Origin of the sequence: Clostridium lamae, from assembly GCF_033043255.1 — a bacterium.
In the GTDB taxonomy this organism is placed as follows: Bacteria; Bacillota; Clostridia; order Clostridiales; family Clostridiaceae; genus Clostridium; species Clostridium lamae.
Genome location: NZ_JASCQJ010000001.1, coordinates 1 through 57,671, shown reverse-complemented (window position 1 = coordinate 57,671; position 57,671 = coordinate 1). Strand labels below are relative to the sequence as shown.

Annotated in this window: 45 protein-coding genes, 1 pseudogene and 1 riboswitch (1 of these 47 running past the window's edge); of the genes and pseudogenes, 5 read left to right on the top strand and 41 right to left on the bottom strand. The window is 30.1% G+C overall.

Translation table 11 applies throughout. The features are described from left to right. The 5 genes from QK892_RS00230 to glmS form a co-directional block, all read right to left on the bottom strand. Positions 1-995, bottom strand: the 5' portion of a protein-coding gene (locus QK892_RS00230) for a bifunctional 3,4-dihydroxy-2-butanone-4-phosphate synthase/GTP cyclohydrolase II (protein WP_317271505.1). It extends 208 nt beyond the left edge of the window; the window shows 995 of its 1,203 coding nt (coding positions 1-995); it begins with the start codon at positions 993-995; the stop codon falls past the left edge of the window. A gap of 16 nt (positions 996-1,011) precedes the next feature. Beyond that, on the bottom strand, positions 1,012-1,668 hold the full coding sequence (locus QK892_RS00225; RefSeq protein WP_317271504.1) for a riboflavin synthase: 657 nt from the start codon (positions 1,666-1,668) through the stop codon (positions 1,012-1,014). Position 1,669: 1 nt separating this feature from the next. Continuing rightward, a complete protein-coding gene (ribD, locus tag QK892_RS00220; RefSeq protein ID WP_317271503.1) occupies positions 1,670-2,764 on the bottom strand; it encodes a bifunctional diaminohydroxyphosphoribosylaminopyrimidine deaminase/5-amino-6-(5-phosphoribosylamino)uracil reductase RibD in 1,095 nt (364 codons plus the stop codon). Between the two features lie 275 nt (positions 2,765-3,039). Further along, positions 3,040-3,154, bottom strand: a riboswitch (FMN riboswitch). Between the two features lie 204 nt (positions 3,155-3,358). Continuing rightward, positions 3,359-3,529, bottom strand: coding sequence for a hypothetical protein (locus QK892_RS00215; RefSeq protein WP_317271502.1), 171 nt, complete (start codon positions 3,527-3,529; stop codon positions 3,359-3,361). 24 nt (positions 3,530-3,553) lie between these two features. After that, positions 3,554-5,380, bottom strand: coding sequence for a glutamine--fructose-6-phosphate transaminase (isomerizing) (glmS, locus tag QK892_RS00210; protein WP_317271501.1), 1,827 nt, complete (start codon positions 5,378-5,380; stop codon positions 3,554-3,556). Between the two features lie 868 nt (positions 5,381-6,248). Between glmS and QK892_RS00205 the strand changes: the two genes are divergently transcribed. Continuing rightward, positions 6,249-13,514 carry a hypothetical protein gene (locus QK892_RS00205; protein WP_317271500.1) on the top strand — a complete coding sequence of 2,422 codons (7,266 nt, stop codon included), beginning with the start codon at positions 6,249-6,251 and terminating at the stop codon, positions 13,512-13,514. Positions 13,515-13,558: 44 nt separating this feature from the next. Here QK892_RS00205 and QK892_RS00200 read toward each other — a convergent pair whose 3' ends face one another. The 16 genes from QK892_RS00200 to QK892_RS00125 form a co-directional block, all read right to left on the bottom strand. Beyond that, positions 13,559-13,978 (bottom strand): DUF4489 domain-containing protein, encoded by a 420-nt coding sequence (locus QK892_RS00200; RefSeq protein ID WP_317271499.1) that lies wholly within the window; start codon positions 13,976-13,978, stop codon positions 13,559-13,561. Between the two features lie 63 nt (positions 13,979-14,041). Further along, the gene (locus QK892_RS00195; RefSeq protein ID WP_317271498.1) at positions 14,042-14,293 is read right to left on the bottom strand and encodes a GIY-YIG nuclease family protein; all 252 of its coding nucleotides are present in this window, start codon (positions 14,291-14,293) and stop codon (positions 14,042-14,044) included. Positions 14,294-14,398: 105 nt separating this feature from the next. Continuing rightward, positions 14,399-14,884 (bottom strand): hypothetical protein, encoded by a 486-nt coding sequence (locus QK892_RS00190; protein ID WP_317271497.1) that lies wholly within the window; start codon positions 14,882-14,884, stop codon positions 14,399-14,401. Between the two features lie 253 nt (positions 14,885-15,137). Further along, entirely contained in the window at positions 15,138-16,103 is a 966-nt protein-coding gene (gene menA / locus QK892_RS00185) for a 1,4-dihydroxy-2-naphthoate polyprenyltransferase (RefSeq protein ID WP_317271496.1), read from the bottom strand. 222 nt (positions 16,104-16,325) lie between these two features. Continuing rightward, positions 16,326-17,330 (bottom strand): ketol-acid reductoisomerase, encoded by a 1,005-nt coding sequence (gene ilvC, locus QK892_RS00180; protein WP_317271495.1) that lies wholly within the window; start codon positions 17,328-17,330, stop codon positions 16,326-16,328. 19 nt (positions 17,331-17,349) lie between these two features. Continuing rightward, on the bottom strand, positions 17,350-19,020 hold the full coding sequence (gene ilvB, locus QK892_RS00175) for a biosynthetic-type acetolactate synthase large subunit (protein WP_317271494.1): 1,671 nt from the start codon (positions 19,018-19,020) through the stop codon (positions 17,350-17,352). A 238-nt stretch (positions 19,021-19,258) separates the two neighbouring features. Further along, a complete protein-coding gene (gene ilvD, locus QK892_RS00170; RefSeq protein ID WP_317271493.1) occupies positions 19,259-20,917 on the bottom strand; it encodes a dihydroxy-acid dehydratase in 1,659 nt (552 codons plus the stop codon). Between the two features lie 17 nt (positions 20,918-20,934). Beyond that, positions 20,935-22,005: a 3-isopropylmalate dehydrogenase gene (gene leuB / locus QK892_RS00165; protein ID WP_317271492.1), complete on the bottom strand. Its 1,071-nt coding sequence runs from the start codon at positions 22,003-22,005 to the stop codon at positions 20,935-20,937. A gap of 150 nt (positions 22,006-22,155) precedes the next feature. After that, positions 22,156-22,644, bottom strand: a complete 489-nt coding sequence (gene leuD, locus QK892_RS00160; RefSeq protein ID WP_317271491.1) for a 3-isopropylmalate dehydratase small subunit — start codon at positions 22,642-22,644, stop codon at positions 22,156-22,158. Positions 22,645-22,913: 269 nt separating this feature from the next. Further along, positions 22,914-24,173 (bottom strand): 3-isopropylmalate dehydratase large subunit, encoded by a 1,260-nt coding sequence (leuC, locus tag QK892_RS00155; RefSeq protein WP_317271490.1) that lies wholly within the window; start codon positions 24,171-24,173, stop codon positions 22,914-22,916. A gap of 17 nt (positions 24,174-24,190) precedes the next feature. Next, positions 24,191-25,786 (bottom strand): citramalate synthase, encoded by a 1,596-nt coding sequence (gene cimA / locus QK892_RS00150; RefSeq protein WP_317271489.1) that lies wholly within the window; start codon positions 25,784-25,786, stop codon positions 24,191-24,193. Between the two features lie 161 nt (positions 25,787-25,947). Further along, the gene (gene ilvN, locus QK892_RS00145) at positions 25,948-26,460 is read right to left on the bottom strand and encodes an acetolactate synthase small subunit (RefSeq protein ID WP_317271488.1); all 513 of its coding nucleotides are present in this window, start codon (positions 26,458-26,460) and stop codon (positions 25,948-25,950) included. 615 nt (positions 26,461-27,075) lie between these two features. Beyond that, complete coding sequence (gene ygiD / locus QK892_RS00140; protein WP_317271487.1) at positions 27,076-27,852, bottom strand: 4,5-DOPA-extradiol-dioxygenase; 777 nt, start codon at positions 27,850-27,852, stop codon at positions 27,076-27,078. Between the two features lie 361 nt (positions 27,853-28,213). After that, positions 28,214-29,557 (bottom strand): phosphoglucosamine mutase, encoded by a 1,344-nt coding sequence (glmM, locus tag QK892_RS00135; RefSeq protein WP_317271486.1) that lies wholly within the window; start codon positions 29,555-29,557, stop codon positions 28,214-28,216. A gap of 83 nt (positions 29,558-29,640) precedes the next feature. Continuing rightward, positions 29,641-29,946 (bottom strand): YerC/YecD family TrpR-related protein, encoded by a 306-nt coding sequence (locus QK892_RS00130; RefSeq protein WP_394854990.1) that lies wholly within the window; start codon positions 29,944-29,946, stop codon positions 29,641-29,643. Positions 29,947-30,047: 101 nt separating this feature from the next. After that, entirely contained in the window at positions 30,048-30,878 is an 831-nt protein-coding gene (locus QK892_RS00125; protein ID WP_317271485.1) for an AIM24 family protein, read from the bottom strand. 142 nt (positions 30,879-31,020) lie between these two features. On the opposite strand from QK892_RS00125, the pseudogene QK892_RS00120 reads away from it, so the two are divergent. Next, positions 31,021-31,223: pseudogene (locus QK892_RS00120) on the top strand (hypothetical protein); the annotation flags it as partial. A 162-nt stretch (positions 31,224-31,385) separates the two neighbouring features. Here QK892_RS00120 and buk read toward each other — a convergent pair. The 5 genes from buk to cdaA form a co-directional block, all read right to left on the bottom strand. Then, positions 31,386-32,456: a butyrate kinase gene (buk, locus tag QK892_RS00115; RefSeq protein WP_317271484.1), complete on the bottom strand. Its 1,071-nt coding sequence runs from the start codon at positions 32,454-32,456 to the stop codon at positions 31,386-31,388. A gap of 19 nt (positions 32,457-32,475) precedes the next feature. Then, positions 32,476-33,384 carry a phosphate butyryltransferase gene (gene ptb / locus QK892_RS00110; RefSeq protein ID WP_317271483.1) on the bottom strand — a complete coding sequence of 303 codons (909 nt, stop codon included), beginning with the start codon at positions 33,382-33,384 and terminating at the stop codon, positions 32,476-32,478. A gap of 162 nt (positions 33,385-33,546) precedes the next feature. Continuing rightward, positions 33,547-35,148: an NAD(P)/FAD-dependent oxidoreductase gene (locus tag QK892_RS00105; protein WP_317271482.1), complete on the bottom strand. Its 1,602-nt coding sequence runs from the start codon at positions 35,146-35,148 to the stop codon at positions 33,547-33,549. Between the two features lie 208 nt (positions 35,149-35,356). Further along, positions 35,357-36,601, bottom strand: a complete 1,245-nt coding sequence (locus QK892_RS00100) for a CdaR family protein (RefSeq protein WP_317271481.1) — start codon at positions 36,599-36,601, stop codon at positions 35,357-35,359. Then, complete coding sequence (gene cdaA, locus QK892_RS00095) at positions 36,574-37,425, bottom strand: diadenylate cyclase CdaA (protein ID WP_317271480.1); 852 nt, start codon at positions 37,423-37,425, stop codon at positions 36,574-36,576. The genes QK892_RS00100 and cdaA overlap by 28 nt, the downstream gene beginning before the upstream one ends. A gap of 152 nt (positions 37,426-37,577) precedes the next feature. On the opposite strand from cdaA, the gene QK892_RS00090 reads away from it, so the two are divergent. Both QK892_RS00090 and QK892_RS00085 read left to right on the top strand, forming a co-directional pair. Continuing rightward, positions 37,578-38,573, top strand: coding sequence for a hypothetical protein (locus tag QK892_RS00090; protein WP_317271479.1), 996 nt, complete (start codon positions 37,578-37,580; stop codon positions 38,571-38,573). A gap of 65 nt (positions 38,574-38,638) precedes the next feature. Continuing rightward, positions 38,639-39,205 (top strand): cell wall hydrolase, encoded by a 567-nt coding sequence (locus QK892_RS00085; protein ID WP_317271478.1) that lies wholly within the window; start codon positions 38,639-38,641, stop codon positions 39,203-39,205. 41 nt (positions 39,206-39,246) lie between these two features. Here QK892_RS00085 and iadA read toward each other — a convergent pair whose 3' ends face one another. The 10 genes from iadA to QK892_RS00035 all read right to left on the bottom strand — a co-directional run bounded on the left by iadA (position 39,247) and on the right by QK892_RS00035 (position 51,098). Continuing rightward, a complete protein-coding gene (iadA, locus tag QK892_RS00080; protein ID WP_317271477.1) occupies positions 39,247-40,422 on the bottom strand; it encodes a beta-aspartyl-peptidase in 1,176 nt (391 codons plus the stop codon). A gap of 9 nt (positions 40,423-40,431) precedes the next feature. Continuing rightward, positions 40,432-41,538 (bottom strand): tetratricopeptide repeat protein, encoded by a 1,107-nt coding sequence (locus QK892_RS00075; protein WP_317271476.1) that lies wholly within the window; start codon positions 41,536-41,538, stop codon positions 40,432-40,434. A gap of 38 nt (positions 41,539-41,576) precedes the next feature. Beyond that, positions 41,577-42,101: a chromate transporter gene (locus tag QK892_RS00070; protein ID WP_317271475.1), complete on the bottom strand. Its 525-nt coding sequence runs from the start codon at positions 42,099-42,101 to the stop codon at positions 41,577-41,579. Then, entirely contained in the window at positions 42,102-42,638 is a 537-nt protein-coding gene (locus QK892_RS00065; RefSeq protein ID WP_317271474.1) for a chromate transporter, read from the bottom strand. Between the two features lie 89 nt (positions 42,639-42,727). Further along, positions 42,728-44,347: a phosphoenolpyruvate--protein phosphotransferase gene (ptsP, locus tag QK892_RS00060; protein WP_317271473.1), complete on the bottom strand. Its 1,620-nt coding sequence runs from the start codon at positions 44,345-44,347 to the stop codon at positions 42,728-42,730. A 374-nt stretch (positions 44,348-44,721) separates the two neighbouring features. Next, on the bottom strand, positions 44,722-45,756 hold the full coding sequence (locus QK892_RS00055; protein ID WP_317271472.1) for a ribonucleotide-diphosphate reductase subunit beta: 1,035 nt from the start codon (positions 45,754-45,756) through the stop codon (positions 44,722-44,724). A 37-nt stretch (positions 45,757-45,793) separates the two neighbouring features. Beyond that, positions 45,794-48,022 carry a ribonucleoside-diphosphate reductase subunit alpha gene (locus QK892_RS00050; protein ID WP_317271471.1) on the bottom strand — a complete coding sequence of 743 codons (2,229 nt, stop codon included), beginning with the start codon at positions 48,020-48,022 and terminating at the stop codon, positions 45,794-45,796. Between the two features lie 216 nt (positions 48,023-48,238). Continuing rightward, positions 48,239-48,595: an arsenate reductase family protein gene (locus QK892_RS00045; protein WP_317271470.1), complete on the bottom strand. Its 357-nt coding sequence runs from the start codon at positions 48,593-48,595 to the stop codon at positions 48,239-48,241. Positions 48,596-48,643: 48 nt separating this feature from the next. Then, positions 48,644-50,419, bottom strand: coding sequence for a sensor histidine kinase (locus tag QK892_RS00040; RefSeq protein ID WP_317271469.1), 1,776 nt, complete (start codon positions 50,417-50,419; stop codon positions 48,644-48,646). Next, a complete protein-coding gene (locus QK892_RS00035) occupies positions 50,403-51,098 on the bottom strand; it encodes a response regulator transcription factor (protein WP_317271468.1) in 696 nt (231 codons plus the stop codon). The genes QK892_RS00040 and QK892_RS00035 overlap by 17 nt, the downstream gene beginning before the upstream one ends. A 184-nt stretch (positions 51,099-51,282) precedes the next feature. Between QK892_RS00035 and QK892_RS00030 the strand changes: the two genes are divergently transcribed. Beyond that, the gene (locus QK892_RS00030) at positions 51,283-52,143 is read left to right on the top strand and encodes a YitT family protein (RefSeq protein ID WP_317271467.1); all 861 of its coding nucleotides are present in this window, start codon (positions 51,283-51,285) and stop codon (positions 52,141-52,143) included. A gap of 112 nt (positions 52,144-52,255) precedes the next feature. On the opposite strand, the gene QK892_RS00025 is transcribed toward QK892_RS00030, so the two are convergent. The 5 genes from QK892_RS00025 to QK892_RS00005 all read right to left on the bottom strand — a co-directional run bounded on the left by QK892_RS00025 (position 52,256) and on the right by QK892_RS00005 (position 57,541). After that, positions 52,256-52,831, bottom strand: coding sequence for a Fe-S-containing hydro-lyase (locus tag QK892_RS00025; protein ID WP_317271466.1), 576 nt, complete (start codon positions 52,829-52,831; stop codon positions 52,256-52,258). Between the two features lie 13 nt (positions 52,832-52,844). After that, complete coding sequence (locus tag QK892_RS00020; protein WP_317271465.1) at positions 52,845-53,687, bottom strand: fumarate hydratase; 843 nt, start codon at positions 53,685-53,687, stop codon at positions 52,845-52,847. Between the two features lie 222 nt (positions 53,688-53,909). Further along, positions 53,910-54,590, bottom strand: coding sequence for an N-acetylmuramoyl-L-alanine amidase CwlD (cwlD, locus tag QK892_RS00015; protein WP_317271464.1), 681 nt, complete (start codon positions 54,588-54,590; stop codon positions 53,910-53,912). Between the two features lie 194 nt (positions 54,591-54,784). After that, positions 54,785-56,401, bottom strand: a complete 1,617-nt coding sequence (locus tag QK892_RS00010) for a Na/Pi cotransporter family protein (protein ID WP_317271463.1) — start codon at positions 56,399-56,401, stop codon at positions 54,785-54,787. 252 nt (positions 56,402-56,653) lie between these two features. Next, on the bottom strand, positions 56,654-57,541 hold the full coding sequence (locus QK892_RS00005) for a DegV family protein (protein WP_317271462.1): 888 nt from the start codon (positions 57,539-57,541) through the stop codon (positions 56,654-56,656). Between the last annotated feature and the right edge of the window lie 130 nt (positions 57,542-57,671).

Here is a 57,671-nt window from a genome sequence, read left to right as displayed (position 1 = left end):
AGGTCCGCTGGAAATCCAAGCATAACATTGGCTTGTACTGTATCATGACCTTGATCTTGAAGGGCATAGGCTTTCATCTTATTTATAAGTCCTATTCCTCTACCTTCTTGTCTCATATAAAGTAATATTCCTGACTCTGCTTCAGAAATTTTCTTCATGGCTGCATCATATTGTTCCCCGCAATCACATCTTTTTGAGCCTAATGCATCTCCAGTTAAACATTCAGAGTGAACTCTTGCTAAGATTGGTGTCTCTTCATTTATTTCTCCCTTAACCAGTGCAATATGATGCTCTCCATTTAATTTATTTATAAAGCCAAACATCTTAAAATCCCCATATCTAGTTGGCATTTTTATTTCAACGACTCTTTCAACTAAAGTTTTCTTTGCTTCTTCTTTCCTTCTATACTCAACTAAATCTGCTATGGTGATAATCTTCAAATTATTAGTTTTTGCAAATTCTATAAGTTCTGGTGTTCTCGCCATAGTGCCATCTTCACTCATAATTTCACATATAACTCCTGCTGGCTTTAATCCTGCAAGCTTAGCTATATCTACAGCAGCTTCAGTATGACCTATTCTCTCTAATACTCCTCCACATCTAGCTATTAATGGAAATACATGTCCTGGTCTTCTAAAGTCTTCTGGCTTACTATCCTCTAAAACCTTCTTAATAGTTAAAGCTCTTTCAGAAGCTGATATTCCTGTTGTTGTATCAATATGATCAATAGATACCGTAAAAGCAGTTTCATGATTATCAGTATTATTAATAACCATTGGATTAATATCTAATTCTTTCATTCTTTTTTCTTCTATAGGCATACATATAAGACCTCTACCGTACTTAGCCATAAAGTTTATAGCTTCTCCAGTAACCATATCTGCTGCCATCAATAAATCCCCTTCATTTTCTCTATCAGGATCATCGATTACAACTATTATTTTTCCTTCCCTTATATCTTCTATAGCTTCTTGAATTGTGTTAAACTTAAACATTTTCTCTCCTCCAATTTTATAAAAATCCATTTTCTCTAAGAAAAGTTTCTCCTATAGATTCTTTCTTCTCTACGCTATTTTTACTTTCTAAGCCTAAAAGTTTTTCAACATATTTACCTATAACATCACACTCAACATTTACTGTCTCTCCAGGCTTTTTATTTAATAAAATAGTCTCCTTACTTGTATGAGGTATTATAGATACTTTAAATATTTCATTATCAATATAAGCAACTGTTAGGCTTATTCCATCTATTGCAATAGATCCTTTTTCAACTACATATTTTAAGATATCCGATGATGCTTTTATGCTTACCCATGTTGCATTATCATCCTTAACTAAGGAAATAATTTCTCCTATTCCATCTATATGTCCACTTACTATATGACCTCCAAGTCTAGTTTTCAATGTTAAAGCCCTTTCTAAATTCACCCTACTACCTATTGAAAGCTGACCAATATTACTTCTTTTAAGAGTTTCTGACATAACATCCACTTCGAATATATTTCCACTTATATTTGTTACAGTAAGACAAACTCCATTTGTACATATACTATCTCCTAATATTGTTTCATCTAAGACCCTATTAGCCTTTATTACAATCTTTGAAGATTTTTCCCCATTTTTAATCCCTTGAATTACTCCAATTTCTTCAATAATTCCTGTAAACATTCTACTCTTCATCTCCCATCAGATAAGCTTCTATTAGTAAATCTTCTCCAATATATCTAACTGTCATATTTTCTAACTTTATTGCATCACTTATTTTTTTAATTCCGCTTCCCCCTACTGGTGTTTTAGAATTTTTTCCACCTATAATCTTAGGTGATATATAAACTTGTATTTTATCAACTATATTTTCTTCTAATGCAGAAAAATTTAATGTTGAACCCCCTTCTAAAAAAACGCTATCTATATTTAATTCTCCTAACTGAATCATTAAACTTTGTAAATCTACTCTTTCATTTTTAGATTTAATTATTAGTACTTTTACTCCTAATTTTTCTAGAGATAATATCTTTTTTTTATCAGCAAATTCTGTTGTAGCAATAATTGTCTGTGATAAATTATCTATAATAACTTTAGCCTCCATAGGAATTCTAAGCTTACTATCTACAATTATTCTTATTGGATTTCTTCCACCTTCTAATCTACAAGTTAATTCAGGATTATCTTTAATTACTGTGTCCACACCTACCATAATAGATGCTAATTTATTTCTTGATTTATGAACCTCTTCTCTTGCATTCTCACCTGTAATCCACTTAGATTCTCCATCTTCTGTAGCTATTTTCCCATCTAAAGTCATAGCTGTTTTTAAAACTACAAAAGGCTTTTTAGACACAATATATTTCATAAATACCTCATTAAGTTTTTTACACTCTTCTTCTAAAACACCTGTTACAACTTCTATCCCAGCTTCTTCAAGTGCTTTAATTCCTCTTCCCTTAACTATTGGATTTGGATCTAATGTTCCAATAACAACTTTAGATATCTTATTTTTAATTATTTTATCTACGCAAGGTGGTGTTTTCCCATGATGTGAACATGGCTCTAAAGTCACATAAATAGTCCCTCCTTCGGGATTAACCAATGTATTTTCAAAAGCATTTACTTCTGCATGATCACCCCCATACTGTTTGTGATATCCTTGACCTATCACTCTACCATCTTTAACAACAACTGCACCAACCATTGGATTGGGGTTAACCTTTCCAGCACCTTTTTTAGCCATTTCTATCGCTAATTTCATGTACTCTTCATTCAATATCATCATCTCTCAATCATAAAATTTAAATTTAATAAATCTCAATTTTAAATAACCCTTAATTTTTGAATAAAATAAAGCCCCGAGTTAAAACTCAGGGCTTGCACTTTAAATAATATCACTACAAATACACCTATTACTTCCATAATTCATTTATGATATAGCAATAAATATAGTTATACAATTTTATTTAGCGAATCTAAAAAAGCTCTGAAATATATAATATTTCAGAGCATAACAAACAATCTAATATACCTGTCCTTAGATTCCTATAATTTTATCTTCTTTCATCCAGACTTTACTGTCGGCCTCGGAGTTTCACCGAATCATGCCATAAGGCTCGCGGGCTTTACCGCCGGTAGGGAATTTCACCCTGCCCTGAAGATTTATTAAATTTTATCTTTCAATTTTATATCTTTGATAATTATTTGTCAATACATTTTAGTTATAATTATTTTTTTATTTATTCTAATGATCTCACTTCACTACATTAATTAATTTGGTTAAAATCTTAATTATTCTTTTTTTATATAAATCTTCCTTATTACAAAGAAACACACTCTTACATAATAATGTAGGAGTGTGTAAAATCTCTTAATTAATGATTTCCTTTGATAACTTTTCTAAATCAGCTATAATAACTTTTACTAAGTCTAGCTTTCCCTTAGCATAGTCTTTTTCGTTTAGCCAACCTATTCCAAGTTCTAATGCTTTTTCTGTTTCTTTATATTCATTTAATAATATTTTTATTGATTCTTCTCTCATATTCTTATTCTCCTTTATTATATCTTATTCAACAGTAACTGATTTTGCTAAGTTACGTGGCTTATCTACATCACAGCCCTTTTGTTTTGCTACGTAATAAGCTATTAATTGAAGTGGTACTACTGATAAAATTGGAGTTAATAACTCATGAGTTCTTGGAATATAAATTACTTCATGACAAACTCCACTAACTTCATTATCTCCTTCAATAGCTATTGCTAAAACCTTAGCTCCTCTTGTAATAACTTCTCTAATATTACTTACCATTTTATCCTTTAGCTTTTCATCTGTTAATAATGCTATAATTGGAGTTCCTTCTTCAACTAAAGCAATTGTCCCATGCTTAAGTTCTCCACCTGCATAAGCATCTGAATGAATATAAGATATTTCTTTAAGCTTTAAAGAGCCTTCTAATGCTACTGCATAGTCTAATCCTCTTCCTAAGAAGAATAAATCCTTAGTCATATAATGTTTTGAAGCATATTTTTGTAATTCATCTTTTTTGTCTAATATTGCCTTTACTTTTTCAGGTAATACCAATAATTCTCCCTTTAGAGCTTCTGCTAAATTGTTATCTATAGTTCCCTTTAACTCTCCAAAGTAAATACCTAAAATATAAAATGCTACTAACATAGTTTCATAAGCCTTTGTTGATGCAACTGCTATTTCTGGACCTGCCCAAGTATAAATAACATGATCTGCTTCTCTTGAAACTGAGCTTCCTACAACATTTGTAATAGCAAGAACCTTTGTACCTACTTTCTTAGCATCTCTTAATACAGCTAAAGTATCTGCTGTTTCACCAGATTGGCTAACTACTATTACTAATGATTTATCTGTTATAAGTGGATCTCTATATCTAAATTCTGATGCTATATCTACCTCTACTGGTATCTTAGCTAATTTCTCTATTATACTTTTTCCAACTAACCCTGCATGATAAGCTGTACCACAAGCTACTATAAATACTCTATCAAAAGACTCTAATTCTTCTTTTGTAAGATTTATATCATCTAATTGAACTGGAGCATTCTTTAAGATTCTAGATGTTAAAGTATCTTTTATAGCCTTTGGTTGCTCATGAACTTCTTTTAACATGAAGTCTTCATAGCCACCTTTTTCAGCAGCATCTATATCCCAAGTAACATGGAAAATTTCCTTATTTACTTCTTCACCATCTTCTGTTTTAATTTCTACTCCGTCTTTAGTTAAGATTACAAATTCTTTATCTTCCAATAAGTAAACTTCTCTAGTATGGCTAATAACTGCTGGTATATCAGAAGCTATAAAGTATTCACCTTCTCCTACACCAACTATTAATGGACTATCTTTTCTAACTGCTACTATTTTATCTGGTTCATTCTTACAGATAACTCCAATAGCATAGCTACCCTCCATTTTAGAAGTAGCTTTAGTAACAGCTTCAAATAAATCACCTTTATAATAGTAATCTACTAAATTAGGAATTACCTCTGTATCTGTTTCTGAATAAAACTCATATCCTTTTTTGCCTAACCATTCTTTAAGCTTTATATAATTTTCTATTATTCCATTATGAACAACACTAATTGTTGCATTTTCATTTGTATGAGGGTGTGAGTTAATATCTGATGGCTCCCCATGAGTAGCCCATCTAGTGTGTCCTATACCTATAGTTCCATTCAAAGTACTCTGGTTTAAGCTATCTTCTAAATTTTTCAAACGTCCTTTATATTTTCTAACTTTTATTTCTCCATCTTCTAATACAGCTACTCCTGCTGAGTCATATCCTCTGTATTCTAACTTAGATAATCCCTCAACTAAAATTGGAGATGCTTCTTTATTTCCTACGAATCCAACTATTCCGCACATATTCTTTTCTTCCTTCCACTGTCTTTATTTTTTGATTTTAAATTAAAGAACTGTCACTATGCTTATAAATTAAAAATGTAGAATTATTAATGTAATTCGAAACGAATTACTAAAAATATATATATTTTAGAAACTCCTCGAGGAGTTTCTTCTTTAATTTTACATTTTTCATTATTAATTTTACATTGTGCGACAGCACTTTGAAGGTTTTAACACCTGGCTAATATTGTGCTGTAAATCACTTTACAGTTTTGTTAGCCGTTAACGGTAGTGTGCAATACCGTGGGGCACCCGCCGAAGTATCGATACTCCCCAACCTCGTCCACTCAAAGGAGCTGTAGCAACAGCTCCTTAATTAAAAATGTAGAATGTAAAATGTAGAATTATTGATGTAATTCGAAACGAATTACTAAAAATATATCTATTTTAGAAACTCCTAATGGAGTTTCTTCATTAATTTTACATTTTTCATTATTCATTTTACATTGTGCGATAGCACATTTGAGTTCTGGCGCTTTTTATTCTTCTTCTATCCTCCCTTCTTTTATTTATCTGGATTTAATTTATGGTATATCTTATGCACAACAAATTAAAATCTACACTTATTTTAGCATATTTTTCGTTAAAATCAATGATTTTAAGTTAAATTTAATTATTTATTACTATTTAGTCAATTTATTTCTATATTACTCAACTTTTCTCTTGTTTACTCCTGTTAATAACTATACATGTAGATGTCTAGACATTTAAATAATGTATTATTTTAAATTTTTTTAATTATAAAATTATTTTTTATATTTATGACTATAAATTCACAATTGATATATAGGAGAATAAATTATTATATAAAAAAATAGGAAGTGATTTTATGGCAATAACTGCTTCTGATTTTAATGTAAGTTTATCTCCTAACCCAATAAAGTCTGTTATAGGCATGAATGATGGTAACTTTAGATTATTATTTTCTAATACTAGCTTGACAAGTATGGGGTATAATCTCACTGTTAAAATTACAATTCCTAATGGAGTATCTTATGTTACTTCAGATATACCTGCAACTTCAATTACAGAAAATCCTGATGGAACCATTACCCTTGTTTGGTTAAGTATAAAAGACTTAGCTCCAAATGAACTTAACTATCCTTTAAATATTACTTTAAAAGCTGATGAAACATTTAGAAACACTGATTTACTAGTACCATTTGATATTCCTTTAAACTTCGTAGATATTGAAGCAACACTTGATACTTTACCTCGTGGAGATATTGATATTGGTAATGTTAAGGTAACTAAAAATCTAAGCTCATCTTTTATACCATTAAGATATTCATTAACAAAATCTGCACCATCAAAAATGCCTAAGGGTGCTGGCCTTTTATCACCTGAAATTTCTCCTTTATGGCCTTATACCTATACTTTAACTTTAGAAAACAATAGTCGTGAACCATCCACAATTACCTTAATAGATACCCTTCCAAACGGTGTACGGTATCTAAATAATTTATCAGTAATTGGTCCTGATGATTTAGTACTTTCTTCTCCAACTATAATTTATCCTTCTTCAGTATTAGGAGGAAATGATTTTACTACTATCGATTGGGGAGAACTTACTTTATCTACTGATAGCGTTAATATCATTACTTTTAATGCTGCCATATGGGATAACTATACAGATAATGGCATTGAGAATAGTGGTGCTAGAATAACTCACCTTACCCCACTTACTAATATAGCTACATTAGATGGTATATCTGGACCTATTCAAGATTTTAATACAACAGAAGCAATGGATTTAACTATAGATAAGTTTGTCACTCCTTCTTCAACTGATGTTGGACAAATTAATAATTTCACATTAGTTTATAAGGTTAACCAATATGACTCTCTTAATAATGTTGTAATAATTGATACTTTAAGTGATGGTCAAACATATAATGTTGGCTCTTCATCTGTAGCACCAGTAGATCCTAATCCACCAAGGAATCCAAATGGTACAACAACTTTAACTTGGGATTTAGGTTCATTAAATACTGGATATTCAAATAGTATTACTTTTTCTTCTACAACTGATTCAAATTATTATTTAGGTGGTCCTGTAAGTGCCTTTGATGATATAAGTAATTCAAGTAATATTGATGGGGTAAATAGTTCTACTTTTACTACTGCACCTGATAATTCTAGCACTAAGCAAATAATAAACTTACCTAGTATAACAAAGAATTTAATAAATTATTATTACAAAGATGGATCTGTAAAACCATTTGATGTTGCCGCTCCTGGAGATTTAGTTGAATTTGAAATTATCTATAGTTCAGAGGGGCTTGCTTCAACTGAGTTAGGTGTAAAAATTGATGAATTTGCTCCAATAAATATGGGACCGTTAACTACTTCATTACCTATATCCTATTCTGGTTCCTTAGGCTCTTCTTTTCCTTTAATAACTGTATCTCCTAATGGATTACGTTGGCCACTTGGTGATATTCCTGGGAATAATTTATGGATAGCAACCTTCTCTATTCCTGTAGCTAATATTGATTTTGTTGGGAAATATAATAATCTAGCAAAATTAGTTGGAACAAATAGTAATGGAATAGAATATAGTCGTGCATCACAAGTAGAAGTTAATTTTGGCCAGCCTAATATATCTTTAAATAAATCAGTAACTGGACCTAATATATCTGCTATTAAAGCTGGTGAGGTGTACACTTATTCAATCACTATTTCGAATCCTCAAAATTTAGATGGAAATGTAACAGATGCATTTCAAATGGATTTAACTGATGTGATTCCTAATGACCTTTTATATAATGGAAGCTATTCAATAACAGGTAGTGGTTCTTATACAACACCTACTTTTGTAGGACAAAATGTTTCAATGACTATTTTAAAGCTTGCTCCTGGTGAAAGTTTAACTTTAAGCTACACTGTTAGAGTGTCAAATTCTGTTGTAAGTGGAAAAAGCTATATAAATACTGCTACACTTCAAAGACCTTACTCACAACCAGATAGGAGCTATCAATTTCCTGGGGAGCCGCTTACTTCATCTACTACATTAAAAGCTTTAGGTATTACTATTAAGAAACTTATTTCTCCAACAGCTACTAAAATAGGTGATATTGTAACTTATATATTACAAGTAACAGTTCCACTTGGAACTAATGCTTATAACGTAAGTGTTAGTGATACTTTTCCAGCCACTAATCAAAGTTTTATAGTCAATAGTGCAACAAAGGATGGAGTTGCCATAACTCCAACTGTTAATAATAATATTGTAACATTTCTTACTATCTCCTATGTAAATGCAACATCTAGTGCAGTTAATATAGTTTATTCTTTTGATGTTAGAGTAATAAATGGAACTCACATTTCACCTTTTATTGAGAATCAAATAGATACTGCTCGTGTTGCTTGGGACCTTGATAATATTGGTACACCAGCTACCCCATTTACTACTTCAGCTACATTACAAGTAAAAACACCTAATCTTACTGGTAGGAAGGAACAACGTAATATTACTACTAATCCTCAACCATTTACTACATCAAACTTAACTTATTTAATTGGAGATATTATTCAATATAGAATAACAATTACTAATAATGGTGCTGAAACAGCTTATAATTCAGTTATAACTGATACAATTCAAAATTTTTTAGCCTATAATCCTGGTACTATAGCAACAACTAATGGTACTGCAACTATATCAGGGAATATTATAACTTGGAATATACCTACTTTAGCTACAGGTGCTAGTGCCACACTTACCTATTATGTTACAACATTAGCTGGCATAGGATCTGGTGGTATAATTTCAAATTTTGCTAATTTTTCATATAATACTAATAATAATGGTTTTGGTATAACTTATGGACCTAGTAACACTAATACCGTAAGACTCACCTCACCTAATGTAACTATTTCTAAAACAGCTTCTATATCTCAAGGAGAAATTGGTGACGATATAGATTATATAATAACCTTTAATATTCCTTACGGAACCATTGCATATACTCCACTTTTGACAGATACACTACCAATAGGACAAACTTTTATAGGTCCTGATGCTACAAGACAAGAAGATAGCGCTCCAGCAACTACAATTACTCCTACTATTTCTGGTCAAACTATAAGCTTTCCTCAAGAAGCTGATATAGATGCTTCTTTAGCTGCTAAAGTAATAACTTATAAATTTAAAGCTAGAATAACTTCTGCCATTCATACATCTCCTTTTACTGAAAATCAAATAAATACTTCTAATATTAATTGGGGAAGTACATCTGTAGGTAATAGAATTAATAGATCTGCTACATCAACTATTGTAGCTAGAACTCCAAATATAACTATAAGAAAAGAACAAAGAAATGTAACTAATTCAGGTGCCTATACAACATCTGCTATATCAGCTATACCTAGTGATGTAATTTATTATAAATTCACAATAACATCTAATGGAGCTTCACCTGCATATGATATTAATTTAATTGACTTACTTGATAATAGACTTGATTTTGTTAGTACAATAACTCCTCAAAGTACTGGAAATATTACTGTAATAGGAAATTCTATAAACTGGACTATTCCACAATTAAATAATGGTGACAGTGCAACCTATGAATTTCAAGTTTCAATAAAGCCTGGAATAAGTTCAGGAGATACTATCCCTAATATTGCTAATTCCACCTATAATTCTAATGATGTTAATCCAATACAATATAGTACTACTTCAAATACTACAAATATAAATATTCCTTTGATTAGTTTAGATAAAACAGTAGATACATCTATTGCTACAATTGGTAGTATATTAAATTATACATTGACAGTATCAATTCCTAGTGGGGTTTCTGTTACAAACTTAAATTTTACTGATGTTATTCCATCTGGACAGTCTTATATACCTTCTAGTTTTAGTGGTACCCCAATTCCTACTGGAACATTAACTGTGGCATCTAACCAATTAATCTATGTTGATTCTGAACCTTCAAGACTTGGTCCATTAACTCTTATATATACTTTTAGTACTACTGTAATAAATGGAAATTTATCATCCCCTTATACACAAGTTAAGCGTAATATAGCTAACTTTTCATGGACGGTAACTTCTTCTGGTAATACTAAATTAGTGTCTGATTATGCAGATGTAACTATTAATGTCCCTCGGATATCAATATTAAAAGAACAAAGACTTCTCCCCTTTGGAACATTTACTACTAATACTTTATCCGGTGTACAATCATTAGACGAAATAGAATATAGACTAACTGTAAGAAATATAGGTACTTCAGATGCTTACAATACAGTTACAACTGATATTTTAAATAATTCATTAAATTTTATAGAATTTACAGGTGCTACTGCAGGAACACCTATATATGCTCCAAATACTATTACTTGGACAATAAATTCTCCTATTTCTCCTGGTGGTTCCGAAATCTTAACATTTAAATTCTATGTTAATCCAGGACCAGCTCCTGAAACAACAGTAGTTAATCAAGCTTCTTCTATTTATAAGAGTTTACCTACAAATACAACTAACTTAGGTCCTTCTTTATCAAACAAAGTTGCATTTGTTTATGCGCCTATTGCTGTTGATAAAATTGTTGAAAAAAATTCCCTTTTTATTGGTGATACTGTAAATTATACTGTTAAAATTACAGTTCCTACTGGTGAGACTGCTTATAATATTAAATTTACAGATATATTGCCACCTGAACAATCCTATAATGCTAATAGCTTAAGACTTGATGGTTCTCCTATTGTTCCAGAGTCTATATCACCTTTAATAGCACCTACAGTACCAATTGTAGTCTCTATTCCTGATGCTGTAACTTTAACCTATACTTTTAGTGCAACCATTAATTCAATTTCTAATCCCCCTCAAGACCAACAGATAAATACAGCTTCTGCAAGTTGGACGCTAACAGAAAGTAGTACTATTCCTATTGATACTATTACTGATACTACTACTGTTTATGTTACCACCAATAACATTGAAATTGAAAAACTTCAAAGCAACAATATATCTGGTCCTTTTGTGTCAACTCCAATTGATACAAAGGTAGGAGATACAATTTATTACAAGCTACAAATTACAAATCCAAACACTTATTCACTTTATAATATTATAAGTGTAGATACTTTAAATCCCCTTTTACAAATACTTTCTTATTCTGTTGATTCTGGTGCTATAGATATAAATGCTAATAGTTTAATTTGGGCAATAGATATTATGAACACAGGTGTTTATACAGCTACAATTACAGCAGAAATTTTACCTGGTGGAAATGTATATGATACTATTCCTAACTTATTTACTACTACCTTTGCTGTATCAACGGATACACAAGATATTATTTATGGTCCACTATCTTCAAATACAGTTACTGCTAACTTACCTGCTCTTGAATTTGATAAAACTGCTATAAAAACAGAAGTTGAATTAGGAGAAATAATAACTTATATATTATCTGTAACTATTCCTAAGGGATTAAAAGCTTATGATGTTAAAGTTTCAGATACATTAAACTTAAAACAAATATATATAGGAAATGCCTCTGTTGATGGAGTTATAGTTGAAGATACTCAAGCGGGTCAAGTTATAACTTTCCCTACCGAATCCTACCTTACTCCTAACCTAGAGGATTATGTTGTAGAATTTAAATTTGATGCAAGAGTTGTAGAGGGAAATGAAATTCCTCCATTTACAGAAACTCAAACTGATAATGCTAAAGTAGAGTATGCTATAAACCAAGCAGGCGATCCCGCTCCAACCTTGACAGATACCTTAGATATAGTAGTAAATTCCCCCAATTTAGAAGTTATTAAATCTCAACTAAATATAACACAAGAAGGTATATTCGATGTTACACCTATACCAGTAAATACATTTGATACAGTGAGATTTAAATTTGAAATAACTAATACTGGTGCTTCTCCTGCTTATTCAATTGTATTAAATGATATTTTAAATCCTTTTGATATATTTTTAAATATAGTTGATACTTCACACGGTCTTGCAATATATGACAATACAACAAACTCTATAATTTGGACTATTGATTACCTTGGTATTAACGAAGTTTGTGAACTAACATTTGATGTTATATGTGCACCTGGAGTATCATCTGGAGATTCTACTTCCAATATAGCTTCATATAGCTATAATAGTAATCTTGTGACACCTATTGAATTTGGACCAATAGATACAAATGAAGTGATAAAATTTTATCCAAATATATCAGTTGAAAAAACACCTAATAAAACTAACTTTAGAGTTGGAGAGACTGTAACTTATAATGTATATTTTAAAGTTCCATTAGGGACAATTGCATATAATATTCAACTTTCTGATACACTTCATGTAGGACAACAGTATAATGATAATCTAACATTAAATGACACTCCTATATCCGGTGAAATAGTTAATGGGCAACAAATAACCTTACCACTCATACCATTTTTAGATGCTTCTGATGGAGAAATAATATATCACTATACTTTTGAAGCTTTAATTACTAGTGCTAACACTTCTGATCCTACATTTATAGAGGTACAGGATAATACTGTTACTGCAAATTGGGATATATCTCCTGATGTTCCAGCTACTCCAGTAGTTACATCTACTGATATAAATGTTACCGATAGTTCTATTGAAATAAGTAAACTTCAAAGAAATGTGTCTAAAGGAGAGAACTTTACTGCTGATCCTATAACTGGATTTAATGGGCAAACAATTGAATATAGTATATCTATAACTAACAATGGACCTAATACAGTCTATAATGTTATAGTAAATGATTTATTATCTAACTTATTTTCATTTATATCAATTATATCTCATGACAATGGTTCTATTGCTCATTTAGGTGGTGCCACAAACGGAACTATTTCTTGGACATTTACTGAGTTAGCACCTGGAGAAACTGGAAACGCTATATTCTCAGTAAAGCTTATAGGACAGCCATCAACACCTATTGATAATTTTACTTCAGGAATTTTCACAACTGTTGCTGCTTCAATTGATTTTTTCCAAGCTGACAATTCAAATATTGTTATATTAACCCCTTATTCACCTTCTATAACAATTACAACTTGTTCTATAGCTACTGTCTATAAAGATTCTACTTGTAAATAATAAAAAATCATTTACAGACAGCTTCTTTGTTTTTTCTTAAAGCCCTAAATTATAACTTCAAGTAGATAAACACATTTTTTTGAGCCACAAAATCCATCATCATATACAGTTAAATTTAATAAATCAATACTTTTACTTAGGGTGTTATTGCTATAGAATAAATTTGTATTTACAGGAATCTTATAATTAACACCCTCACAAATTTTATAAACGTGAAAATTCATATTAGAAATTATTATTCCACTTTCTTTAAAAACATTAATAACATAATCTATTCTTACTTTATAATCTGAACATGAAGATGTGTTAATATTTATAGCATCAATAATACAGGATTTTTTTTCTTCATTTTGTGATATAGGTAAATTAATAATACTAGTTTTACAATTTCCTCCAACACAATAAATATTATTATTTTTATCATAATTGCAATACTTATTAATAGCCTCTACATTATCTGTCATAAATAGCCCCCATTATCTTTAGTATTATATTTCCTTATTACAATATATGTATTAATAAGTTTTTTACTCAATAATATTAAACTTTATTAAATCTAATTTTTCTTGCCTTGATAATTTCTTTATTGCATATTCTCTTTTCATAGCATCCTTCTTATCTTCAAATTCCTCAAAATATACTATTTCCACTGGCAACCTCACTCTTGTATATTTAGCTCCTCTTCCACTATTATGTGATTTAAGTCTTTTTTCTAAGGAGGTTGTCCATCCTGTATATAAAGTATCGTCGCTACATTTCAATATATAAACATAATTCATTTTTATCACCTAGTCTAATTTTTATTTATAATCCTAATAAATAAATTATAACTCAAAAAAGGCTATCTTGAACCATACCTTTTAAGATAACCTTTAATTACTTAACTATTTAAATGCATCCTCTATTCTATCTTGCATTTCTTGTACTTTATCTTTAGATATATCTGTTTTATCTCTAATAGCTGTATCATATTGATTGAATAGATTTTCCATATCATCTAATGTACTTCTCATAGAAGTATCTTCAGCTGTATTTCTTAAATTTGTTAGTTTATCTCTAAATTCAGTACTATATTCATCCCAATCTTCAGTTTTAATATTATCTATTCCACCTTCAACTTTACCCTTAAATTCTGTATATAGACCATTTACAGAAGCCATATTATCATTTACTGCTGATCCTTGATTATTAGTACCATTTGTATTTGAATTAGTCTTATCTGATGTTCCAGCCTTATTCGATCCATTTGTTCCTTCTGCTACTCCTGTACCAGAATTATTGGTTGTTGATGGATTTTCCACATCACCTTTTCCACAGGCTGCCAGTCCTAAACTACACGTTATTAACATACCTATTAATAATTTTTTCACTTTTACTCCTCCTTTTCTCACCATACAATTATTTTCTCTCTGAAATAATAAATTATACTATTATATAGGTACCATATTGATTACTCTATTGACTCTTACGTAATAGTAAAATTAATAGATTCACTTTATAACTAGAGAGAGTAATTTATAAAAAATTATTCTCATAATAATACTTTTATAAATTACTAAAAATAAAAAAATAATTTTCAAAATCCAAATAGAACTCTGAAAATTATTTTTTAAATATTATTTTTTAACTATTCACTATTACCTTCAATACTACTCCACCTAATATAGTTAAAGCATAGACTAAATTTGTGGCTATAAAATTTTTCACAGCTAACCCAAACGTGTCTTTTTTAGTTTGAAGCTTATTGAATTTATTAATATTCTCTCGAACTACTTTTAATACTAATAAAGTTACTATTGATATTACTGGTAATATTCTAAGTGAAACTGCTGATACTATAGCAATAAATCCAATATAATATAACCACTTATATAACTTCAAAGCATTTTCTTTACCAATATATATTGGAAGTGTATATCTTTTATTCTCTATATCTTCTTCCATATCACAAAGATTATTTGCAAGCATTATATTTGCAATTCCCATTATTGGAGACACACATATAATGAATATATTAATTAACTCTATAAAATTAAAACTAATATTTATATTGTTTAATTGATTAAAGCTAATATTTAATATTCCAACATCAAATATATGAATATAGATAGATAAAAATGTTATTATAAATCCCATAGCAAGTCCTGAGAAAATTTCCCCAAAAGGTGTTCTTGAAATTGGAATAGGTCCAAAGGAATATGTAATACCAATTACAAAGGATATAGCTCCAATTAACAATACTATTATATTTGTATTTTTAACTAATAATAATCCTAAAGTAGCTGCTATAACTAGCATTGAAATAATTATTCCCTTAACTACTTTTGGATTTAAATTATGTCTTACTATTGCATTATGAGTCTCGTATCCATATCCTTCTTTTTTAATCGCTTTTGAATAATCCATATAATTATTTATTGCTGTTGTAGTCATATCAAAAATTATCATTGATAAAAACATTATAATTGCATTCTGTAAATTAAAATAATCATATCTATATAAAGTATAAAACGTACCTATTAAATACGGAATCACACTTGCTGCTTTTGTTTGTATTTCCACTAGTCTAAAAAAACTTTTAATATTCATTCTTTTTCCTCCTTTTATATGTATTTTATATTTTAGCACAATTAAAGTTTTGGATAAATGTTATATCCTTTCTCTATCAAAAGCTCCAAGCTTCCTTTATAAAATATTTCTCCTATCTTATGATGAAGGTAATAATTTCTCATTTCATTTGGAATAATAAAAAAGAAATTCAGCAATAGTACTGAATTTCTTAATAGAACTTCAACAATTCATTCTTAATTCTTAATCTAATTTCTTAGTATCTATCCAACTCATCATTTCTCTAAGTTCTTTACCAACTTTTTCAATTGGATGTTCCGCTTCCATCTTTCTTCTTGCATTAAACATAGGCCTTCCAACTTGGTTTTCTAGTAACCAGTTCTTTGCAAATGTTCCATCTTGGATTTCCTTTAGAACTTTCTTCATTTCTTTCTTTGTTTCATCTGTTACTATTCTATCACCAACCATGTAATCCCCATATTCAGCAGTATCAGATATTGAATATCTCATCATTTCCATACCACCTTGATATAGTAAATCTACAATTAATTTCATCTCATGTAAACATTCGAAATATGCATTTTCTGGTGCATATCCTGCGTCTACTAAAGTTTCAAATCCAGCCTTTATAAGAGCTGTGCAACCACCACAAAGTACTGCTTGTTCACCAAATAAATCTGTTTCTGTTTCATCTTTAAATGTAGTTTCTAAAACTCCTGCTCTAGCCCCACCTATACCATTTGAATATGCTAAAGCTAAGTCACGAGCATTTCCTGTTGGATTTTGATATACAGCTATTAAGCATGGAACTCCTGATCCTTCAGTATACGTTCTTCTTACCATGTGTCCAGGTCCCTTAGGTGCACACATAAATACATCTACATCAGCCGGTGGAACTATCTGTCCATAATGAATATTAAATCCATGTGCAAACACTAAAGCATTTCCAGATTCTAAATTCGGTGCTATTTCTGATTTATAAACCTGTGCTTGTTTTTCATCTGGTAATAAAATCATTATAATATCAGCTGCCTTTGTGGCTTCTGCAACTGTCGCTACTTCTAATCCAGCTTTTTCTGCTCTTTCCCATGATTTACTTCCATTATAAAGCCCAACTACAACATCTACTCCACTTTCATGTAAATTTAATGCATGTGCATGTCCTTGGCTGCCATATCCAATTATTGCAATCTTCTTCCCACTTAATAATTCTAGATTTGTGTCCTTTTCATAAAACATTTTTGCCATTTGACTAACCCCCTATTATTTAAACATCATCTTCGCTAATTATTTGATTAATTGGTGCACCTGGTGCGACCATTGGAAATACTTTTTTATCGTTGTGTATAACATAGTCTATTACAACAGGTCCATTATACTCTAAAGCCTCCTTGAAAACAGGTGCAAACTCCTCTTTTTCGAATACTCTATATCCCTTCCCCCCAAACGCTTCTGCTACTTTTACAAAATCAGTTGTACTATTTAAAGTTGTTGATGAATACCTTCCTTCATAGAAAAAGTTTTGCCACTGTCTAACCATTCCTAATGAATTGTTATTTACTATTATAACTATTATAGGTAAATTATTTTTAGCGGCTGTTGCTAATTCATTACAGTTCATTCCAAAGCTTCCATCACCAGAAATATTAATTACTTGCTTATCCTTTAATGCCATTTGAGCCCCTATCGAAGCCCCTAGACCATATCCCATAGTTCCAAGACCTCCTGATGATATAAATGTTCTAGGTGTCTTGAATTTAAAGAATTGTGAAGTCCACATTTGATGTTGTCCTACTTCTGTTGTAAGGACAAACCTTCCATCATCTAACTCACTTAACTTTCTAAATAAAAACTCTGGAGTTAACTCTCCTGTTTCAGATGTATCTTGCACATTTAAGCTCTTAAGCTCTCTCATCTTTTTAAGCCATTCTTCATTCTTCTTTTCTTTAAGAAGTGGTATTAGCCTTTGAAGTACTATTTTTAAATCTCCAACTACGAAAGCATCTACTTTTACATTTTTATTTATTTCTGCTGGGTCTACATCTATATGAATTATCTTTGCATTTTTAATCTGCTTATTATTACTTATAACCCTATCACTAAATCTTGCACCAAGATTAATTAATAAATCACAATTACTTGCTAATATATTAGAAGCTTTACTTCCATGCATTCCTATCATTCCCGTAAATAATGGATGATTATATGGAAATGATGACATGGCCATTAGAGAAGTTGCAATTGGCGAATTTATTTTATTAACTATTTCTTTAAGCTCTTCATAAGCTCCTGATGCAACAACTCCTCCCCCTGCATATATAAATGGGTTTTCTGCTTCATTAATTAATTTTGCAACACTTTCTAATGCCTCTTTAGTTATATGCTTAGTTCTTCTTTCAATAGCTTTAGGAATTATCGGTTCGTATATTGCTTTAGCTGCTGTTATATCTTTAGGTATATCTATTAATACAGGTCCTGGCCTTCCTTCTTTTGCTATATAGAAGGCTTCTTTAATTATCCTTTGTAAATCATTAACATCTTTAACGATATAATTATGCTTAGTTATAGGCATTGTTATTCCAGCAATATCTACTTCTTGGAAACTATCCTTTCCTAATAGTGGCCTAGTTACATTCCCTGTGATAGCAACTATAGGAATAGAGTCCATATATGCAGTAGCAATACCAGTAACTAAATTAGTTGCTCCTGGTCCAGAAGTCGCTAAACAAACTCCAACTTTTCCAGTAGCCCTTGCATATCCATCAGCAGCATGAGAAGCTCCTTGCTCATGAGCTGTTAATATATGAGTAATCTTCTCCCTATACTTATAAAGCTCGTCATATATATTAAGAACGGCACCGCCTGGATATCCAAATATTGTATCAACACCCTCATCTAAAAGGGATTTTATTAAAATTTCAGCTCCTGTTATGATCATAAATAGCCCCCTCTTTCTAATTGATAATGCGTAATGCATAATTGATAATTGTGGAAATAATTCAGCAAAGCTGAATTAATAAATTTTCTAAACTCCGAAGGAGTTTATACATTAATTGTGCATTATCCATTACGCATTATGCATTTTGCGTAAGCAATAAGTTCTTTCATTTTCTAAAACTCCGAAGGAGTTTTTACCTCAATTAAGTATTATGCATTATGCATTACGCATTATATAATTATTTTAATATTGCCCCTGTGCTAGCTGAGCTTACTAGCTTAGCATATCTTGCTAAATACCCTTCTGTTACCTTTGGTGGTAGTGGTTTGAAGTTCTTTCTTCTTTCTTCTAAAACTTCATCATCTACTAATAGTTCTAATTTTCCATTTGGTATATCTATTGAGATAATATCTCCTTCTTCTACTAATCCTATAACGCCACCTTCAGCTGCTTCTGGTGAAATATGTCCTATTGCAGCGCCTTTAGTGGCTCCACTGAATCTTCCATCAGTTATTAATGCAACATATTTATCTAATCCCATTCCTGCAATTGCTGATGTAGGTGATAACATTTCTCTCATACCAGGGCCACCCTTAGGTCCCTCATATCTTATTACTACAACATCACCTTTTACTATCTTCTTAGAAAGAATTGCAGCAATAGCATCTTCTTCTAAATCAAATACTCTTGCTGGTCCTTTATGCACTAACATTTCTTCCAATACTGCTGATTTTTTAACTACTGCTCCATCTGCTGCTAAATTCCCTTTTAATACCCTTATTCCACCAGTTGAACTAAATGGCTCCTCTATACTCTTAATAATATTGTAATCAAGAACTTCTACTCCCACTAAGTTTTCCTTATGAGTTTTTGATGTAACTGTTACACAATCTAAATCTAAAAGATCTTTCTTTGAAAGTTCCTTCATAACTGCTTGAATTCCGCCAGCCCAATATAATTCCTCAATATGAGTATCTGAAGCTGGTGCTAATCTGCAAAGATTAGGAGTTATTTCTGATACTTCATTTATCATATCTAGATTCAAATCTACCTTTGCTTCATTAGCAATGGCTGTTAAATGAAGAACACTATTAGTTGAACATCCTAAAGCCATATCTACAGTTAATGCATTTCTTATTGACTTTTCATTAACTATATCTCTTGGTTTAATATCCTTTTCTAATAAATCCATTATTCTCATACCTGCATATTTAGCAAGTCTCATTCTTTCTGAATATACTGCTGGTATTGTTCCATTTCCAGGTAAACCTAATCCTAATACTTCTGCTAAACAGTTCATTGAATTAGCTGTAAACATTCCAGAACATGATCCACATGTTGGACACGCTTTATTTTCCATATCACATAAATCACCTTCTAGCATAGTACCATTTTCAAATGCACCAACTGCTTCAAACATTGTTGATAGTGATACATCCTTGCCTTTGAACTTACCTGCAAGCATTGGTCCACCACTTATAACGATTGCTGGTATATTAAGTCTTAAAGCAGCCATCATCATACCTGGTACAATCTTATCGCAATTTGGAATCATTACTAAGGCATCAAATGCATGTGCCTTAACCATACATTCAATAGTATCCGCTATAAGTTCTCTTGTAACTAAAGAATATCTCATTCCTTCATGTCCCATTGCAATTCCATCACAAACACCTATTGTAGGAAATACTATTGGAGTTCCTCCTGCTATTAGTACTCCTTTTTTTACTGACTCAACTATTTTATCTAAATTTATATGACCTGCTATTATATCATTTTGTGAGGTTACAACACCTATTAATGGTTTATTTATTTCCTCATCAGTCAAACCTGTTGCCTTCAATAAAGATCTATGTGGTGCCCTTTGTGGGCCTTTTTTCATTACGTCACTCCTCATATATTTCACCTCTCATTTTATATATTTTTTAATACTAATTTCCCTATCTCACTAGTGCCAACTAGCTTCATTCCATCACTCATTATATCCCCAGTTCTATATCCCTCTTCTAAAACCCTAACTACTGCTGCTTCTATAACCTTTGCTTCATCTTCTAAATTGAAGCTATATCTTAGCATCATTGCTGCAGAAAGTATAGTTGCTAAAGGATTGGCTACTCCCTTTCCTGCTATATCAGGTGCACTGCCATGTATAGGCTCATACATTCCAAGCTTTCCTTCCCCTAAAGATGCTGATGGCAACATACCAATAGATCCAGTTATCATACTTGCTTCATCTGATAAAATATCACCAAACATATTAGAAGTAACTATTACATCAAATTGCTTTGGATCTCTTACTAATTGCATAGCAGCATTATCCACATACATGTGATTAACATGAACTTCTGGATAATCTCTAGAAACTTCTTCTATAACACTTCTCCAAAGTCTTGAAGTTTCTAATATATTTGCTTTATCAACACTTGTAAGTTTTTTATCCCTTTTCATAGCTGTTTCAAAGGCAATCTTAGCTATTCTCCTTACTTCATTTACATTATATCTTTCAGTATCATAAGCACCTTTAACTCCGTCTACTTCTTCTCTTCCTCTTTCCCCAAAATATATTCCACCAGTTAATTCTCTAACTACACATATATCTATTCCATCACCAATTATGCTATCCTTAAGTGGTGATGCATCCTTTAATGGTGCATATAGTAATGCTGGTCTTAAGTTGCAATATAAATTCATACCACCTCTTAATCCAAGTAATGCTTGCTCTGGTCTAACCTTTGCATTTGGATCATCCCACTTAGGTCCCCCCACAGCCCCAAGCAATACTGCATCTGCCTTTTTGCAAGCTTCTAAAGTTTCTTCCGGCAAAGGTGTGCCTTTCTCATCTATAGCACATCCCCCTGCTAATAAATACTCATATTCAAAAGTATGATTAAATTTATCCCCAACACAATTTAAAACATTCACAGTTTGTTCCACAACCTCTGGACCAATTCCATCCCCTGGTATTACTGCTATTTTATAATTCATCTAAATAACCCCCGTTTATTAATTAATAATGGATAATGCATAATTGATAATTGTTGAAATAATTCAGCGAGCTGAATTATGAAATTTCCTAAACTCCGAAGGAGTTTATTCATTAATTATGCATTGTGCATTACGCATTATTCATTTACTTTATTGCTTGCTTTTAATGTAGTTTACTAACCCACCGCAATTAATTATATTTTGCATAAACTCTGGGAATGGCTCTCCCTGATATTCTTGATTCTTAGTAAGATTTTTAATTGTCCCTGTTGTAAAATCTATATCTAATTCATCTCCTGCATCTATTGATTTAACTGCTTCATCACACTCCAATATAGGTAATCCTATATTTATTGCATTTCTATAAAATATTCTTGCAAATGTTGATGCTATTACACAACTTACTCCACTTTCTCTTATAGCTATAGGAGCATGTTCTCTAGATGAACCACATCCAAAGTTTTTATTTGCAACTATAATATCACCCTTTTGAACCTTATTTGTAAATTCTTTATCTATATCTTCCATACAGTGTGTAGCTAATTCCTTCGGATCAGAAGTATTTAAATACCTTGCTGGAATTATTACATCTGTATCAACATTATCTCCATATTTGAAAACTCTACCTTTTGCTTTCATTTAAAATCCCCCTTTTTAGTAATGGGAAGAATGAATAATTAAAAAATGAAATTTTTTTCTGTTATTTTTTCATTCTTTAATTTTTTCATTTTTATGTTTCCCATTTATTATTGCTTAATAGAAATTCCGAAGGAATTTCATCCATAATTCTTTCATTTCTTCATTTCAATTTTGCGTTAGCAAAAGAGAAACTTCATTCTTTCATTTTCTAAAACTCCTTTGGAGTTTTCTCCTTGATTATGCATTGCGCATTATGCATTACGCATTATCTATACTGCTTCTGGGTTTGTTATTTTCCCAGTAAGTGCTGATGCTGCTGCGACTGCTGGACTCGCTAGGTACACTTCTGATTCAACATGTCCCATTCTTCCCACGAAGTTTCTATTTGTGGTCGAAACTGCTCTTTCTCCTTTTGCTAGGATTCCCATATGTCCTCCTAAGCATGGCCCGCAAGTTGATGTTGAGAATATTGCCCCAGCCTCTACTAAATCTTTTATTATCCCTTCTTCTAAAGCTTGAAGGTATATTTTTTGAGTTCCAGGGAATACAATACATCTAATTCCTTTTTTAATTTTCTTTCCCTTTATTATATCTCTTGCAATCCTTAAATCTGAAATTCTACCATTTGTGCAAGACCCTATAACTACTTGATCTACTTCTACTTCCCCAACTTCATCAATTGGCCTTGTATTTTCTGGTAGATGCGGAAATGCTACCGTTGGCTTTAATGTACTTAAATCTATTTCATAAACTTCGTCATATTCAGCATCTTCATCAGCTTCATAAACTTTCCATTCTCTATCTGAATGTTCCTTTAAATATTCAATAGTTACATCATCTACAGGGAATATTCCATTTTTCCCACCTGCTTCAATAGCCATATTTGCCATCGTAAATCTATCATCTATTGAAAGATACTTTATACCATCTCCGAAGAACTCCATTGATCTATACAAAGCTCCATCAACACCAATCATTCCGATTATATGAAGAATTATATCTTTACCGCTTACCCATTTAGCTGGCTTATTCTTTAAAACAAATTTTATAGCTGAAGGAACTTTAAACCAACATTTTCCAATAGCCATACCGGCTGCCATGTCTGTAGACCCTATTCCTGTTGAGAAAGCACCTAGAGCTCCATAAGTGCATGTATGTGAATCTGCCCCAATTGCAACATCACCAGCAACTACTAGCCCTTTTTCTGGAATTAAACAATGTTCAATTCCCATTTCTCCAACATCAAAATAATTAGTTATATCCTTTTCCTTCGCAAACTCTCTTATCATCTTATTTTGCTCTGCTGCCTTTATATCTTTATTAGGAGTAAAATGATCAGGTACTATTGCTACCTTTTCATTGTCAAATACCTTTTCTAATTTTAATTTATAAAATTCATTAACTGCTACTGGTGAAGTAATATCATTACCTAAGACTAAATCTAAATCAGCTTCAATTAACTGCCCAGCCTTTACACTTTCTAACCCTGAATGGGCTGCAAGAATTTTTTGAGTCATAGTCATTCCCATGTTTTTAGTCCCCCTTTTTAAAAATAAGTTTTTATTTTCTTTTCTATATCTTTTATCAATTTATATTCAATCGAATCAACTAGTGCTGTTAAACTGGCTTGTACAACATCTCTAGATACCCCAACAGTACTCCAGTTCTCTACCCCATCTGTTGACTCTATCAACACTCTTACTTTTGCACCTGTAGCGCTTTCTGAATCTAAGACTCTAACCTTATAATCTATAAGTCTTACTTCTTTCAATTGTGGATAAAAGCTTTCAAGTGCTTCTCTTAGTGCCTTATCTAAAGCATTGACTGGACCATCACCTTCAGCTGCTGTCATTTTATTTTTCCCTTCAACTATCACGTTTATTAGGGCTGTTGAATTAAAGTCCTTTGTATTCCATGATTGCTCCCCAATTGTTTTAAAATGTTTTAGTTCAAAGAAAGGCTTATACTTACCAATCGTCTTTCTAATCAAAAGCTCTACTGTACCTTCAGCCCCTTCAAATTTATATCCCTCATATTCTAGTTCCTTAAGTCTATTAGTTATTTTACTAACCTCATCGCTTTCTCTAGTTATATTAGGAAATATTTTTTGAATTTCCTTTAAAACTGTGCTTTTTCCACTCACCTCAGAAACTAAGAATCTTCTATCATTTCCAACAATCTCTGGTTTTATATGCTCATAGGATTCTGGTGTTTTAAAAATTGCATCTATATGCATTCCACCTTTATGCGCAAAAGCTGATGCTCCAACATATGGCATATTGTCTAAAAGTTTGATATTAGATATCTCTGAAATATATTTTGCTGTTTTCGTAAGTTCTAATATTTTATTCTCAGGTATAACTTCATATCCAAGCTTTAATTGCAATGTCGGTATTATAGTTGATAAATTTGCATTCCCGCATCTTTCACCAACACCTATAAAGGTTCCTTGTACGTGAGATACACCACCTTCTACAGCTATTATTGAATTTGATACAGCCATTCCTATGTCATTGTGACAATGAATTCCTATCTTGCCACCTATTGAAGATACTACATCATCTACAATTTCTTTAATTTCTGAAGTTAATGTTCCACCATTAGTATCACAAAGTACTACTACATCTGCCCCAGCTTCCCTCGCTGAAATTAATGTTTTAATAGCATATTCACGATTAGCCTTATATCCGTCAAAAAAATGTTCAGCATCGAATATAACTTCTTTATTATGACTTTTTAAATAACTTATAGAGTCCTTTATCATATTTAAATTTTCTTCTAATGAAGTTTTCAATATCTTCTTAACTTGAAAATCCCAAGTCTTACCGAAAATTACTACTACATCTGTATCAGCTTTTAATAAACTTTTTATATTGTTATCAGATTCAGCTTTTATATTAGCTTTTCTTGTTGCCCCAAATGCTGATAATTTTGAATTCTCAAGCTTCACTTCCTTCATACGCTTGAAAAACTCCATATCCTTTGGATTAGATCCAGGATTACCAGCTTCTATATAAGAAACCCCCAGTTTATCTAAAGCAATAGCAATCTTTATCTTGTCCTCAAGAGAAAATGAGATATCCTCACCTTGTGCCCCATCCCTTAATGTAGAATCAAAGATTTCTATACACCTTTTGCTCATTGCCTGCCCCCTTATAATAATTAATAATGGATAATGCATAATGGATAATTTATGTCATAATTCAGCATAGCTGAATTATGAAGCTTTCTAAACTCCTTTGGAGTTTATTCCTCAATTATGCATTTTGCATTATGCATTACGCATTAATTTTGCATTATGCATTAATTAAAGTATTGTCCATAATTAGTAATATCCTTGTCTCCTCTTTCTAGAGCAGCTATTCCTGTCCTAACTATTTCTACAATTCCATAGTCATCCATAAGTTCTATTAAAGCACTAATCTTACTGTCATCACCTGTTAGTTCTATTGTTACAGTATTATGGGCCACATCTATTATCTTACTTCTGAATATTTTTACTACTTCATTTATTGACCCTCTTTTTTCTGGTGATGCCTTTACTTTTATTAATACTAGTTCTCTATAGACAGAATATTCTGACTCTAATTCGTGCACTCTTAGAACATCTTCTAACTTATTAAGTTGTTTTGTAAATTGTTCTAAGACATCATCATTTCCCATTAATACTATAGTCATTCTTGATATTTCTGGATTCTCAGTTCTTCCTACTGTTAAACTATCGATGTTAAATCCACGCCTTGCAAATAACCCTGAAACTCTAGTTAAGACCCCAGATGAATTCCTAACTAATACAGATAATACATGTCTTTCCAATTTTTAGCCCCCTTTTTAAAAAATTGTGTAAAAAAACCACCCTTAATGAGAGAATCATTATGGTGGTATATAATTCCGCCTTAATTTATACAATCACTAGGTTCTAACAAACCCTTGCCTTTAACGGTGCTTACCGGTTATCGCTTACTTGTACATCATTGTACTTTCTGGACACTGCTCTAGAGTGATTATTACTTAGTAAAGTATCCATTCACACCTGCCATGGACTCTCTGAAACTTTTAATCTAAATAAAGGTCTCCTTCATTGCATTTATAATCATACGGTCTTATTAAATTTTCGTATTGCTAAAATTTTACTATCCATTTCCTTAACTGTCAATAATTTTAAGAAAACTTTGACAAATCGCTTTTTTATTAATGCTTTGAATGCTTAATATTGATAATTTGTTAATTATTTCAAGTAATTATTTTTAAATCGATACCTTTTTCTTGCTATTTATATTTTTATTATATATTTTATATAGAAATTTTAGCAAATTATTTTCGCATTTATTTTACATCTTATATAAATCTCTTCGTATATAAGACATATATATTAAAATTTTATAAGAACTATTCTAATTAATCAAATAATAATTAACTTTTATCCCTAATCTATCCTATCTTAATACAAGTCATTGAAACAGAAGCATTTTGAATACTTCTATGAATCACTTCTACCTTATCGTCTTTTTCTTGTGCCCCTGCTACATATAATATTGGCAAGAAATGCTCATCCGTTGGAACTGCCAGCTTTGATATATCACCCAAAGCTTTATAGTTAATTAATTTTTCATGATCATAATTTTTAATTGCATTAACAATATAATCATCAAAGGCTTCTGCCCATTCATGTGGTTTTCCATAAGTATCATAATCAGCTAATCTTAAATTATGAACTATATCTCCACTACCTATAATTAATATTCCTTCTTCTCTGAACTTAGATAGCTTTTTACCTATTCTATAATGCTTCTCTTCTAGCAATTGTGCATTTAAGCTTATTTCAAATGTAGGTATATTAGCCTCTGGATAAACATATTTCAATACTCCCCATGCAGCATGATCTAATCCCCATTCGTCTGTAAGCTCTGCTCCCTCTTCTTTTAATTCATTGACTATTATCTTAGCATACTCTTGACCACCTGTTGGTTCATATTTTATATTATATATTTCCTCTGGAAATCCATAAAAATCATAAATTTGTCTTGGTTTTTTGCTATATGTTATATATGTTCCTCTAGTTTTCCAATGAGCTGAAATTATAATAATTGCCTTTGGCTTTTCTAACTCTTGTCCAAGTTTTGTTAATGCTCTTGTATATTCATTATCTAAAACTACGTTCATTGGACTCCCATGAGATAGAAATAAAACTGGCATTTTTTTATTCATTTTATCACCTCATATTTTTCTTTTATTATACACATATTAACCATACTTATCCACAATGTCAAATATATTCTTGTTAATAAAAAGGAGATAGATATTATATTCTTTGCTCCGTCGCAGGCTCCAAGTCGCCAAAATATAATATCTATCTCCTCATATACTGAAGGAAAGGAATTTATAAATGAAACATCTTCTCATATTCATTCTAAGGTATAAGTCCTACCAAACTAAATCAAATATTTAGGGTATCACTTAAAAATTATTCATATAGTAATATTTTTATAAATTCCTACAAAAAAAAGCTCAGACTTAGTCTAAGCTTTTCTCTTAATTATTTATTATTAACTTTTCACTCTTACTTTATTTATATTTTACTTAATATTAAATCAGCTAATCCATGAGCCATCTTATCGATTTCCTCTTGATTTTCGCCTTCTAACATAACTCTAACTAATGGCTCTGTTCCTGAAGGTCTTATTAAAACTCTTCCTACTCCATGTAAAGCTTCTTCTATTTTCTTAATCTCATTAATAATTTCTTCATCTTCTAAATATATGTTTTTCTTATCGTTTGGAACCTTAGCATTAACTAATACTTGTGGTAATTCTTTCATTATTCCTGAAAGTTCACTTAAAACTTTTCCGCTTCTCTTTCTAATAGAAGCAACTTGAAGAGCTGTAACTAATCCGTCTCCAGTTGTATTATAGTCTAAGAATATAATATGTCCTGATTGTTCTCCACCTAGTACATATCCATCTTTAACCATCTCTTCTAATACATATCTATCTCCAACTTTAGTCTTAATAGTTTTTATATTTTCTCTTTTGCAAGCAATATCTAAACCTAAGTTACTCATTACTGTAACTACTAAAGTATCATCTTTTAACTTTCCTAAATCTTTAAGATGTTTTGCACATAACATTAGTATAAAGTCGCCATTAATAAGGTTTCCTTTTTCATCAACAGCTAAGCATCTATCTGCATCTCCATCAAAAGCAAAACCTAAATCACACTTCTTTCTAACAACATATTCTTGTAATTCTTCTGGATGAGTTGAGCCACACTTTTCATTTATGTTAGTTCCATCTGGATTATCGTTTATTACATAAACTTCTGCACCTAATTTTCTAAAAGCATTTACAGCAGCCTTATAACAAGCACCATTTGCACAGTCTAGAGCAACCTTTAATCCTTTTAAATCTACAGGTATAGTTGATAAAGCATATTCAGTATATTCATCAAGTGCCCCAACTTCAATATGTGATCTTCCTAAATTATTTCCTGTTGGGCTTGGAACTCCTTCAAATCCACTTTCTATAACTCTTTGTATTTCATCTTCTAATTCATCTGGTAATTTATACCCTTTATTATCAAAAAATTTGATTCCATTATATTCAACTGGATTATGTGAAGCTGAAATCATAATCCCAGCATCAGCATTATACTCTCTTATTAAATGAGCTACTGCCGGAGTAGGAACAATGCCTAATATAACTGCTTCTGCACCTACTGATAATATTCCTGATACTAAAGCAGCTTCCAACATATCACCTGATATTCTCGTATCTTTAGCAACTAATATTTTTGGTTTATGAGTTCCCTCTGTTAATACATAAGCACCTGCTCTACCTAAGCCAAAAGCTATTTCAGATGTTAACTCTGTATTCGCAATCCCTCTAACTCCATCTGTTCCAAACATTCTACTCATACTTTTTTTACCTCTCTTTTTTCAATTGGTTATATAATATCACAATAATAGTATATATTTATAGTTTATACATTACAACTTTATTATTTCTTAATTTTTTTTAATCTCTCTAAAATTAATTCATAGCCTCCAGCCCCATAGTTTAAACATTTATTGACTCTGCTTATGGTCGCTGTGCTTGCTCCTGTTTTCTCAGCTATTTCCGTATAAACCTTCTTTTCGTTAAGCAATTGTGCAACATGCATCCTTTGTGCTAATGCCTTTATTTCATTAATAGTCGCAACATCTTCAAAGAAATTATAACATTCATCTATATTATTTAATTGTAAAATTGCCTCAAAAAATAAATCTAGTTCTGGATTCTTTAGTTTGCTTTCAACTATACCCAAATACCTCACTCCCAACTCTTATTATTATCTTTTGCATTCTTATTATAGATAAAATTATATCTTTACTATTCACAATTTACAACTATATTAGATTAAAGTAATCAATCATCTATAATTTCTTCATCAATATCTTTTAAGTCATTTAATCCCCTTTGCTTTAAGCTAGTGTAAACTGATTCTGTTGGAACAAGCCAAACTTCTCCAGTTCCTCTATAAACATTAAGTAAACCTTCACCATTTAGTGCAGTACCAATAAGAGTTGTCCCTGATTTTTCCACTGTAAATTCAATATTTCCACTTCTTAAAATCGCAAAATTTCCATCTATCTTTAATACATCTCTAAATAACTTACATCTTAGTATTTCCTTTTCTGGTACTGGAATCTCTAAAACTACTATTCCACTTCCACTTAACCTAGTTTGAAATAGTCCTTCTTTTCCGAATATCATAGAGGATACACTCTTTTGCATTACTGGTTCTACTTCCACGCCTTCTTCACAAGCATAAAATAGCTCATCATCTATTACTATTTCCTCATCTTCTAATTCAATTAATGTAAAATGTCCGAAGCTAGACTCTAGAAATACTTCTCCTGTTCCTTTTAGCATAGGTTTAAACATTGCTTCACCTGTAACTTTACTAGAAAAGAACTTTTTACCCATCCCAATTATTCCACCAGTTTTATTAACTATCTCAATATTTCCCTTCACATAACTCAAAGAACCAGCTTCTATTTTAATTGCACTATCATCTAAAATTATTCTGACTTGCTTTAATCTAATTGATGCTTCTTTCATTTGATTTATTTGTAATGCAGTATTTAAGTCCATAGCACCCTGTAGATTATCATATTCTAAAACTTGAAATGTACTTTCATTTTTCATTTCTGATATCATAGTTAGCCTATTTCTCATATTTTCTGAAGTTATCAAAATATCCCCTCCTTTTAATAATTTTACCATAATTTTATATTTTCAAACTATCTATTTAAGCGTGTACTTAAAAGATTATAAAATTAAAATTTATTTTATTTTGGAAAGTATCTTATGAAAACAATTGTTTATAAAGGCATTGGGTGGTGCTGATATAGTAATTGATTGTGTTGGTATGGATGCTAAAATGTCTACATTTAAAAAAATAGAATCTATACTTAAGGATGTAAATTTGATTCTAGAGATATTATAACTCATAGAATATCTTTAGATAATGGTGAACATTCTTATGATATTTTTGATAACAAAAGAGATAATTGCATAAAAGTAATTTTAAAACCATAATATTTTACAAAGCAAAATAGTGAAGAGTTAAGAAGTAATAGTGAAGAAATTAGGAATGTTTTGCTTTGCAAAACTTAAAATATATTAACATTTAGACATATACCAAACCTAACTTTCTAATTCACTATTACTCATTCACTATTACCTATTACCTATTACCTATTAAATGTATTCTTTAGCTTCCTCTTCTCCTTGTAAAACTCTAAGAGCTCCTTGTGCTAAAGCTAATAATTCATCTTCTCCTGGATAAACTGTAATTTCTGCTATCCATCCTATTCTATTCTTTAATTCTTCTATAACCTTTTCTGAATAGGCTATTCCTCCTGTAAGAATGATTCTATCAACATTTCCTTTTAGAACAGTTGCCATTTCTCCTACAGTTTTTGAAACTTGATATATAAAAGCATCAAAGTATAAGTTAGCCTGCTTATCTCCTTCATTCACAAGTTTTTCAACATCTCTAGCATCATTTGTATTTAAATATGCTACATAGCCACCTTTTCCAACAATCTTGTTGTAAACTTCTCTTTCTGTAAGCTTTCCACTATAACACATTTTAATCAATTCTCCAACTGGAACAGTGCCTGCTCTCTCTGGTGAAAATGGACCTTCCCCATCTAATGCATTATTAACATCTATAACCCTTCCATTTTTATGAGCTCCTACTGAAACTCCTCCCCCCATATGGACCACAATTATATTTAAATCTGTATATTTTACTCCGTTTTCTTTTGCATATCTTTTTGCTACTGCTTTTTGATTTAATGCATGAAATTTACTTACTCTTGGTAATTCTGGAACACCTGATACTCTAGCTACATCATCAAGTTCATCTACAACAACAGGATCAACTATAAAAGCAGGAATATTTAATTCTCCAGCTATTTTATTTGCTAGCATTCCACCTAAATTTGAAGCATGCTGTCCTTGTACCCCAATTTTTAAGTCTTCAAGCATTTTATCATTGACCATGTATGTTCCACTTTCCATAGGTTTTAGCATTCCGCCTCTTCCTACTACTGCTACTAATGAATTTAAATCAAAATTCTTTTCTTTCAGTACATTTAATATTATATCTTTTCTAAAATCCATCTGAGCAAATATAGTCTCATACTTTGCTATTTCTTCTGATGAATGTCTTAAAGTCTCTTGAAATAATTCTTTTTCCCCTTTAAAAACCCCAATTTTTGTTGATGTTGATCCTGGATTAATTATTAATAGATTATCTGACATAAAATCTCCCCCAATAATATTATTTTTTTGCTTCAGCAACTAATGCAGCTAATGCAATTGAATTTACTTTTGTTTCAAAACTATCTGCTCTTGATGTTAGTATTACTGGCGCTGAAGTCCCTACTAAAAGTCCACCATTTCTTGTTTTAGATGCATAAGTTAAAGTTTTATACATAACGTTTGCTGATTCTATATTAGGAAGTAATATTATATCTGCTTTTCCTGCTACTTTTCCTGTTATTCCTTTATGATGTGCAGCTTCTACTGATAATGCATTATCAAGTGCTAAAGGCCCATCTACAATACAATCTTTTATTTGCCCTCTATCATTCATCTTTGCTAATAGAGCTGCATCCACAGTTGCTGGCATATCTGGATTTACAACCTCTACTGCACAGACAGCTGCTACTTTTGGCATATCTATCCCGCAGGCATTAGCAACTCCTACTGCATTATTTATAATTTGAACCTTTCCTTTCAAATCTGGATAAGTATTAAATGCTGCATCTGTTAATAGAATTAATCTATCTATTCCTTCTATTTCAAATACTGAAACATGAGACATAAGTTTCCCTGTTCTCAATCCTACTTCTTTATTAAGTACACTTCTTAAAAATGTAGCAGTATCTACTAATCCTTTCATAACCATATCTGCTTTTCCAGTTGAAACTAATCTAATAGCCTCTAATGAAGCTTTTGTTATATTTGTTTCATTAATCACTTCATAATCTGAAAGATTCATACCTATTTTTTCTGCTATTTTTCTAATTTCTTCTTCATCCCCTACTAATATTGCATCTGCAATACCCTTTTCCTTAGCTAACTTGATAGCTTCTAATACTGGTTCGTCTTGGGCAACTGCAACTGCAACCTTCTTATTAGAAATCTCATTAGCTTTTAGCAATAGATCATCAAAATTTTTACTCATTATAACACCTCTTACACATATAGTTGATTTATACTCCCCATGCCAATTTAATAAATTTAATTGTTAAAAATTTGTCATTTATTTATATAATTTACTTTTCTTACTTTATATTCTAACAAAAAAAATTCTGAAAACGCTAATTTTCAGAATTTTCTCATATTTTTATTTTATTGGTCTAAATTCATTTATTATTTTCTCTGCAACCTTAATTCCATCAACCGCTGCCGAAATTATTCCTCCAGCGAATCCAGCTCCCTCACCAGCTGGGTACAAACCTTTAATAGATATACTTTGCAAGTTTTCATTCCTATTTATTCTAACTGGTGCTGATGTTCTTGTTTCTATACCTGTTAAAATTGAGTCATAGTTACCGTAACCCTTAATTTTTCTATCAAAATCAACAACCGCTTCCTTTAATGCTTCTATTACATATGGTGGTAAACACTTTCTCAAATCTTCGAATACATATCCAGCTGTATAACTTGGTGTAACACTACCAAATTTTGTACTAATCCTATCTTCCATAAAATCCCCTAGCAATTGTACTGGTGCCTTATAACTTCCTCCACCTAACTTATATGCTAAATTTTCATAATATCTTTGAAATTCCATTCCCCTTAATGGAGATGTTCCTTCAAAATCATCTGGAGATACTGTAACTACTAGCGCTGAATTTGCATTTTCTAAATCTCTAGCATGATAACTCATACCATTAGATACTAATCTTTCATTTTCTGATGCTGCTGCTACTACTACTCCCCCTGGACACATACAAAATGAGTAAACTGCTCTTTTCAATTTTTCACTTTGATATGTTAATCTATATTCTGCCGCTTTCAGTCTTGGGTTTTTATACATATCTCCGTATTGACTCTTATTTATAACTTCTTGTGGATGTTCTATTCTTACTCCTATAGCAAAAGCCTTAGGCTCCATAAACACACCAACTTTATCTAACATTTCATATGTATCCCTTGAGCTATGTCCTATTGCTAGAATTAAATTTTCACATGGCATTTCTTTACCATTTACTATAATTGATTTAATTTTCTCATCTTCAGTTATTATTTCTTCTAATTTAGATGAAAATAGAACTTCTCCTCCTAAAGACTTTATTTTTTCTCTTATATTTTTTACGACTCCCTTTAAAAGATCAGTTCCTACATGTGGTTTTGCTATATAGGTTATTTCTTCTGGTGCTCCAGCCTTAACCAACTCTCTTAAAACATAATCACATCTATTATCTTTAATTCTAGTAGTTAATTTTCCATCTGAGAATGCACCTGCACCACCTTCACCAAATTGAACATTTGATTCTGTGTTTAATTTTCCAGTTTCCCAAAACTTATTAACAGTCTCTGTTCTTTTATCCACATCTTCTCCACGTTCTATGACTATAGGTTTATATCCCTTTTCTGCCAACAAAAGTGCTGCAAAGATTCCTGCAGGCCCAAATCCTACTACTACCGGTCTGCTATTAAGTTCCTTTTCTCCAAATTCAATCTCAGCGTTATACGTTGGAACCTCTAGTCTTATATCCTTATCTTTAAGCTTCTTTATTAACTTTTCTTCGTTATCATGTTCAATATCTACACAATATACATATTTAATATCATTTTTCTTCCTAGCATCTAAACTTTCCTTTATTATCTTTAAACTCTTTATTTGTTCCATAGGAATTCTTAATTTCTTTGAAACTTTATTTATTAACAAGCTTTTATCTTCATCTATACTTAAGGCTATATTATTAACTCTAATTGCCACTTTATCTTCTCCTCTCTAAGTATTACTTTACTTATAAAGATATTTTTATTATTTCACAATTTCTTATTTTAACATACATTAATAAAAAAAAATATGGTATATATTATATTAATCTTAGCATCTTTTATATGAAGCTTAGATAATATAACCTATACCACTTTTTTAGAATTGACTTCAAATCAAATTCATTACTCTAATATTTATGTCATTATCTATTATTATCGTCATTACCTTGTGCTATTTCTTTTGAAACCGTAAGTTTTACACTTTCTACTGATTCTATCGAGAAATTTTCATTCAGGTTTTTTAATGTTACTTTTGGAACTACATCAAAAATTCCCTCTTCTTTGTAACCACTGATATCTAATGATGATACTATATTATCTTCTGTTACATTTTCTAATTCATCTTGATATCCCTTTATAACTACTTTAATAATTTCCTTATTAGGAAGTACTTCTATTCCTTCAGTAGCTCCGGACATATTTAGCTTAATACTAAACTCCTTAGTTGTAATAGAGATAACATTAACTCTCGCAGTTAATAATTCTTCTCCTTGAGATACCCTTACTCCTTCTGGTAATACTAAATGCAAATTCATATCTTTATTTCCTGTAATAGTTGATAAATCTATTGGATTAGTTGTCACCTCATCTATTGAATCTAGAATCTCTTTTGGACCCAATACTTCAACAAAAGATCTACTACTGTCAATAGATTTCAATTTAATTCCACTTGGTAATTGACCAGTAGTGGCTATATTTACAGGTACTGATTTTCCTTTACTAACTTTAATCTCTACTCTAGCAGTTTCAGAAGAAAGATTAACATCCATTACTTCCTTTCCACTTTCATCAACAGGCTTAATTTCATAGTCCTGTATAACATCTTCATAAACAGCTTCTTTACTATCTGTTATAATTAGCTTCGATACATTATTTACAACAGATTCTGCACCCGTTACCTTTACTTCAGATGGTGTTATAGTTGGACTTGACGCATAATATCCTGATTTAGCTGTAATGTTAATATTCGATGTAATAGACATAGTTTTTTCAATCATATCTTCAATATTTATGGAAATAGCTAAACTATTTGTATTTCTTACACTAACAGTAATAGGGTAATCTACAATTGATACAGGAACTTTATTTTCTCCTTTTTTCCAAGCATATTCACTTAAATCTACTTGAACCTTAAAATCACTTTTCTTTATTTTATTAATATCATTGGTATTACCTTCTATTTTCAAACTTACATAGAACTCTTGATTTGGAGTTAATGCTAACTTAGATGAAGACAAAGCATCTAAATTTACTAATTCAACTGGTACTTTACTTATCTCCGTAGTTCTTATTTTATTTTCAACATTAGTAACATACACCCATAATCCTATTGATAATAAAAGGCATATAATAGGTACTACTATTTTATTTTTTTCCTTCTTATCCATGCCTTCACCTTCTCCCCAGCTGATTTAACATTTTTCTTTTCACTATGTGCTAACATCTTCAGCAAAATAATTCTTAGCTTTTCTTTATCATAATTCCTCGTTAATTTACCATTGATTGCTAGAGATACTACTCCTGTTTCTTCTGATACAATTAAGACTATAGCATCTGATATTTCTGAAACTCCTATAGCTGCTCTATGTCTTGTTCCAAGTTTTTTATTAATTGTATTATTATTTGTTAATGGTAATACACATCCTGAAGCTAATATTCTATCTTTTCTTATTATAGTCGCTCCATCATGCAGGGGAGTATTAACAACAAATATATTTTCAAGCAAGTTTGAAGTAACATTTGCATCTAAAATAGTACCTGAATTTAATATATCTCCTAGTCTAGTTCTTTGTTCAACTACAATTAGTGCTCCTGTTTTTGATTCCGCTAAATTACCAACTGCATTGACTATTTCATTAACTGTTATATTTCTCTTTTCTTCATCTTGTATCTTGTGTAATTCTTCAAAGGCACTTCTTCCTATATGTTCTAATCCTCTTCTTATTTCTGGTTGAAATATAATAACTATTGATAATAAACCTATAGTAAGAGTCTTATTTAAAATAAAGTTAAGCATTTCTAACTTTAAAAAATAACTTATTGGTATAAGTATAATCATTAATATGATACCTTTTAAAAGTTGTTCTGCTCTAGTTTCTTTAATTAATGAATATCCTTTATAAAATATATATGCAACTACTATAATATCTAAAATCGATGATATAGATATGTTTTTTACTGTGTTAACCAAAAATGTATAAATCTCTTCCATTAAAGGGTACCCCCAACTCTTCATATATTATAATTATACACCAATTACTAAAATCTTAGTATATGACTTTAGTTTTTTTAATATTTTTAATAATATTTTAAGACTTTCTATAATATAAATTTATGTAAAGATAAATATGGGGTGATGAATTTATGAATAAAAATCCTTTAACTTATTTTAAGGAGAATAAAGGTGCTACAATAGCTTCTTTAACTGTACTTTTTTTATTGCTATTCTCTATATTTTTTTTAACATATAACTCAAAAGAAAATAGAACTAAAAGATATTTGAAAAATGCTGCTGAGGAATTGAATGAAATTAATTCAACTCTTCCTAACGGCATAAAAGATCTAACTATAGACACAGATATTACAAAAGAGCTTTTATCTAATGGCTTAAATAATTTGAATAAAACTCTTATCTCTGTGTCAGATGTTGAAGAAACTTCTCCAGATATTTCTTTAACTAAAGCTAATTTAAACTCTGCATTAAATTCTACCATTTCACTATATGATTATAGCCTTTCAACTTTAAATAATCCTGAGGGGATTAAGAATATTGATGATTTAGATAAGTTTAATGTATTAAAGGAAACCTGTATAATGCATTATTCAGAATTAGAGGGTAACAAAATTAATATTAAATTTACTGAAAGCACTTTAGATTACTTTAACAACTTTAGTAATTATATTAATACTTTGCTAAAAATAAAAAGATATTCGGAATTTAAAGATACTCAGACAAGAGATTTTATAAACATACTGACAGGATTCAAAGAAGATATTTTGTATTTGAATGAAGATCTATCTATCGCTATAAATAAGGTTAGAGAGGATAAAAGAGATTTACAAGTAATTATAGATGACATATATAAAAAAGAAGAACTTTACGATAGCCTCAAAGAAAAAGTTGCTTTAATGTCTATTCCTGAGGGATGTATGGATATTTATGAATCTTTAGATGAATATTTAAATTCTTATTCTGCTTATCTAAAGTCTATTAAAGAGGCTGTTATATATGAAAAAACAGCATCTGATACAGATAAATTATCCAATGAAATTAATAAGAATTATAAGAATTCTACTTCCAAAAGAGATGATTCATTAAATGCTTATAGTAGCTATGAAAGTAAATTAAATAAATTTTAGTATTATTTTTTTTCTTTTGGTAATAATAATTTTTGGATTATAAATTATCCAAAAGGAGGTTATTTATGAAATATTTAAGAAAAACATCTATTTTATTAATAGCCCTTTTATTTTCAGCAAACATTAAAGTATTGGCTTATAGCCACAATACTATAGAAATGAGGAAGAATAACTTAAATGAAGAATTGAATGTTACATTAATAAATAAACCTAGCGAAGAAGCTATTCAAGTTTTTAGTCACAATGATAAACTAATTTATTTAACTAAAGAAGATTTAGATTTAATGGCAAAAATAGTCTATGCTGAAAGTAAGGGTGAGCCCTACGAGGGTAAGATTGCAGTTGCATCTGTTATTTTAAATAGAGTTTTGAGCCCTGGTTTTCCAAATAGTATTAAGGAAGTTATATTACAGCCACAAGCATTTTCTTGCGTAATAAATGGTGAAATTAATGTTAGTCCAACAGAAGATTGCTATAACGCTGTATATGATGCTATCGATGGGAATGACCCAACTAATGAAGCTTTATTTTTCTATAATCCTGCTATAGCTACATGTTCGTGGATGCAGGATATTGAAAAAAAGGATTCTAAAGCTATTGGGCAACATTTATTTTTTAATACAAATTACTAGATAAAATCGAGGAAGAAATTTTTTAATTTCTTCCTTTTATTTTACTCTTCAAAAGTTCCTTTTATAATGGCTTCGCCGTCTTTAACCATCAATTTTCCCATAGCTATAACTGTTTCTATTTCTAAAGTACTTTCGTCTACTAAAACTAAATCAGCGTCTTTTCCGATTTGTATCGAACCTTTATTCTTTAGTTTTAATACCTTTGCGACATTCGAGGTTATAACTTTAAGTGCTTCCTCTATTGGAATGTTATAAGTCTTTATACACTCTTTAACTTCTTCATAAAGACTTGCAACAGAGCAAATTCCTATTTTTATTAATCTTCCTTTATCATCGAAGATTGGCATACTACCATTACCATCTGATGAAAATGTAACATTATCAACATTAGAATTATTTTTTATTAATATACTTAGTGCTTCACTTGCTCTTAATTCTCCTGGTGCTAATTGATCCACTGGAGTACTTGTTGTGAAATCTATATATCCACCTTTATTAATATACTCTTCACCAGATTTAAATAACTCTCCATTTCTATTTATGTGAGTTGGCAATATTTGAGTTATTGGAAGTTCTGTTTCATCTGCTAATCTGAATAAATATCCTAGTCTTCTTGTTCCATCTCCTAAATGGATATTTACTATTCCTGATTTTCCAGATAATAATCCACCTACTCTTGATTGAGCTATAGCCTGAACTAGTTCATCATATGTTGCTTGAGAACTTCTAGTATCTGATATAGCTATTTCACCTACTCCTATAACCTTATCTATTAGCATAATATCCTTCTTTATTGATCCTGTTAGTGTTTTTACAGGAATCTCATAAGATCCAGTATAACAGTAAGTTGTTATTCCTTCTTCCTCTAAAGCTTTAGTCTTTGCTATTAAACTAGCCATATCTCTACAAACTCCATCTGTTCCTATACATCCAACAACAGTAGTAATTCCTGCTGTTGTTAAATCTGATAACATTATTTCTGGAGTTCTCATTTTAAATCCACCTTCTCCACCAGCACCATTAATATGAACATGATTATCTATAAATCCTGGAAAAAGTAATTTCCCTCTTCCATCTATAACTTCTATTTCTATGAAATTCTCTGGTATCTCAATAGTATCATATATTCCTTCAATCTTATTTGAAGATATAACTAAATCCTTCTCTCCCAAATACTCTGGAGCATAAATTTTAATATTTTTAATTATCTTTATCATTTCACCCTCCTATAGATTAATTATTTCTTGAACATAACTATTATTATATATAGAGTTTGGGTAATTTATTAAAATTTTATTAGCATACTCCTTACTTTTTATAATATCTAAATCTTTATAAAGCAAAGCAGCTCTATAATATGATTCTTGTATGTAGCTACCTTCGCCATAATTTAATATATATTTGTCAAACTTCTCAATAGCTTTACTTATGTTTCCATATGATTCATATGATGCGGCCAATAAGAAAAGAATATCATCATCTAAATGGTTATTACTTGACTTGTTTATTGTTTCTTCTAGTAAATCTATTGCTTCCTCATATCTTCTTTCTTCATAATATTCAGTTGCACTAATATAAATTCCTCTTATCTCTTCATTACTTAACACTTTTATTTCTACATTCTCCGTGTTCTGATTTTCATCTATAACTTTATTATTTTGATTATTTAGATTTTCCTCATTTTCCTCTATATAATTGCTATTAGATTGTGTACCTTCTGGTTCTAAATTTAAATTAATTTTATCTTCTCTTTTTAATAAGATAGCTCCTGTTATAATTGCTATTACAAAAGTTGTCAAAGTGATTTTTAATAATGTCTCTTTTCTATTTTTATATTTATATAGACTATCTAATTTTTTATTAACTCTCTTTGCCTTTTCATTATTTCTGTCTAATCTAAATACTTTCTCTAGATGTTCTTTAACTTTATCATTATCGCCTTTTCTAAAATAACAAACTGCTAATGCGTTATTAACATTAATAGAATTAAAATCACTCTTCATACAACTCTCTAATATATCTATCGCTTCACCTATAGCTAGATTTTCAATTAATTCTACCGCTTCCCTATATAATTCCATTTTATCTAAGTCACTTTGAACATCTTTTAAATATGAACTTGCTATATCATCATTATTATAATCCTTATTTATCTTCCATAAGGCTACAGCCTCTTCTAAATTACCTTTTAAATACAAAAGAAGCCCTTTTAAATTAAGGACTTTTGAATTTGATAAATCTCTAGATATTTCTTTTTCACATATATCAATAGCTTTTTCTATTCTTCCATTATTATATAAGTAAAGTGCTTTTTCATATCTCTTATTATTCATTTTCTTCCCTCATAAAACACATAAATTCAAAGTAAAGGTTAAATATAAAATACTAATCCTATTATAGCGGCAATTACTATAACCATAATCGGATGAACCTTTTTACTTAATAGTACTACTCCTATTATCGAAGCTATTATTAAACTCTTTAAGTCTAAATAGGACTCTTTTGCTAAATCTATAAATGCTTTAATTATTAAAGCTATTAATACTGGTCTCATTCCTAGTAGCGCTGCTTTAATTATAGAAGACTCCTTAAATTTTTCTAACATTTTACTTATTATTGACACTAATATAAAAGAAGTAAATATAACTCCTAATGTAGACATTACGCTCCCTAATATTCCCCAAACCTTATATCCAACAAAAGTTGCAGAATTTATAGCAATTGGTCCTGGAGTCATTTGAGATATTCCTATAATATCCATAAACTCATTTATATCAATCCAATTATTTTTATCTACAATTTCCCTTTGAATGAATGGTAGCATAGCATAACCACCACCAAAGCTAAATGTTCCTATCTTAAGAAAAGCTATAAATAATCTTATTAATAAGTCCAACTACTGCACCTTCTTTCTCAAGAATATTACTCCATATATAGCCGATATAATTATTACTATAATTGGGTGTATATCAAAAAATACTAATGCTATTAATGCTATTACAATTGTCAAACCAGTTCTTATATTTTTATCTAGCCCTTTACCTAAACTAATTGCTCCTACTAAGACTAATAATGGTACTGCAGCATTTATTCCCATGAAAGCTGCATTAACATAATAATTATTTCTAAATTGCATGAAGAAGGCTGCTATCAGTAAAATTATTATAAAAGATGGTAGAATTACTGCTAATAATGCCATAATTGCACCAAATAATCCTGCAATTTTATAGCCTAAAAATATAGAGCAATTTACAGCTAATGCTCCAGGTAAGCTTTGAGACACTACTAATATATCCATAAATTCATCTTTTCCTATCCATTTTTTGTTGTTAACTACTTCTTCTTCAATTAACGGAATCATAGCATAACCTCCACCAAAGGTAAAAGCTCCTATTTTGAAAAATGCAATAAACATTTCTATTGTTTTTTTCATTTTTTTCACCACCTTATTTATATAATTATATAATTTTTGCCAAAAAATAAAAAGTCGCATTAATAGTATGCGACTTTTAATTATTTTGATTATTCTTGTTCTAATATTATTTTCTTAGCTGTTAATATTGATGTAGCACTCATTGAGAATTCATCTAGACCATATTCAACTAATGTTGGGATTGCAGTTTCGTCTCCTGCCATTTCTCCACACATTCCAACCCACTTACCATGCTTGTGAGCTCCATCTATAGTCATTTTTATTAATCTTAATACAGCTGGGTGCATTGGGTTGTAAAGGTATGATACCTTTTCACTCATTCTGTCTGCAGCTAATGTATATTGAATTAAATCGTTAGTTCCAATTGAGAAGAAATCTACGTGCTTAGCTAATTCATCAGCATATACAGCAGCAGCAGGTATTTCTACCATTATACCCCATTGGATTTTTTCTGAGTATTCTTTTCCTTCTGCCTTTAATTCAGCCTTACATTCATCAACGAATTCTTTTGCTGCTTGGAATTCTTCTAAGCCCGAAATCATTGGGAACATAACTGCAAGGTTTCCATATACAGAAGCTCTAAGTAATGCTCTTATTTGAACTTTGAATATATCTTTTCTATCTAAACATAATCTAATTGCTCTATAACCTAAGAATGGGTTCATTTCTTGTGGTAATGGTAAGTATGGAAGTGTCTTATCTCCACCGATATCTAGTGTTCTAATAACAACTTGCTTTCCATCCATTATTTCAAGAACCTTCTTATATGCTTCGAATTGCTCTTCTTCTGTTGGAGCAGAATCTCTATCCATATATAAGAACTCAGTTCTGAATAATCCAACACCATCTCCACCGTTAGCAACTACTGCTTCAGCATCTGCTGGTGATCCGATATTTCCACAAACTTCAACTCTTCTTCCTGATTTAGTAACTGTTTTAACAGATATTAATTTCTTTAATTCTTCTTGTTCTGCTAAGAATTTTTCTCTCTTTGCAGTATATTCATCTATAACTGATTGTTCTGGGTTTATTATACATACACCTTCGATACCATCAACTATAACCATATCTCCATTTTTAACTGAAGTAGTTATATCTTTTAATCCAACTATAGCAGGAATTTCTAATGTTCTAGCCATGATAGCTGAGTGAGAAGTTCTTCCTCCGATGTTAGTTAAGAAACCAACTACCTTACTTCTATCTAATTGTGCTGTATCTGATGGAGTTAAATCATGAGCTACAACTACTGTATTTGCTTCTGTAATAGCAAAAGCATCTCCGCCCTTACCAGCTAAGTTAGAAATAATTCTCTTAGAAACGTCTTTTATGTCAGCAGCTCTTTCTTTCATGTATTCATCTTCCATTGAATCGAATATCATTACGAAAGTGTTAGTAACATTTTCAACAGCCTTAAGAGCATTCACGCTAGTTGACTCAATTTCTAATAACATTCCGCCTGTAAATTCAGGGTCATCTAATAAAGTTAGGTGGGCTTCAAAAACTTGAGCTTCATGTTCTCCTATTTCCGCTAAAGCTTTATCTCTTATTGCAGCTAATTGAACTTTTGCTTGCTCTAAAGCCTTATTTAGAACTTCTTTTTCAGCCTCTACATCTGAAACCTTAGCATCTGTTATTACTATCTCTTCGTGTTCTTGTAAAAATACTTTTCCTATTGCATATCCCTTAGATGCAGCTATACCTTTTTTCATTGTTGAGATTCCTCCTTAAATAATAGCTATAAATTCAAATAGTATTGAAATTTAATAGATTTTAAAAATATATTTTTTATCACAACTATTATGTATTATAACATATTTTTTATTTATGTTAACATAAATAAACGTAATTTTTATAATTTTCTATCTCTATTTATATTCAAATCGTGTATTTTATCTATATATTTTATATGTAAATATATTTTCTACAAAAACTTTTACATTTTTTTGAAACAAAATTGTATTTACTAATAAAAAAGGAGTTTATTGTCAAATTTAATACCTTTGAAAAACTCCCTTTTTATAATTTTCAATTTAATCTTATACTGTTATTTACTTATATTCAAACTAAATTCTAAACATTAATCTTATAAATCATCTATTAATGCTCCTGCCTTGGCATAAGCAGTTGATTTAGCTTCAAAGAAATCAGTTTTTACAGAGTTCGCATCTGATAAAATATCTACCCAAGCTGCTGGATTAGCTGTATGTTTTTCATATATTTCATCTAGTCCTATTGCTCTCATTCTTATGTTTCCTAAATATTTTATATAATCAGTTATTAAGTTCTTGTTTATCCCTTGAATACTGTCTCCAATAACATAATGTCCCCATGAAATTTCATGATTTACTGCTATTTTCATCATTTCTTTTAATTCTTCTTTCAAATCTTCTGTAAAAATTTCTGGCTCTTCTACTTGTAATTCCTTTAATATGTTTCTAAATAACCATAGATGAGTATTTTCATCTCTATTTATATATCTTATTTCTTGAGCAGATCCTGGCATCTTTCCATTTCTTTCAAGGTTATAGAAAAACATAAATCCTGAATAGAAATATATTCCTTCTAATATATAGTTCGCCATTAAAGTTTTAACTAAATTTCTTTCCGTAGGATCATTCAAAAAGTTGTTATAAAGATCTCCTATAAACTTATTTCTATCTAATAGGATTTTGTCATCTTTCCATTGATATAATATTTCGTTTCTCTTTTCAGGTGAGCAAATAGTATCTAGCATGTAGCTATAGCTTTGTGAATGAACTGCCTCTTGGAACGCTTGAATTGTTAAACATAAATTAACTTCACTAGCTGTTATATAACTATTTATATTTGATAAATTTGCTGTTTGAATTGAGTCTAGGAATATTAGGAATGAAAGAATTTTATCATATGCTGTTCTTTCTTCCTTAGTTAATTTATTATAATCCTTTAAATCCTGAGATAGATTTATTTCTTCTGGAATCCAGAAGTTATTCATAGCCTGCCTATACCAATCTGAAACCCATTTGTATTTCATATTATTAAAATCATTCAAATTAGTCGTATTCCCATTTATCATTCTCTTTTTTGATATTTCTATATCCCCAAATTCATTAAAAAGAGGTTTCTTATTAACCAACATATCTTTCCTCCCAAATGTTTTTATAGTCTACTTATTACTATGCTGAACAACTTTCACAATCACTAACTGTTAATGATTTTGATCTTACATAATAAATTGATTTTACTCCTGACTTACATGCTTCTATATATAAATTCATAATTTGTCGCATAGTATAATTTGTAGTTATATATAAATTAAATGATTGACCTTGATCTATATGTCTTTGTCTTATTCCATTAATTTGAACACACCACTTTTGATCTATATTATAGGCAGAATTATAATACCAATAATTTTCTTCATTTAAGTTAGGTGCTGTCTTTGGTATTATACTTCCCTTTTTTTCTTCTAGCCAAAATCTAGACATTACTGGATCTATACCTTCTGATGTTCCCGCAATCGTTGCTGTTGAACCGTTTGGAGCTACTGCGATTAAATATCCATTTCTAAGTCCATATCTTAATACTTCTTCTCTAAGTTCATTCCATTTCTCTGAATCATATCCTCTAAGCTTAAAATATTCTCCAGTTTGCCAATCGGATCCTTCGAAGCATGAATATCTTCCCTTTTCTTTAGCTATGTTCATACTAGCCTTTATAGCATGATAATTTATTCTCTCATATACATCATCTGCAAAATCCTTATGTTCATCTGCAGTCCAGTGAATTAAATTATTTGCTAGCATATGATGATATCCACTTGTTCCAAGGCCTATCGCTCTATATTTTTTGTTTGTAACCTCTGCAAATGGAACTGAATAATAATTTAAGTCTATTACATTATCCATAGCTCTTATTTGAGTTTCTACAACATATCCAAGTTCCTCATCATTCTTAACTTCTACATTTCCTAAAACTACTGAAGATAAATTACAAACTACAAAATCCCCTGCCTTAGTTTTTTCTACTATAACAGTATCTCCATTCTCATCTACAATTTCTGTTTTTTGTATATCCATAGGACTCATATTTTGCATAATCTCAGTGCAAAGATTTGATGAATAAATCATTCCTTTGTGCTTATTAGGATTCATCTTATTTACTGTATCTCTATAAAAAGCAAATGGTGTTCCTGTTTCAGCCGCACTCTTAATTATTAATCTTACTATATCTTTAACAGGCATAACCCTCTTGCTTATCTTTTCATCTTGAACACAATCATAATACCTTTTTTCCCACTCTTCTCCATAGAAATCTTCTAGAGAATACCCCTTAGCTAATCTAATTTCGTGTGGGCACATCATATACCAATTAGCATCTATATCTTTTTCTGCTAACCTCCAGAACAAATCTGGATAACATAACCCTGGGAAAACATCATGTGCCTTCTTTCTATCGTCACCATTATTTGTTTTTAGTTGTAAAAATTCCGGTAAATCTTTATGCCAAGCGTCTAACCATATAGCAACTGATCCATTTCTCACACCTAGTTGATCAACTGCAATTGCTGTATCATTAAATAGCTTAATCCAAGGTATTACCCCTCCTGAAGCTCCTTTAAAGCCTCTTATAGGTGATTCTAAAGCTCTAACTTTTCCTATATATATTCCCATTCCGCCACCAAACTTAGATACTTCAGCAAAGTTATCTAGTGATTTGTATATTCCTTTTAAGCTATCCTCTACTGTATCTATAAAGCAAGAACTTAATTGATAGAATGGCTTTCTTGCATTTGACATAGTTGGTGTAGCCATAGTAGCTTTTAGTGAACTTAATACGTCATAAAATCTCTTAGCCCAACCTACTCTATTCTCTTTTTTCTCTGGTAGGGCAAGATGCATAGCTATCCCCATAAACATTTGTTGTGGCAATTCTAACTTGCTTCTATCATAATCTTGAATTAAATATCTCTTTGCCAAAAGATTAATACCACTATAAGTAAACAATAAATCTCTCTCTGGCTTAAGTTCTTTTTCTAATTCAAAAATCTCATCTTTACTATAGTTTTCTAATATATACTTTCCATATAAACCTTTATTAGTTAATTCTTCTATAAATCCATACAGATTTCCATATAACTCATCATCTGCGCCTAGTTTCCTATTTCTCCTGACCTCATCATATAGTTTATATGCATATAACTTTTCTGAAACCTTCTGCCACTCTGGTTCAGTATCTGTAGTTAATTCTAATGAAATCTGTATAATAGAATCTCTTACCTCGTCATAACTCATATTAGGTCTTATTATATGATTTAAAGCTCCTAAGAGCTTTTCTTCAGTATATATCTCTTCTCTCTTATTTATCCCAATTAAAGCATCTCTGCAAATATTCAACAAATTCATGTTTTTCCCCTTCCACTACATATAGTATATATTTTTTATCTTTATATAGAAATATACAACATATAGATACATTATAGTTATCTTTTCTATTCTTGTAAAAGTTCAGATTTCTATAATAACGAGCAAAAAGGAGATATCTCTTTTAATACCTCCTTTTTTCATCAACTGTCAAATAATATTAATTCTTTTTTAAAACTTAAGTTTCAAAAATAATAGTTATTTTATTTTTTCATTCCATTCCTCTTCTTTAAATCCTACCAATACAGTGTCTTCCTTTACAACGATTGGTCTCTTTACTAACATTCCATTAGTAGCTAAGATATCTAGAAGCTCATCTTCAGGTAAAGTTTTAACTTTATCTTTTAATTGCATTTCTCTATAAAGAACTCCTGAAGTGTTAAAGAATTTATTTATTGGTAATCCACTCTTTTTAATCCACTCCTTCAATTCATCTTTTGTAGGATTCTCTTCTGCTATATGCCTATCTATAAATTCAATATTATTTTCTTCTAAGTATTTCTTAGCCTTTCTACATGTTGTACATCTTGGATATTCTACAAATAAAACTGCCATACTCTCACTCCTTAATTATCTTTATTATTTCTTCCTAATTATAGCATATCATTTCTTAGGTATAATTAAATATATTTTAAACATATCTCCCTCTACTTCAATTTTTATAGTTCCACTATGAAGCTCTATTATACTTTTAGTAATTGCAAGCCCCATTCCCGAACCTTCTACAGAGGAATTTCTAGACTTATCAGCTCTAGTAAATCTTTCAAAAATATCTTCAGTATTAAAGTCTAATTCATAGTTAGAGATATTTTTAAAGGAAGTCTCAACTGAATTTTCTTTTTCAATAATATCTACATATACTCTAGTATCACTTAAAGAATATTTAAGTGCATTGACTATTAAGTTCTCAAAAACTCTAGACATTAATTTCCCATCTAAATCTGCAATAACCTCTTCTTCATTTGAATTAACTTTAAACTCTATATTTTTTTCTTCATAAAGACTTGAATACTCTCCTATCCCTTGATAGACCAAAGACACTATATCTAATGGCTCTTTTTCTATCTTCATTTTTCCACTATTTAATTTTGAAGCTTCAAATAAATCATCAATTAAGCTTTTTAATCTTTTTGAATTTCTATCTAATATTTTTAAATAGTCCTTTCTCTCTTCCTCAGTTATATTGGGCTCATTCAATATATTTACATAGTTTATAATAGATGTAAGTGGAGTCTTTAAGTCATGTGAAACATTGGATATTAATTCCGTTTTTAACTTTTCATTTCTTATTTGCTCATTTAATGCTATTTTATAGCCTTCTTTTATTTTATTTATATTATCTACTAATTCTTTAACTTCTCTTTCACCAATATTACCAAGTTTATGCTCTAAATCGCCAGAATTTATCTTCTTTAATCCATCATTAATTATAGTAATATCTAAACTCTTTTTTAATGAATATATTACACATCCCAAAGGAATTAGTACTAATATTAAAGTACCTTTAAATGGATACCTCGTTAAAAATGTTACGAGTAAGTTTTGATTTCTTATTCCTGCAACTAGATATAAATACACCAAAATTACAGCTACAGCTCCTCCAAATGATATAAGTATCTTACTCCTTGTATTTTTATATCTGTATCCATACTTTAGCACAAAAAATAATCTCTCCAATACTTTTACCTCTAAATGAATGTTATTTCTATTAAAAATTGAATTGAATATCACCTTTACTAAAAGAACTATTGTCAAAATAGTAGTTATTATTAAAGTTTTAGCTGTCAATGATTCAGTCTTTATAATATAAGAATATGCATCTGGATTACTATAATAAATTTCAATATATTTATCTATATGCTTTAAATTTATCTTATCTGACATACTCATAACATAATAGTTATACTTATCTTTATTATCTAATCTAACAGAAGCTAACTCCCATTCTTTTAGATATATATTTATATTATCTTCTAATAAAGGTACATTATTGTCATCTTGCTTAATAGAATTATATAAATTTATATCATTTGTTGTAAATTCACCAGTTTCTTTATTAATTAATACATAAAATATATTATCATTATAATAAGGATTATCTAACAAATTCTCATTTTCATATTTTATCGCACTTATATCTTCTAGATTTTTAGAATTTGAATAAATATATTTTGAAATATTTTTACTATCGTGGTATATCATTGATTCAATGTACTTCTCTTTATTAATTAAAGCATCAAAAGTATTTGCACCCAATTTTGCTGATGAATCATTAAAAGCTTGATAATAACCTATAGTTAATACTATTATTGATATAATGAGAATTAGAATTTCGATTCCCCACACACCAGTTATATAACACTTAATTTTCTCTTTCAATTTTATATCCAACTCCCCATACTACTTTTATATACTCCGGGTCCTTTGTATTTAGCTCTATCTTTTCCCTTATTCTTCTTATATGAACAGTTACAGTATTCTCGCTTCTATAGAACGGCTCTTCCCAAACCTTTTCATATATTTCTTTAATTGAGAAAACTTTTCCTAAATTTGAAGCTAGAAGCTGAAGTATTTTAAACTCAGTTGCTGTAACCTTTACTTCATCTCCTCTTAAAAATATTGTTTTTTCTTTATTATTAATCACTAAATCCTTAACTTCTATTACATCAGGACTTTCACCTTCTAATTCTAATGGCTTCTGATATCTTCTTAATTGAGACTTTACTCTAGCAACTAACTCTAAGTGATTAAAAGGTTTTGCTATGTAATCATCTGCTCCAACATTTAAGCCTAATATCTTATCGCTATCTTCACCTTTTGCAGATAACATAATTATTGGTAGATTTCTTTTTTCTCTTATTTTTAAACAAGTCTTTATTCCATCCATCCTTGGCATCATTATATCTAATACTATTAAATGTATCTTTTCTCTATCAAGGACTTCTAAAGCCTCTATACCATCTTTCGCCTTAAAGACTTTCATTCCTTCTCCTCTTAAATATATGTCAATGGCATCTCTAATCTCTTTTTCGTCATCTACTACTAAAACATTAAACATATTATAAAACACCCCTTGATTTATTCTATCCTATACTTATAATATCTTATATTGTGACATTTTACTAATTATAAAAATTACATTTTTATTAAATTAGCAAAATAAATAAATGATATTAACATATTGGCTTATTTAATATATAATCAGTTTGTGTAGATTTAGTTATAATTTTAAGGAGTTTAGAATGTTTAGTAATATTTCAATCAATAAGCACATGGTTTTAGATTTTATTATTATTTTTGTAGGCTGCATTATAGCATCTCTTGGCGTTAACTTATTTTTAGTTAATGCACAATTGCTAAGTGGAGGAGCAACGGGCGTAGCACTTATTCTTCAGTATTTATATAATATACCTTCTGGTATAACTGTATTTTTAATTAATATACCGTTATTCTTTCTTAGCTATAAAATGTTAAATAAAAGATTCACATTATACTCTGCTGTTGGTATGGTATCTTTATCAATTTCTTTAATGATAACTAAACCTTTATCAAGTCTAGTAAGAGTGGATGACTTATTGCTTTACTGCATTTATGGTGGTGTTTTATGTGGATTAGGATATGGTCTAGTCTTTTCAAGAAACGGATCTACAGGTGGTACAGATATTATTACAATGGTACTTAGAAAAAAATACTCTAATCTAGAAATTGGTAAGCTTAGTTTTTATCTTAATTGTATTATAGTTTTTATAGGTGCTCTAATATTTGGACTACCTAAGGCTTTATATACTTTAATTTCTATGTTCGTACAAGGAACCTTGGTTGATAAAGTTATTAATGGATTTAATAGTAAGAAGCTATTATTGATATTAACTGAAAAAGAGGAAGATATTATTCAATATGTTATTAAAGACATGAATAGAGGAGTAACTTCCCTTGTTGCTGAAGGAGAATATACGCATGAACTAAGAAAAATGCTTTATATAGCTGTAACTTCTTCTCAAATGATTCATTTAAAAAATAAAATTTTAAGAATAGATCCAAAGGCGTTCATTACAATAATAGATGTTTCAGAAGTGAACGGAAAAGGTTTCTACAAAATTTAAATATATGAACAAACTATAGACATATTATGCTCATTTCGACCTCGCTTCGCTCCAAGTCGACTTTCGCATTAATATGTCTATAGTTTTTTAATCATAATATTTAATTTTCATTTCATTTTTTTATTTCTTCATTATTAATAGTTCTAAGGTACTCTTCTTGTCCTTGCTTATATAAGTTATTGCCTTCGGTATCTATAATAACTATTAAAGGCATGTCTTTAACTTCCATTTTTCTTATCGCCTCAGACCCTAAATCTTCATAGGCAATTACTTCTGATTTAATAATAGTCTTAGATATTAAAGCAGCCGCTCCTCCAATAGCCCCTAAGTAAATAGCTTTATTTTTTATTATAGACTTAACTACTTCTTCATTTCTTAAGCCCTTCCCTATCATAGCCCTCAATCCTAAATCTAATAACCTTGGTGAGTAAGAATCCATTCTATAACTAGTAGTCGGACCTGCTGAGCCAATAACTTGTCCTTCTCTTGCAGGGGTCGGACCTACATAATATATTGTTTCATTATTAATATTTATAGGTAACTCTAATCCCTCATTTAATAATTCTATTAACCTTTTATGTGCAGCATCTCTTGCTGTATATATAATTCCTGATAATAATATTCTATCCCCTGATCTTAAGTCTTTTATTTTTTCATATGTTAATGGTGTAGTTATCTTAAATTCCATAATTAATATCCCTCTATAAAATTACTTCTTTATGTCTAGTTGCATGACAACTAATATTTACTGCTACGGGCAATCCTGCAATATGTGTAGGATATGTCTCTATGTTAACTCCTAAAGCAGTGGTCTTTCCACCAAAACCTTGAGGCCCAATTCCGAGTTCATTCATTTTCAGTAGTAACTCATCTTCTAAATCTCTATAGAATTTATTTTGATTTTTACTATCTATAGATCTAATCAAAGCCTTTTTTGCTAAGTATGCTGCTTTTTCAAAAGTTCCTCCAATACCTACTCCTACTATCATCGGCGGACAAGGATTAGGTCCTGCATCCTTCACAACCTTTATTATAAATTCTTTTACTCCCTCTATTCCATCTGAAGGTTTTAGCATCTTAATCTGACTCATATTTTCTGATCCAAATCCTTTTGGTGACACTGTTATCTTCAATCTATCACCAGGCACTATATCATAATATATTATTGCAGGTGTATTATCTTTAGTATTAACTCTATCAATAGGATCCTTAACGACAGATTTTCTTAGGTACCCTTTATTATATCCTCTTCTTACTCCCTCATTAATAGATTGCTCAAGATTTCCTCCTATAATATGAACATCTTGACCTAGTTCTATAAAAACACATGTCATTCCAGTATCTTGGCAAATAGGAAGTCTTTCATTTTTAGCTATTTCCGCATTATCTACTATTTTATCTAATATATCTCCAGCTAAACTCCAAGTTTCTCTTTCCCTGGATTTATATAATGCATTAACTACATCCTTTGATAAATTATAATTAGCTTCAATACATAATTCTTCAATAGCTTCTTCAATTATGTTTGTATGTATTTCTCTCATTCTCATCCTCCTCTTAATACTATCACTATAAATAGTTTATCATATTTACATTATATATTAGTAAATACTTTTTTATTACTTCTAATACTACAATTTTAAAGCATAAAAAAACAAGGAGTTATATAAAGCACAAATATCTGCCTTTTAACTCCTTATTTATCTAAACCTTTATATAAATTCATTTTTTATAATATTTTTTGATATATTTCCTCGGAAATTAATTTAATTCTTATTTATTTCTTCAAAATATCTTTCTATTCCCAATGAAATACCTTCAGCCAACTGATTTTGATGTTCTTCTGTCTGTAGTTCTTTTTCCTCTTGCATATTTGATAAGAAACCGCATTCTACTAAAACAGACGCTCCCTTATAATCATCTCTTAATATTAGATAAGAATCTCCTGCTGGCTTTGACACTCTCTTATTATTATCCTTTAAAGTTTCCTTTATAGATTCTTGAATATTATCAGCTAATTTTTTACTTACATCATTAGAGCTGTGCCAAACCTGTGCACCATAGCATTTCTCTTGTGGAAACATATTCTGATGAATGGATACAAAAATATCACAATTTAGTTCCTTCTTCATATCTCTTCTTTTCTTTAAATCTTCCCTCTTCTTTTCTTTTATAGTTGAACCACTATTCCCAAGTGCCTCATCATTTTCTCTTGTTAAATAAACCTTATAGCCCTTACTTTCTAAAACTTCTTTAAGCTTTACAGATATTTTTAAATTTATATCTTTTTCTATTACACCATTTTTAGATTTTGCTCCTCCGTCAAAACCCCCGTGACCAGGATCGATTAATATAATTTTCTCTCCCTCAGCAGCCATAACCTTCATAGGAATAAAAATAATAGTTAGCAATAATATTATTAAGGAAGCTAATTTAAATTTCTTCATTTGTTTTCCTCCATATTTTTTATTCTCATAAAAATATTATGTCCATTTTATAAATTAACTTACTTATATTTTTAATAAAAATATTATTTATCATATCATTTTTTTATTACAAATTTCACTTTTATATTTTAAGTTATAAAAAATACTGCCTAAATATGATTCTATATCATTTTTAGACAGTATTTTAAAACTATTTAGCTATTTTCTATAACACTTTCTGCTATATTCATAGAATGATCACTAATTCTTTCTAAATTACTCATTAAATCTAAGAATATAGTTCCTGAATATGCATTACAATTTCCATCATAAAGTCTTTTTATGTGAAGATCTCTATACTTCTTTTGTAATTTATCTACTTCTGATTCTATTTCACTTACTTGTTTTGCTTTATTTATATCATGATTCGCGTAACTATCTATAGCAACCTGTAAAGATTCATATGTCTTTTCAAACATATTCTTTAGTTGCTTCATTGCAGCATCACTATAAATCAGTCTCTTATTTATATTTTGTAAAGTTAAATCTGCTATATTTTCAGCATGGTCACCTATTCTTTCAATATCATTAATTACATGAAAAGTGGCTGCAACTATTCTTGATTCTTTATCAGATAGTTCATACTTCGAAAGCTTAACTAAATAAGTAGTAATAGCTTCATTTAGATTATTTATTATTTCTTCATTTTCATAAACTTTTTGAACTAGTTTCTCATCATTTTTTTCAAAAGCTTCTATAGATAAATCTAAAGCTTTTTTTGCTTTATTAGCCATTCTTAAAGTTTCTTTTGCTACTTGTCCAGCTGCTATCACTGGAGTTTCTAATAATCTATCGTCTATGTATTTTGGACCTACCTTTTCGTCTTCATCTTCTCCAGGAATGATTCTATTTACAGTTCTAATTAATAAACCTGTAAGTGGTAACATTATTGCAGTATTTACAACATTAAATACTGTATGTGCATTTGCTATTTGTCTACTTACATCATCAGGACTAATAGTGGCAACTGCATCTCCTAAAACTCCGCTTAATAATATTGGAATAAATATTAATGTTCCACCTAAATTAAATATTAAATGAAGTATTGCAGCTTTATGTGCTGTCTTTGATGTTCCTATGGACGCTAACATTGCAGTCACACATGTACCTATATTACATCCAAATACTATTGGAAGAGCAGCTTTAATATCTATTGCACCAGTTGTTGCTAAAGCTACTAGTATACCTGTAGTAGCAGAAGAACTTTGAAGTACCGCTGTTATAATAGCCCCTGCAAGTATTCCTAAATACCAATGTGATCCAACTGTTGTTAAGATCTCATTAAATAAAGGCAACTCTCTTAAAGGTTTCATTGCAGCACTCATTTGCCCCATACCAACAAATAATATACCAAATCCTAGAATAATATTTCCAATGTCTTTTTTTTGCTTCTTTTTAGCAAACATAATTATTGCAGCTCCTGCAAATACAAAAAGAGGAGCTATATCATCTAACTTAAAAGCAACAAGTTGAGCTGTAATTGTAGTTCCTATATTAGCACCCATAATAATGCCAGCTGCTTGAGCTAAGTTCATAAGACCAGCATTAACAAAACCAACTACCATTACTGTTGTTGCACTACTACTTTGAATTATCGCCGTAACAATTGCTCCAACAACTACAGCAATAATTGGATTTTTAGTAACTTTTTCAAGTATTGATTTTAATCCATCTCCAGCAGCATTTTCAAGCCCATCTCCCATGATCTTCATTCCATAAATAAATAATCCTAATCCACCAAGTAACTGTATAATAATCATTAATGATTCCAAAGTTATTCTCCTTTTCACATCATTTTAACAAAATTTTTAACAAAATTAGTTTACATTATTTTTTCACATTTGTTAAGCAAATAAACTTATTTTTAACAGGATTTTAATATAACAATTTTTGTTATTTTATTATATCTTTTTAATACAAATTAATTGCAAAAATAAACCACTTAAAGTAAACTAACCTTAAGTGGTTTATTATTATATTTTAAAGATATTTATTTTTCTAATTTATAATAATAATTATTATATCTATTCGCCTCTTTTATTCCCCCAGAAGAATAGTGCTACTGTACCAGGTCCAGTATGACTTCCTATAGTGGTCCCTACATTATTAATCTCTACCTTACCATTTAACTTAGGAAAACGCTCCTCAACTAATTTTGCCACTTCAGCTGCATCTTCAAAGCAATATGAATGTGATATATAACACTTACCGGAATAATTTAGTCCATCACTTGCATTTTCCTCCATTTTATCTACTATTGCCTTAATTACCTTATGCTTTGAACGAATTTTATATCTTGGTATTAATTTGCCTAAATTATTCATATCAAGAAGCGGACAAATCCCTAACAATCCACCAATAAATCCAGCAGTTTTTGTCACCCTTCCACCCTTAATATAAAAAGTTAAATCAGTAGAGAAAAACCAATGATTCATTTCTAACTTATGTTCATTAATCCACTCATAAACTTCTTCTATGCTCATTCCTTCATCTCTTAAATCAGCTAGCTTATCCATCATTAATCCATATCCTGATGATGCTCCTAAAGAATCTACAATATAGATTTTTCTATCTGGATATTTTTCTTCTAAATTTGCTTTTGCTATCATTGCAGAGTTTATTACTCCTGATAGACCTGAAGATAAACTCATATGAAGTATATCTTTTCCTTCCTTCAAGAAACCTTCAAAATATTCTTCAAATTCCTGAACATTAACTTGAGATGTCTTTGTTTCAGCTCCATCTTTCATAGCTTTATAGAAGTCATCAAATGATATAGATTTTCCGAGATCATCATTATATTCCTTACCATCAAGCTCAAAATGGAAACAAATATAGGATATATTTCTTTTATTAAAATGCTCTTCTGCAAGATCAGCAGTGGAGCAACAACTAATTATATATTCATTCATTTAAATATTCCTCCTTCTTTTACTAATATAAATTTTGTTATTTTTAATTATTGATATACGCTTATAATATATATCTAATATTCTAAGGATATTTTAGATTTATTTCTTCTTAATAACTTATAATTTCTAT

Coding starts and splice junctions, on each gene's coding strand:
- ptb (WP_317271483.1), bottom strand. CDS start 33,384: ATGAGTAAAAATTTTGATGATCTATTGCTAAAAGCTAATGAGATTTCT.
- QK892_RS00025 (WP_317271466.1), bottom strand. CDS start 52,831: ATGGAATTTAAGATAACTACACCATTAACATATGAAAAAATAAAAGAC.
- QK892_RS00200 (WP_317271499.1), bottom strand. CDS start 13,978: ATGACAGATAATGTAGAGGCTATTAATAAGTATTGCAATTATGATAAA.
- QK892_RS00225 (WP_317271504.1), bottom strand. CDS start 1,668: ATGTTTACAGGAATTATTGAAGAAATTGGAGTAATTCAAGGGATTAAA.
- QK892_RS00215 (WP_317271502.1), bottom strand. CDS start 3,529: ATGAGAGAAGAATCAATAAAAATATTATTAAATGAATATAAAGAAACA.
- QK892_RS00085 (WP_317271478.1), top strand. CDS start 38,639: ATGAAATATTTAAGAAAAACATCTATTTTATTAATAGCCCTTTTATTT.
- cimA (WP_317271489.1), bottom strand. CDS start 25,786: ATGAGCAAAAGGTGTATAGAAATCTTTGATTCTACATTAAGGGATGGG.
- leuD (WP_317271491.1), bottom strand. CDS start 22,644: ATGAAAGCAAAAGGTAGAGTTTTCAAATATGGAGATAATGTTGATACA.
- QK892_RS00005 (WP_317271462.1), bottom strand. CDS start 57,541: ATGAATGAATATATAATTAGTTGTTGCTCCACTGCTGATCTTGCAGAA.
- QK892_RS00030 (WP_317271467.1), top strand. CDS start 51,283: ATGTTTAGTAATATTTCAATCAATAAGCACATGGTTTTAGATTTTATT.
- QK892_RS00195 (WP_317271498.1), bottom strand. CDS start 14,293: ATGAATTATGTTTATATATTGAAATGTAGCGACGATACTTTATATACA.
- leuC (WP_317271490.1), bottom strand. CDS start 24,173: ATGGGAATGACTATGACTCAAAAAATTCTTGCAGCCCATTCAGGGTTA.
- iadA (WP_317271477.1), bottom strand. CDS start 40,422: ATGATAAAGATAATTAAAAATATTAAAATTTATGCTCCAGAGTATTTG.
- ilvC (WP_317271495.1), bottom strand. CDS start 17,330: ATGGCAAAAATGTTTTATGAAAAGGACACAAATCTAGAATTATTAAGT.
- QK892_RS00100 (WP_317271481.1), bottom strand. CDS start 36,601: ATGGATAAGAAGGAAAAAAATAAAATAGTAGTACCTATTATATGCCTT.
- leuB (WP_317271492.1), bottom strand. CDS start 22,005: ATGAATTATAAAATAGCAGTAATACCAGGGGATGGAATTGGTCCAGAG.
- buk (WP_317271484.1), bottom strand. CDS start 32,456: ATGTCAGATAATCTATTAATAATTAATCCAGGATCAACATCAACAAAA.
- QK892_RS00050 (WP_317271471.1), bottom strand. CDS start 48,022: ATGAATTTGTTGAATATTTGCAGAGATGCTTTAATTGGGATAAATAAG.
- QK892_RS00055 (WP_317271472.1), bottom strand. CDS start 45,756: ATGTTGGTTAATAAGAAACCTCTTTTTAATGAATTTGGGGATATAGAA.
- QK892_RS00090 (WP_317271479.1), top strand. CDS start 37,578: ATGAATAAAAATCCTTTAACTTATTTTAAGGAGAATAAAGGTGCTACA.
- cdaA (WP_317271480.1), bottom strand. CDS start 37,425: ATGGAAGAGATTTATACATTTTTGGTTAACACAGTAAAAAACATATCT.
- QK892_RS00035 (WP_317271468.1), bottom strand. CDS start 51,098: ATGTTTAATGTTTTAGTAGTAGATGACGAAAAAGAGATTAGAGATGCC.
- QK892_RS00075 (WP_317271476.1), bottom strand. CDS start 41,538: ATGAATAATAAGAGATATGAAAAAGCACTTTACTTATATAATAATGGA.
- QK892_RS00065 (WP_317271474.1), bottom strand. CDS start 42,638: ATGAAAAAAACAATAGAAATGTTTATTGCATTTTTCAAAATAGGAGCT.
- QK892_RS00205 (WP_317271500.1), top strand. CDS start 6,249: ATGGCAATAACTGCTTCTGATTTTAATGTAAGTTTATCTCCTAACCCA.
- ygiD (WP_317271487.1), bottom strand. CDS start 27,852: ATGAATAAAAAAATGCCAGTTTTATTTCTATCTCATGGGAGTCCAATG.
- glmS (WP_317271501.1), bottom strand. CDS start 5,380: ATGTGCGGAATAGTTGGATTCGTAGGAAATAAAGAAGCATCTCCAATT.
- cwlD (WP_317271464.1), bottom strand. CDS start 54,590: ATGAAGAAATTTAAATTAGCTTCCTTAATAATATTATTGCTAACTATT.
- menA (WP_317271496.1), bottom strand. CDS start 16,103: ATGAATATTAAAAGTTTTTTTAGACTAGTGGAAATACAAACAAAAGCA.
- QK892_RS00045 (WP_317271470.1), bottom strand. CDS start 48,595: ATGGCAGTTTTATTTGTAGAATATCCAAGATGTACAACATGTAGAAAG.
- ilvB (WP_317271494.1), bottom strand. CDS start 19,020: ATGATCATAACAGGAGCTGAAATTTTAATAAAATCCCTTTTAGATGAG.
- QK892_RS00020 (WP_317271465.1), bottom strand. CDS start 53,687: ATGAGAGAAATACATACAAACATAATTGAAGAAGCTATTGAAGAATTA.
- ilvD (WP_317271493.1), bottom strand. CDS start 20,917: ATGAGGAGTGACGTAATGAAAAAAGGCCCACAAAGGGCACCACATAGA.
- ptsP (WP_317271473.1), bottom strand. CDS start 44,347: ATGAAAAAAGGTATAGCTGCATCTAAGGGATATGCAATAGGAAAAGTA.
- glmM (WP_317271486.1), bottom strand. CDS start 29,557: ATGAGTAGAATGTTTGGAACAGATGGAGTTAGAGGGATTGCGAATACA.